Origin of the sequence: Denitrobacterium detoxificans, from assembly GCF_015062615.1 — a bacterium.
Lineage (GTDB): Bacteria > Actinomycetota > Coriobacteriia > Coriobacteriales > Eggerthellaceae > Denitrobacterium > Denitrobacterium detoxificans_A.
In genome coordinates this window covers 403,701-461,371 of sequence record NZ_SUUH01000002.1, presented here as the reverse complement: position 1 = coordinate 461,371, position 57,671 = coordinate 403,701, and the positions used below count along the sequence as shown (strand labels likewise).

At 60.0% G+C, this 57,671-nt stretch carries 44 protein-coding genes and 1 tRNA gene (2 of these 45 cut by a window edge); 6 read left to right on the top strand and 39 right to left on the bottom strand.

The features are described from left to right. The 11 genes from carB to E7002_RS04625 all read right to left on the bottom strand — a co-directional run. A protein-coding gene (carB, locus tag E7002_RS04675; RefSeq protein WP_303727700.1) for a carbamoyl-phosphate synthase large subunit crosses the window boundary here: on the bottom strand, positions 1 to 868 show its beginning. Its footprint begins 2,351 nt before the window's first position; the window shows 868 of its 3,219 coding nt (coding positions 1–868); the start codon lies at positions 866 to 868; its stop codon lies off the left edge, out of view. Further along, positions 861 to 2,213, bottom strand: coding sequence for a glutamine-hydrolyzing carbamoyl-phosphate synthase small subunit (carA, locus tag E7002_RS04670; protein ID WP_303727699.1), 1,353 nt, complete (start codon positions 2,211 to 2,213; stop codon positions 861 to 863). Before carA ends, carB begins: the two co-directional genes overlap by 8 nt. 282 nt (positions 2,214 to 2,495) lie before the next feature. Beyond that, positions 2,496 to 3,788, bottom strand: coding sequence for a dihydroorotase (locus E7002_RS04665; protein ID WP_303727698.1), 1,293 nt, complete (start codon positions 3,786 to 3,788; stop codon positions 2,496 to 2,498). After that, on the bottom strand, positions 3,772 to 4,716 hold the full coding sequence (locus E7002_RS04660; RefSeq protein ID WP_066662681.1) for an aspartate carbamoyltransferase catalytic subunit: 945 nt from the start codon (positions 4,714 to 4,716) through the stop codon (positions 3,772 to 3,774). The genes E7002_RS04665 and E7002_RS04660 overlap by 17 nt, the downstream gene beginning before the upstream one ends. Then, entirely contained in the window at positions 4,716 to 5,306 is a 591-nt protein-coding gene (gene pyrR / locus E7002_RS04655; RefSeq protein ID WP_303727697.1) for a bifunctional pyr operon transcriptional regulator/uracil phosphoribosyltransferase PyrR, read from the bottom strand. Before pyrR ends, E7002_RS04660 begins: the two co-directional genes overlap by 1 nt. A 339-nt stretch (positions 5,307 to 5,645) precedes the next feature. Further along, on the bottom strand, positions 5,646 to 6,089 hold the full coding sequence (locus E7002_RS04650; protein WP_303727696.1) for a GatB/YqeY domain-containing protein: 444 nt from the start codon (positions 6,087 to 6,089) through the stop codon (positions 5,646 to 5,648). Between the two features lie 161 nt (positions 6,090 to 6,250). Beyond that, positions 6,251 to 6,787, bottom strand: a complete 537-nt coding sequence (locus tag E7002_RS04645; RefSeq protein ID WP_066662689.1) for a 2-oxoacid:acceptor oxidoreductase family protein — start codon at positions 6,785 to 6,787, stop codon at positions 6,251 to 6,253. A 3-nt stretch (positions 6,788 to 6,790) separates the two neighbouring features. After that, on the bottom strand, positions 6,791 to 7,615 hold the full coding sequence (locus E7002_RS04640; RefSeq protein WP_303727695.1) for a thiamine pyrophosphate-dependent enzyme: 825 nt from the start codon (positions 7,613 to 7,615) through the stop codon (positions 6,791 to 6,793). A 2-nt stretch (positions 7,616 to 7,617) separates the two neighbouring features. Beyond that, on the bottom strand, positions 7,618 to 8,682 hold the full coding sequence (locus E7002_RS04635) for a 3-methyl-2-oxobutanoate dehydrogenase subunit VorB (RefSeq protein ID WP_303727694.1): 1,065 nt from the start codon (positions 8,680 to 8,682) through the stop codon (positions 7,618 to 7,620). Positions 8,683 to 8,684: 2 nt separating this feature from the next. After that, positions 8,685 to 8,894: a 4Fe-4S binding protein gene (locus E7002_RS04630; RefSeq protein ID WP_066662693.1), complete on the bottom strand. Its 210-nt coding sequence runs from the start codon at positions 8,892 to 8,894 to the stop codon at positions 8,685 to 8,687. 53 nt (positions 8,895 to 8,947) lie between these two features. Then, the gene (locus tag E7002_RS04625; protein ID WP_303727693.1) at positions 8,948 to 9,700 is read right to left on the bottom strand and encodes a ParA family protein; all 753 of its coding nucleotides are present in this window, start codon (positions 9,698 to 9,700) and stop codon (positions 8,948 to 8,950) included. A gap of 165 nt (positions 9,701 to 9,865) precedes the next feature. Here E7002_RS04625 and E7002_RS04620 point away from each other — a divergent pair, with 165 nt between their 5' ends. Together E7002_RS04620 and E7002_RS04615 are read left to right on the top strand one after the other, a co-directional pair. Beyond that, a complete protein-coding gene (locus tag E7002_RS04620; RefSeq protein WP_303727692.1) occupies positions 9,866 to 10,450 on the top strand; it encodes a helix-turn-helix domain-containing protein in 585 nt (194 codons plus the stop codon). Between the two features lie 86 nt (positions 10,451 to 10,536). Beyond that, positions 10,537 to 12,321: an AMP-binding protein gene (locus E7002_RS04615; protein ID WP_303727691.1), complete on the top strand. Its 1,785-nt coding sequence runs from the start codon at positions 10,537 to 10,539 to the stop codon at positions 12,319 to 12,321. 139 nt (positions 12,322 to 12,460) lie between these two features. Here the strand turns inward: E7002_RS04615 and E7002_RS04610 are convergent, their stop codons facing one another. The 17 genes from E7002_RS04610 to E7002_RS04530 form a co-directional block, all read right to left on the bottom strand. Continuing rightward, the gene (locus tag E7002_RS04610; RefSeq protein ID WP_303727690.1) at positions 12,461 to 13,825 is read right to left on the bottom strand and encodes an RsmB/NOP family class I SAM-dependent RNA methyltransferase; all 1,365 of its coding nucleotides are present in this window, start codon (positions 13,823 to 13,825) and stop codon (positions 12,461 to 12,463) included. Next, complete coding sequence (gene fmt, locus E7002_RS04605) at positions 13,818 to 14,774, bottom strand: methionyl-tRNA formyltransferase (RefSeq protein ID WP_303727689.1); 957 nt, start codon at positions 14,772 to 14,774, stop codon at positions 13,818 to 13,820. The genes E7002_RS04610 and fmt overlap by 8 nt, the downstream gene beginning before the upstream one ends. A gap of 9 nt (positions 14,775 to 14,783) precedes the next feature. Continuing rightward, positions 14,784 to 15,311, bottom strand: a complete 528-nt coding sequence (gene def / locus E7002_RS04600; protein WP_303727688.1) for a peptide deformylase — start codon at positions 15,309 to 15,311, stop codon at positions 14,784 to 14,786. 173 nt (positions 15,312 to 15,484) lie between these two features. Next, positions 15,485 to 17,476, bottom strand: a complete 1,992-nt coding sequence (gene dnaG / locus E7002_RS04595) for a DNA primase (protein WP_303727687.1) — start codon at positions 17,474 to 17,476, stop codon at positions 15,485 to 15,487. 16 nt (positions 17,477 to 17,492) lie between these two features. Next, positions 17,493 to 18,425 carry a riboflavin biosynthesis protein RibF gene (gene ribF, locus E7002_RS04590; RefSeq protein ID WP_303727686.1) on the bottom strand — a complete coding sequence of 311 codons (933 nt, stop codon included), beginning with the start codon at positions 18,423 to 18,425 and terminating at the stop codon, positions 17,493 to 17,495. Further along, on the bottom strand, positions 18,409 to 19,422 hold the full coding sequence (gene truB, locus E7002_RS04585) for a tRNA pseudouridine(55) synthase TruB (RefSeq protein WP_303727685.1): 1,014 nt from the start codon (positions 19,420 to 19,422) through the stop codon (positions 18,409 to 18,411). The genes ribF and truB overlap by 17 nt, the downstream gene beginning before the upstream one ends. An 8-nt stretch (positions 19,423 to 19,430) precedes the next feature. Further along, positions 19,431 to 20,405 carry a bifunctional oligoribonuclease/PAP phosphatase NrnA gene (locus E7002_RS04580; protein WP_303727684.1) on the bottom strand — a complete coding sequence of 325 codons (975 nt, stop codon included), beginning with the start codon at positions 20,403 to 20,405 and terminating at the stop codon, positions 19,431 to 19,433. Next, a complete protein-coding gene (gene rbfA / locus E7002_RS04575; RefSeq protein ID WP_303727683.1) occupies positions 20,398 to 20,757 on the bottom strand; it encodes a 30S ribosome-binding factor RbfA in 360 nt (119 codons plus the stop codon). Before rbfA ends, E7002_RS04580 begins: the two co-directional genes overlap by 8 nt. Continuing rightward, positions 20,757 to 23,519, bottom strand: coding sequence for a translation initiation factor IF-2 (infB, locus tag E7002_RS04570; protein ID WP_303727682.1), 2,763 nt, complete (start codon positions 23,517 to 23,519; stop codon positions 20,757 to 20,759). The genes rbfA and infB overlap by 1 nt, the downstream gene beginning before the upstream one ends. A 9-nt stretch (positions 23,520 to 23,528) precedes the next feature. Beyond that, positions 23,529 to 23,834, bottom strand: coding sequence for an RNase P modulator RnpM (rnpM, locus tag E7002_RS04565; RefSeq protein ID WP_240480559.1), 306 nt, complete (start codon positions 23,832 to 23,834; stop codon positions 23,529 to 23,531). 12 nt (positions 23,835 to 23,846) lie between these two features. Further along, a complete protein-coding gene (nusA, locus tag E7002_RS04560; protein ID WP_303727681.1) occupies positions 23,847 to 25,058 on the bottom strand; it encodes a transcription termination factor NusA in 1,212 nt (403 codons plus the stop codon). Between the two features lie 18 nt (positions 25,059 to 25,076). Further along, entirely contained in the window at positions 25,077 to 25,547 is a 471-nt protein-coding gene (gene rimP, locus E7002_RS04555) for a ribosome maturation factor RimP (protein ID WP_066662725.1), read from the bottom strand. Between the two features lie 174 nt (positions 25,548 to 25,721). Then, positions 25,722 to 27,425, bottom strand: a complete 1,704-nt coding sequence (locus tag E7002_RS04550) for a diguanylate cyclase (protein WP_303727680.1) — start codon at positions 27,423 to 27,425, stop codon at positions 25,722 to 25,724. Between the two features lie 94 nt (positions 27,426 to 27,519). Next, positions 27,520 to 36,786: a Spy0128 family protein gene (locus tag E7002_RS04545; RefSeq protein ID WP_303727679.1), complete on the bottom strand. Its 9,267-nt coding sequence runs from the start codon at positions 36,784 to 36,786 to the stop codon at positions 27,520 to 27,522. Between the two features lie 74 nt (positions 36,787 to 36,860). After that, positions 36,861 to 37,577: a class B sortase gene (gene srtB / locus E7002_RS04540; protein WP_303727678.1), complete on the bottom strand. Its 717-nt coding sequence runs from the start codon at positions 37,575 to 37,577 to the stop codon at positions 36,861 to 36,863. Positions 37,578 to 37,608: 31 nt separating this feature from the next. Further along, on the bottom strand, positions 37,609 to 38,265 hold the full coding sequence (locus E7002_RS04535) for a SpaA isopeptide-forming pilin-related protein (RefSeq protein WP_303727677.1): 657 nt from the start codon (positions 38,263 to 38,265) through the stop codon (positions 37,609 to 37,611). Between the two features lie 13 nt (positions 38,266 to 38,278). Next, positions 38,279 to 40,291, bottom strand: coding sequence for a hypothetical protein (locus tag E7002_RS04530; RefSeq protein ID WP_303727676.1), 2,013 nt, complete (start codon positions 40,289 to 40,291; stop codon positions 38,279 to 38,281). 265 nt (positions 40,292 to 40,556) lie between these two features. On the opposite strand from E7002_RS04530, the gene E7002_RS04525 reads away from it, so the two are divergent. Together E7002_RS04525 and E7002_RS04520 are read left to right on the top strand one after the other, a co-directional pair. Continuing rightward, positions 40,557 to 41,282: an acyl-[acyl-carrier-protein] thioesterase gene (locus E7002_RS04525; RefSeq protein WP_303727675.1), complete on the top strand. Its 726-nt coding sequence runs from the start codon at positions 40,557 to 40,559 to the stop codon at positions 41,280 to 41,282. 83 nt (positions 41,283 to 41,365) lie between these two features. After that, positions 41,366 to 42,325, top strand: a complete 960-nt coding sequence (locus tag E7002_RS04520) for a hypothetical protein (RefSeq protein ID WP_303727674.1) — start codon at positions 41,366 to 41,368, stop codon at positions 42,323 to 42,325. Positions 42,326 to 42,400: 75 nt separating this feature from the next. Here the strand turns inward: E7002_RS04520 and E7002_RS04515 are convergent, their stop codons facing one another. Continuing rightward, positions 42,401 to 43,009 carry a 5-formyltetrahydrofolate cyclo-ligase gene (locus E7002_RS04515; RefSeq protein WP_303727673.1) on the bottom strand — a complete coding sequence of 203 codons (609 nt, stop codon included), beginning with the start codon at positions 43,007 to 43,009 and terminating at the stop codon, positions 42,401 to 42,403. A gap of 150 nt (positions 43,010 to 43,159) precedes the next feature. Between E7002_RS04515 and E7002_RS04510 the strand changes: the two genes are divergently transcribed. Further along, positions 43,160 to 44,065 carry a hypothetical protein gene (locus E7002_RS04510; protein ID WP_303727672.1) on the top strand — a complete coding sequence of 302 codons (906 nt, stop codon included), beginning with the start codon at positions 43,160 to 43,162 and terminating at the stop codon, positions 44,063 to 44,065. 6 nt (positions 44,066 to 44,071) lie between these two features. On the opposite strand, the gene E7002_RS04505 is transcribed toward E7002_RS04510, so the two are convergent. Beyond that, entirely contained in the window at positions 44,072 to 45,457 is a 1,386-nt protein-coding gene (locus tag E7002_RS04505; RefSeq protein WP_303727671.1) for a bifunctional diguanylate cyclase/phosphodiesterase, read from the bottom strand. A 99-nt stretch (positions 45,458 to 45,556) separates the two neighbouring features. Next, entirely contained in the window at positions 45,557 to 47,779 is a 2,223-nt protein-coding gene (locus E7002_RS04500; protein ID WP_303727670.1) for a bifunctional diguanylate cyclase/phosphodiesterase, read from the bottom strand. A gap of 325 nt (positions 47,780 to 48,104) precedes the next feature. On the opposite strand from E7002_RS04500, the gene E7002_RS04495 reads away from it, so the two are divergent. Next, positions 48,105 to 48,181 (top strand) — tRNA-Pro (locus E7002_RS04495). A gap of 538 nt (positions 48,182 to 48,719) precedes the next feature. Here the strand turns inward: E7002_RS04495 and E7002_RS04490 are convergent. The 8 genes from E7002_RS04490 to E7002_RS04455 form a co-directional block, all read right to left on the bottom strand. Next, a complete protein-coding gene (locus tag E7002_RS04490; protein ID WP_303727669.1) occupies positions 48,720 to 50,912 on the bottom strand; it encodes an NlpC/P60 family protein in 2,193 nt (730 codons plus the stop codon). A gap of 151 nt (positions 50,913 to 51,063) precedes the next feature. Further along, entirely contained in the window at positions 51,064 to 52,299 is a 1,236-nt protein-coding gene (locus E7002_RS04485; RefSeq protein WP_303727668.1) for a dicarboxylate/amino acid:cation symporter, read from the bottom strand. 148 nt (positions 52,300 to 52,447) lie between these two features. Continuing rightward, complete coding sequence (locus E7002_RS04480; protein WP_303727667.1) at positions 52,448 to 53,413, bottom strand: bile acid:sodium symporter family protein; 966 nt, start codon at positions 53,411 to 53,413, stop codon at positions 52,448 to 52,450. Positions 53,414 to 53,423: 10 nt separating this feature from the next. Further along, positions 53,424 to 54,269: a pantoate--beta-alanine ligase gene (gene panC / locus E7002_RS04475; RefSeq protein WP_303727666.1), complete on the bottom strand. Its 846-nt coding sequence runs from the start codon at positions 54,267 to 54,269 to the stop codon at positions 53,424 to 53,426. Between the two features lie 10 nt (positions 54,270 to 54,279). Beyond that, positions 54,280 to 54,672: an aspartate 1-decarboxylase gene (panD, locus tag E7002_RS04470; RefSeq protein WP_303727665.1), complete on the bottom strand. Its 393-nt coding sequence runs from the start codon at positions 54,670 to 54,672 to the stop codon at positions 54,280 to 54,282. 97 nt (positions 54,673 to 54,769) lie between these two features. Further along, a complete protein-coding gene (gene coaBC / locus E7002_RS04465; RefSeq protein ID WP_303727664.1) occupies positions 54,770 to 55,975 on the bottom strand; it encodes a bifunctional phosphopantothenoylcysteine decarboxylase/phosphopantothenate--cysteine ligase CoaBC in 1,206 nt (401 codons plus the stop codon). A gap of 33 nt (positions 55,976 to 56,008) precedes the next feature. Further along, entirely contained in the window at positions 56,009 to 57,052 is a 1,044-nt protein-coding gene (gene hemH, locus E7002_RS04460; protein ID WP_303727663.1) for a ferrochelatase, read from the bottom strand. A gap of 60 nt (positions 57,053 to 57,112) precedes the next feature. Continuing rightward, on the bottom strand, positions 57,113 to 57,671 hold the 3' portion of the coding sequence (locus tag E7002_RS04455) for an RluA family pseudouridine synthase (protein ID WP_303727662.1). The gene runs 476 nt beyond the window's last position; the window shows 559 of its 1,035 coding nt (coding positions 477–1,035); the start codon falls outside the window, past its right edge; its stop codon occupies positions 57,113 to 57,115.

Genomic DNA, 57,671 nt, shown 5'->3' with positions numbered 1-57,671 from the left:
GGTTCAGCGCGAACTGCACGTTGCTGCCACCCGTTTCCACGCCGATTTCCTCGAGGATGGCCAGGCTGGCCACGCGCATGCGCTGGTATTCGGTGTCGGTAAGCGTCTGAGCGGGGGCAACGGTAATGCTATCGCCCGTATGAACGCCCATGGCGTCGAAGTTCTCGATGGAGCACACGATGATGCCGTTGCCATCGCTATCGCGCATGACCTCCATCTCGAACTCTTTCCAGCCCTCGATGCTCTCCTCCACGAGCACCTCGCCCGCAGGGGAAAGCTCCAAGCCCTGACGCACGATGAGGCGCAGCTCGTCTTCGGTGTGCGCGATGCCGCCACCAGCGCCGCCCAACGTGAACGAGGGGCGCAGTACCAGCGGGTAACCGATTTCCGCTGCAAGGCCCAGGGCGTCTTCCACCGAGTAGGCATAGCCGCTGCGCGCCGTTTCGATGCCCAGCTTCTCCATGCACTCGTTGAACTGCTTGCGGTCTTCGCCACGTTCGATGGCCTGCAGATCGCAGCCAATCATTTCCACGCCATACTGGTCGAGAATGCCGGCCTTTGCCAGGTCGACGGCCGTGTTCAGGCCCGTCTGGCCACCCAGCGTGGGCAGCAGCGCGTCGGGGCGCTCCTTTTCGATGACCTGCGAAATGGCTTCCACCGTGATGGGTTCCACATACGTACGCACGGCAAGCTGCGGGTCGGTCATGATGGTAGCGGGATTGCTGTTGACCAGGATAACCTCGTAGCCATCTTCGGCAAGCACCTTGCACGCCTGCGTGCCCGAGTAGTCGAACTCGCACGCCTGGCCAATGACGATGGGGCCGCTGCCGATAACGAGGATGCGCTTGATGTCGGTGCGCTTAGGCATGCTGGGCCTCCTTCTGCTCCGCGAACGTCCAACCGGCCAGACGATCCTGAGCGATGTCGATATCCAGGTAATCGCTGCGACCGTCCATAAGGCGCACGAACGCGGCGAACAGGTAGTGAGCGTCGGTGGGGCCACACTGGGCTTCGGGATGGTACTGCACCGAGAACGCGGGGATATCCAGGCATGCAATGCCCTCGGGCGTGCCGTCGTTCAAGTTGATATGCGTGAGCTGCACGCGACCCACCTTTTCGTTGCGCACGACGGGAGCAACATGGGCCTCCGCATAAGCGCGCAGGTCTTCGGCGTGCTGCGCAATGCCACCCGACTCTTCGGGGACGAGTTCGCCCAGGCTGCTATACACGATGCCGAAGCCATGGTTCTGCGAGGTGATCTCCACGCGACCCGTGCGCAGGTTCATGACAGGCTGATTGCCGCCGCGATGACCGAACTTCAGCTTTTCGATCGTGCAGCCACAGGCCTTCGAAAGCATCTGGTGACCCAGGCAAATGCCGAACAGCGGTACCTTGCCCAGCAGCTTTTCCACCTGGGAATACGTACCCTCCACGGCGTCGGGGTCGCCCGGGCCATTCGAAAGGAACACGCCGTTGGGATGCATGGCGAGCACCTGCTCGGCAGGCGTATTCCACGGCACCACCGTTACACGGCAGCCCACGCGCACCAGGTTTTCCAGAATGCCATCCTTCATGCCGCAGTCATAGGCGACCACATGGTACTTCGCCTCGGGCGCCTTGCCGTAGGCAAACTGATGGCCAGCGGGGACGTTTTCAGCCGTGTACTCATGCGGTTCGTCGCACGATTCCCGTTCCACGTAGTTGGTGCCCACGAACGCCGGGGCAGCGGCCAGCTTGGCAAGCAGCTGCGCATCGTCGAGGGTTTCCGTGGAAAGGACAGCCATCTGGGCACCCGCATTGCGGATATGGCGCACCAGGGCACGCGTGTCGATGCCCTCGATGCCCACCACGCCATTGCGCGCGAGGAACGCGGGGAAAGATTCAGCGGATCGCCAGTTGCTGGGCGTGTAGCACATGTCGCGCACCACCATGCCGCGCAGGGCCGTATGATCGCGCTGCACGTCGTCGGGGCAAACACCGTAATTGCCAATCTGGGGATACGTCATGGTGACGATCTGGCCGGCATAGCTGGGATCGGTGGCCACTTCCAAGTACCCCGTCATGGAGGTATTGAAGCACACCTCGCCGAACACCTCGCCCGTGGCACCGCAGGAATACCCCGCCCAAATGGTGCCATCGGCAAGAGCCAGCTTCGCGGGCACGCGCGTGGGCTTCGACGTGCCAACCAGGAGCTTGTCTGAAATCTTGCTCATGCTTTTCCTTCCCGGCGCAAAAAATGCGCCCCGTCAACTGACAAGGCGCAGTAAGCCCAAGGGGCCATATGATTCGTTTTGCGCACCTTATCGGTCTCTCTGTACCGCTCTTAAAGGCTTTTTGGAAGTATACGCCTATATGCATAGATGTGCCGAGTTCATGCGTACACGTTCATAGAACGTCTAGATTATGCAGAAAGGCACCGACCGCCCGAGGGCATGCCAGTGCCTTTCCCATGCGTATGCTGAGCGCTCGCACGCGACGAGCAACCTGCGCTTGCGCTATTCCACGATGACGCCGTCGCGCAACGTGGGCACGCCGCCCACGAACACGTCGGTAGCGCGGCCCGTGAGCGTAGCGCCGATGAAGCCGGAGTTCTTCGCCTTACTGCAGAAGTCGTCCACGGAAACCGTCCATTCAACTTCAGGGTCGATGACCGTGAGGTCGGCCACGGAGCCTTCCTGAATGGTAACCGGGTCGACTTGGATGATGCTGCGCGGGTTCACGGCCATGAGCTGCACCATCTGGGCGTAATCCATAACGCCCGTGCGAACCAGCTGCGTGAGCACCAGGCCCAGCGAGGTTTCCAGGCCCGTCATGCCGAAGGCGGCAATGGCGAACTCGCAATCCTTTTCCCAGTCGGTGTGGGGCGCATGATCGGTGACGATGCAGTCGATGGTGCCATCGAGCACGCCGGCGGTTACGGCCAGACGGTCTTCCTCGGTGCGCAGAGGCGGATTCACCTTCAGGTACGTGTTATACGTATCGTCGATGGCGTCTTCGTTCAGGAACAGGTGATGCGGCGTGGCCTCGGCCGTAACGGGCAGGCCCTCGGCCTTCGCCTGGCGCACCAGATCAACACCGCGCGCGGTGGTGATGTGCTGGATGTGCAGCGGCGTGCCGGTAAGGCGACACAGGGCGATATCGCGCGCGATCTGCAGCTCTTCGCCTTCAGCCGGCCAGCCGAGCATGCCCAGGCGCGTGCTGCACACACCCTCGTTCACTACGCCGTCGCCCACCAGGTCTTCGTCCTGGCAGTGGGACATGACAACCTTGCCGAACTGGTTGGCGTAATCCATGACGCGGCGCATCATGCCCGCGCCCTGCACACCATGGCCGTCGTCGGTGAAGGCAACGGCGCCATGACGCACCATATCGCCCATTTCGGAGAGCGTCTCGCCCGCCAGGCCCTGCGTGCAGGAGCCCACCACGTGAACGCGGCACTTCCCCACCTTTTCGGCCATGCGCTGCACGTATTCAACCGTAATGGCATTGTCGATGGTGGGCTTGGTGTTGGGCATGCAAGCCACGGCGGTGAAGCCACCATGCGCAGCGGCGCGGGTGCCGCTGGCGATGTCTTCCTTCTGTTCCTGGCCTGGGTCGCGCAGATGCACGTGGATGTCTACCAGACCGGGCGTGACAACCTTGCCCGTGCAATCGATCTCTTCGGCGTTGGCAGCAGAAAGGCCCTTGCCCACCTGGGCAATCTTGCCGTCCTCAACAAGGATGTCGCAGACTTCGTCGAGTTCGACCTGCGGGTCGACTACGCGTGCGTTCTTAAGCAGAAAGGCCATTATCGCTCCCTCCCAACAGCAGGTACAGCGCAGCCATGCGCGTACAAATACCCGCGTACACCTGATCAAGAATGACCGAACGCTCGGGATGGTCGGCCATGTAGCTATCGAGTTCCACGCCACGATTGATGGGGCCAGGATGGCACACGATGGCGTCGGGCTTCATGAACTTCTCGCGCTCGCGCGTGAGCCCGAACAGCATGTTGTATTCACGCAGGCTGGGATACGGCGCACCCTCCAGACGCTCGCGCTGGATGCGCAGCATGTAGACCACGTCGAGTTCCGGCAGCGCCTCGTTCAGATTGGCCGTTACGTGGTCGGCGCCCAGCACGTCGGGACGCGCAGGAAGCAGCGTATTCGGGGCAATGACGGTGACTTCCGCACCCATGATCTTCAGCGCGGGGATAAGCGAACCGCATACGCGGCTGTGGCCGATGTCGCCCACGATACCCACGTGCAGCTTGTCGAGGCTGCCCTTGGCACGCCAGATGCTGAACAGGTCGAGCAGCGCCTGCGTAGGATGCTGGTGCTTGCCATCGCCGGCGTCGATGACGGCAGCGGGCGTATGCTGGCTGATGAGACGCGGCACGCCAGCGTGGCGGTCGCGTACGATGACCATGTCGATCTTGTAGGAGTCGAGCGTTTCCAACGTGTCGACCAGGCTTTCGCCCTTCACGACGGACGTGCTCTTGCCGCCAAAGTTCAAGACGTCGCACGACAGGCGCTTTTCGGCCAGCTCGAAGCTGGACTTGGTGCGCGTGGAGGGCTCGTTGAACATGTTCACAACGGTGACGCCCTTCAGCAGGGGCACCTTCTTGATCTTACGCTCGTTCACTTCCATGAACGTAACGGCGGTTTCCAGAATCTGCATGATGTCATCGGCGGAGTACTCCGTGATGTCGATGAGATGCTTATGGTTGAAGGCCATTACCTGCCACCTCCCAGCGGGGCGGAACCGGCGCGAGAGCCCGGTTCGATATCCAGAATGTCGACTTCGGATTTTCCGTCTACTTCTTCCAGGAACAGACGAACGTTCTCGTCGGAGGAAGAGGGCACGTTCTTGCCCACGAAGTCGGCGCGAATGGGAAGCTCGCGGTGACCGCGATCGACCAGGACGGCCAGCTGGACCGTCTTGGGACGACCCAGGTCCATGAGGGCGTCAAGCGCCGCGCGAATGGTGCGGCCCGTGTAGAGCACGTCGTCGACGAGGATGATGTCCTTGCCGTCGATGTTGAACGGGATGCGGGTCTCGTGAACCTCGGGAGCCAGATGCGTGAGATAGTCGTCGCGATAGAAACTAATGTCGAGGTGACCGAAGGGAACTTCCACCCCCTCGATTTCCTGAATCTTGCTCACCAGCTTCTTCGCCAGCAGGTCTCCCCTGGTGACGATGCCAACAAGTGCGATGCTCTGCGCGCCATGATTGGCTTCCAGAATCTGGTGGGCGATACGCGTAAGGGATCGCTCGATTTCCGTGCCATCCATGCACACGGATTTCACTTGCGCATTTCCGCTCATACACACTCCTTTCGAAGATGAGTGCGTACAAAGCGACCTGGTGCACCCGCCGCGCAACGCCCTTTCGGGTTTGCGGGCGCATCTTGCCTGCCAGAAGGCATAAAAATAACCTTCGTCGACAGACAAAGGCTTACGATTGCAGTTCTGCTTGTAGTACGTTTGCAGCTTGCAAGCCTTGTCGGTCTCTCTGTACCGCTTTTAAAGGACGAAGTCATTGTACGTGCGGGCGCATCGGCGCGCAACCCCCTTCATAAAATCGGAGAGACGGACGCCGAAGCATCCGTCTCTCCTTTGGCAACACACATGGAATTGCAACTGCTCGACGCTAAGCCGCCCTCGTTAGGAAAGGCGCGCGCCCGCATCCTTGGCGGCCTGGGCCTTGTCGAAGTTGCCGCCCGTTGCGGCATTCAACGCACCCATGACCTTGCCCATGTCGCGCTTCGTTTCGGCGCCCAGCTCGGCAATGGTCTTTTCCACCAGGGCGGTAAGCTCCTCACCAGCAAGCTGTGCGGGAAGCAGATCGTTCAGGATTTCCACCTGACGCTGCAGGTTCTTCGTACGCTCTTCGTCGGTGCCCGCCTTCTGCGAGCCTTCCAGCGTTTCGCTCGTCTGTTTGATGAGACGCTTGACCATGGCGGTTACGTCTTCATCGGTAACGTCGCGGCGCTCGTTCACCTCAATGTCCTTCAGCTCGCCATGAACCTGACGAAGAATGGACAGACGCACCTTGTCGCGGGCGCGCATGGCATCTTTAATCTGGTCTTTCAGCTCATCGTAGGTCATAGGGCAACTCCTTCGAAGTAATGTTCCTTGCCATCAATAGTAGACCCGAACAGCACATGCGAGCCGCATTTTCGCGCGAATCGCATATACGCGCAGACTGCAAACGAAAAGCGGCCCGCCGAAATCGACGGGCCGCAAAGCAAACCGATTGAAGTCGTAGCCTAGAGCGACATGCCCAGGGCAAGCGCCTTCTGGTTCGGGGCGAGCAGCTTCTGCTTACGCGGCGGAATAACCTTGGTAAGCGCTTCCTCGATGCTCTCCTTCTTGCAGAACTGCGTTTCCGCAAACAGCTTGCCCGTGAGAATGACGTTCGAAAGCGTCTTGAAGCCATTCTCTTCCGCCAGCTGGGTGCTGGGGATGGGGAAAATGCGCACATCGTCGCGCTGCGGAATATCGGGCACCAACGTGGTATCCACCAGAACCAAACCGCCGGGGACAACCGCGTCGATGAACTTGTAGACGCTAGGCTGGTTCATGGCAACCAGAACATCGGGCTCGGTTACGAGCGGGCTGCCAATGGGTTCATCGGAAAGGCACACGCTGCAGTTCGCCGTGCCGCCGCGCATTTCGGGGCCGTAGCTTGGCAGCCAGGAAATCTCGCGACCTTCGATAAGGCCCGCCTGCGCAATGATCTTGCCCGCGAAGAGCAGACCCTGTCCACCAAAGCCCGCCAGGATGATATTCAGATCCTTCGCCATGGATTACGCCTCCTTCTGCGCGATGGGGCATTCCGCCGCGCGTGCCGCGGCGGCCTCGCGGATGCTGGGGTAGCCATCGGCGACAACATCCTTGTACACGCCCAACGGATAGTACGGCAGCATGTTCTCGCGCATCCACTCGAAGGACTCCTGAGGCGTAAGACCCCAGTTCGTGGAGCAGGTGCCCACGATTTCGATGAGCGTGTAGCCGCGACCCTCCATCTGATAGGTAAACGCCTTCTCGATGGCCTTCTTGGCCTTGCGCACGTGAGCCGGCGTATCGACCGTAACGCGTTCCAGATACGCAACGCCGTCGAGGTCCTTCAGCAGCTCGCACACGCGAATGGGATAGCCCGCGGTGCTCACGTCGCGACCATAGGGAGACGTCTGCGTAATCTGGTTCGGCAAGCTGGTAGGAGCCATCTGACCACCCGTCATGCCATAGATGGCGTTGTTGTAGAAGATGACCGTGATGTTCTCGCCACGCGTTGCGGCATGCACCGTTTCCGCCATGCCAATGCTGGCCAGATCGCCGTCACCCTGGTAGCTGAATACCAGGTTGCCGGGATGCACGCGCTTCACGGCGGTGGCCACCGCGGGAGCGCGACCATGCGCAGCTTCGATCATGTCGCAGCCGAAGTAGTCGTAGGCCATAACGGAGCAGCCAACGGGCGCCACGCCCACGGCCTTGCCCTCGAGATCCATTTTGTCCATAGCTTCCGCAACCAGGCGATGCACGATGCCATGTGGACAGCCGGGGCAATAGTGGAACGGAACGGGCAGCAGCGACTTCGGTCGCTGGAACATGATTTTCTTTTCTTGCGTCATACCTATTCACCTGCCTGTTCGGCCATCTTGCGGATGGCATCGAGCACTTCCGCGGGGGAAGGAATCATGCCGCCCGTACGACCGAAGAACGAAACGGGACGAGCGTCGTGGATGGCAAGGCGCACGTCATCGACCATCTGGCCCATGGACATTTCCACCGACAGATAGGCCTTGGCCTGGCTAACCGTGGCGGCAAGAGCGTCGTTGGGGAACGGCCAGAGCGTGATGGGGCGAAGCAGACCAACCTTGATGCCTTCCGCGCGCGCCTTGGTAACGGCGGAGCGGGCAATACGAGCGCTGGCACCAAAGGCCACGACCACGTATTCGGCGTCTTCCAGCATGAAGCCCTCGCTGCGCTGCTCGGTCTGCTCGACCTTCTCGTAGCGCTTGTAGCGTTCGATGAGCTTGTCTTCCAGCTGGTCGGGCTGCAGGTACAGCGAATTGGCCACATTGTGGGGGCGCTTGCCGCCGTGACCGCAGGTAGCCCACGGCTTTTCGGGGAGTTCCGTCTTTTCGGGCGGAAGCACTACGGGCTCCATCATCTGGCCCAGCAGGCCGTCGGCCAAAATGACCACGGGCATGAGGTATTCATCGGCCTTGTCGAAGGCAAGGTAAACCAGGTCGGCCATTTCCTGCACGGTGCAGGGAGCGAACACGATATGACGCGAATCGCCATGACCCATGGCGCGCGTGGCCTGCCAATAGTCTTGCTGGGAAGGCTGAATGGAGCCCAGGCCCGGGCCGCCACGCTCGACGTTGATGATGACGCCCGGAAGGTCGGCGCCGGCCATGTAGGAAATACCCTCGGCCTTCAGGGAAACGCCCGGCGAAGAGGACGACGTCATGCAGCGCGCGCCAGCGGCAGAAGCGCCATAGAGCATGTTGATGGCGGCAACTTCGCTTTCGGCCTGCAGGAACGTGCCGCCGATCTTCGGCATCGTCTTGCTCATGTACGCCGCGATTTCCGTCTGGGGCGTGATGGGGTAACCGAAGTAGAAACGGCATCCCGCACGCACGGCGGCTGCGGCAAGGGCCTCGTTGCCCTTCATAAGTACTTTCTCAGCCATACCTAGAACCTCTCGACCGTAATTGCCACATCGGGGCACATCGTGGCACACGAGCAACACGCAGTGCAGCGCTCCTCGTCTACCAAATGCGCGGGATGATAGCCCTTTGCGTTAATGCGCTCGGTATCGAGCTCGACAATGCCCAGAGGGCACGCATCGACGCACAGGCCACACCCCTTGCAATACGTCTCGTCTACGATAATTCGCGACATAAGCTTCTCCTTCTATGTTCAGCCCCGATGCGCAACCCGGGGCACGTAACCAACTATTCGGCGTCCCACGGAGTGCGGACGTACTTGCGCACCACGTAGTCGCCGGGAAGCGGCACCACGCCTTCGGGGCGATACCCCGAGGCAACACAGGCCAGCGGAACCGTATGCACCACCACGGGCAGCCCCACCAGACGGCCAACCTCTTCGGCGAAGACGCGACCGCGTTCGACCACCTGACTCGACGTTTCCGCGGACAGATGCGTGTTGTTCACCACGCCCGTTGCCGCAAGGCGGCAGGCAGCCTGGATTTCGGGCAGGATGGCAGCGGCATCGGCGGGTTCGGGCGTGCCCTCGCGCATGGCGTTCACCACGTACAGGAAGGCATACGAGCCCCGCTTGAGCGCAGCCGAAAAGCGACCGAGCGCCGTGGCGCCTGCGTCGTCGCCACCGACATCCAAGATGAGCAGGCGATTCTCGTCGGCATAGGCGGCTTCGATGGCGGAAGACACGCGCCCCGAAAGAGCTGGCGTGTCGAGGGCCGTGCCCCCAAACGTAGGGGCGATGAGCGAAACCCCGGCGGCTTCGAGCACGTCGGCGTACTCGCACGAGCGGAAATAAGGGTTCACGACGTCCAGATCGGCCACCGTGACTTCCCTGCCAGCCCGCGCCGCATCGACGGCGAAGTTCAGGGCGAAGTTCGTCTTCCCCACCCCGTAATGGCCACACACCACCACGACTTGCCCCAGCTCGAGCAGGGATTGCGGCAAGGGCGAAGAGGGTTGGTATGTTGCTTCGGGTTCATCCATGCATCCCATTCAAGCATGAAAGATGCAGATTGCAAGGAGGTGACGGCCGATTTCCTCATAATCACTATCGCGCACTAAAGTAAGTGAGTATAGTACCATGCAGTGATTGGCCCAAAGGGGTATAGTCTGCATAAACGATTGCGATGAAAAGGAGGAAAGCTAATCATGGACGTCAGCACGCAAGAGGTTGCGAACCGAATTAAGGCCCTGCGCGAAGACATGGGTTTCTCCATGCAGGAAATGGCCGAAAGCACCGGCCGCACGCTTTCCGAATACACCGCACAGGAATCGGGCGAGGAAGACCTTTCGTTCACGTTCCTGTCGAAGTGCGCCGCGAAGCTCGGCGTCGACGTAATCGAGCTGCTTACGGGCGAAAACCCGCACCTTTCCGGCTACTCTCTGGTACGAGCGGGCGACGGGCTTCCCATCAACCGCCGTGCGGGATTCCAGTATCTGCACAAGGCGCCGTTTTTGCGCGACAAGCTATGCGAGCCCTTCCTGGTAACCATCCCCTACCTGGAAGAACAGCAGGATCAGCCCATTCACCTGTCCTACCACAAGGGGCAGGAGCTCGATTTCATCATCAGCGGCTCCATGAAGTTCCGCTACGAAGACCACATCGAGGAAGTGTCGGTGGGCGACACGCTCCTCTACGATTCGGGCCGCGGGCACGGCATGATCGCCACGGGAGGCGAGGATTGCGTGTTCATGGCCATCGTGATGAAGCCCGCGGGTTCGAGCATTAGCTAGGCGTTACTCCCCTGCGAGTAGCGCCGTAACGCCATTCATCTGCTCGAACAATCACGCGGGAAACCGCATCACACAAGGAAGAAGACATGCGAAACATACATCAGCGATACGTTGAGGAATCTTACGACGAAGCGGGCGTGCTCACGCGCTTCCGCGCCAACTACCCCGATAGCTTCAACTTCGGATACGACGTCGTAGACGATATCGCGCAAGCCGAACCCGAGCGCCCCGCCATGATCTGGGCGAATCCCGAAGGCGAAGAACACCGCTTCACGTTCGGCGACATGAAAACCTGGAGCGACAAGACGGCCAACGCGCTGGCCGCTGCGGGAATCGGCCGCGGTGACATGGTAATGGTCATCGTGCGTCGCCACTATCAGTTCTGGTTCATCGCCACGGCCCTACACAAGCTGGGCGCCGTTATGGTTCCCGCTACGTTCATGCTGAAGGAGCACGACCTCACGTACCGCATTCAGAGCGCCGACGTGAAGGCCATCATCTGCTCCAACTGCGGCGATATCGCCCAGATCGTAGACAACGTACACGCCGAATGCCCCACTCTGCAGGCCAAGTTCCTGGTGAACGCCGCAGGTGGCGGGCTCATGGCACCCGAAGACGTACAGGCGGCGGGCTACGGCGCCGCGCTCTCTGGCCCCGCGGGCATCTGCGCTACGAGCGTGCAGCGCGAAGGCTGGATCGACTTCAACACCGTCGTACGCGAGGCAAGCGATCAATTCGAGCGCCGCGAAACCAGCGCCGCCGACCCCATGCTCATGTACTTTTCCAGCGGCACCTCGGGCAACCCGAAGATGGTGCTGCACAACAGCGGCTATGCTGTGGCGCATACCGTTACCGCCAAGCATTGGCACAACGTGGTAAGCGACGGCGGCCTGCACTTCACCATCGCCGACACCGGCTGGGGCAAGGCCGTTTGGGGCAAGTACTATGGCCAGTGGCTCATGGAAGCCTGCGTGCTCACCTACGACTTCGACCGCTTCCACGCCAGCGAGATCCTGGATCTCATCGCGAAGTACCAGGTAACCACGCTCTGCTGCCCGCCCACCATGTACCGCATGTTCATGGAAGCAGGCATCGACGACCACGACCTCTCCAGCCTCACGTACTGCACCACCGCCGGCGAAGCCCTGAACCCCGACCTGTTCGAGTTCTGGAAGAAGCACACGGGACTTACGATTTACGAGGGCTTCGGCCAAACGGAAACGCCGCTTACCGTGGCCAACCTGCGTGGCATGACGCCGCGCCCCGGTTCCATGGGCCGCCCCGTTCCGCAGTACGTCATGGAGGTGCACAACCCCGACGACACGAAGTGCGCCCCCGGTCAGACGGGCGAGATCTGCATCAAGGCCGACGAGAACACCCACGGCATCCTGATGGAGTACTATCGCAACCCCGAAAAGACGGCCGAGGCCATCCACGACGGCTGGTACCACACGGGCGACACGGCCTGGGAAGACGAGGACGGCTACCTGTGGTACGTCGGCCGCAACGACGACGTCATCAAGAGTAGCGGCTACCGCATCGGGCCCTTCGAAATCGAGAGCGTCATGCTGGAACACGAAGCGGTGCGCGAAGTTGCCGTTACGGGCGTACCCGACCCGCTGCGCGGCTTCGCCGTGAAGGCCACGGTAGTGCTGGCGCCTGGGTTCAAGGGCACCGACCAGCTTACGAAGGACCTGCAGACGTGGGTAAAGCGCAAGACGGCGCCCTACAAGTACCCCCGCATCATCGACTACGTGGAAGAATTGCCGAAGACGGTCAACGGCAAGATTCGCCGCGTTGCCATCCGCAAGGAAGACGAGGCCAAGGCTCACCTGCCCCAGGAACACGACAAGAAAGACGGCCTGGTATAACGCCTCGCTACAGAGCACATGCAGCCGCCCGCGATCGATTCGCGGGCGGTTTTTTATTGGCCGAAGCCGGGGAAGCGCAAACGAAAACGAGCCCGCAGCAGGCGCTACGGGCTCGTTGAAGGCATGCGTTATGCGTGAGCTACTGCACGCGCATGAACAACGCCGCAAAGTGGGCGTCGGTGCCCGCTGCGGTAAGCGGGCTCTTGAAGAACAGGCCACGGGCCTTGTTGGCGTCTTCGGGATCCCAGGGAACCAAGCGGAATCCCTTGCCCTGATCGGATTCCAGGAACGCCTTCACGACCTGCTCGTTTTCCTGCGCGAGCACCGTGCAGGTGGCGTAGGCAAGGCGACCTCCCACCTTCACGCGGGTGGACGCCTCGGAAAGCATCTGAAGCTGCAGTTCGGAAAGGGCGCGCACATCGGCGGGACGCAGGCGCCAGCGTATTTCGGGATGACGACGCAGCGTACCCACGCCCGAGCAGGGAGCGTCGAGGAAGACGCCATCGTAGAGCATCTTGCCCAGGGCGGAAAGATCGCGCGCATCGAGCGTGCGGACTCCTTCCAGCTCGACCCCGAACTGCTGGGCGCGCTTACGCAGCAAATCGGCCTTGAAGCCGTGATTGTCGATGGCAGTGAGCTGCATCTGCTTGCCCCACATGCGATGAGCATGCGCCTGGATGAGGATGGTCTTCGTGCCGCGGCCCGAACCGATTTCCAGGAACGTGCCAGGCTGCTCCGGCAGCACGCGCGACGCGATGACCTGGGCAGCAGCGTCGCTTACCAGCAAGCCGCCTTCCCTGAACAGGTACTGCGCGGCGTGTGCGGCGACGGCCGTGCTGGGCGCGTGGTAGCACCCGGGAACGGCATGCGAGGCAACGGTGACGCTCTCGAGCGTAACGCCCTCGCGCGCAAACGTGCGCTTCACGCGGTCTTCGTCGACCTTCAGGCCCGGCACGGCGAAGAACACGGGGGCAGGATGATTCGAAGCCTTCATGAACACGTCGGCGCCATGGCGACCCAGCTGGGCGATGAGCTGCTCAGCAAGCCACGCGGGAAAGCCATGCTTGCGCCCCAGCGCAGCGTCGTCGGTATGCGGATTCGCGAACGGGAAATCGAGCTTGGCACGCACGATCTTGCGCAACACGGCGTTTGCCAAGCGCGCAGCCTTGGGCTGCACATGGCGAACGAGCTCTACGCCCTGGTCGACCACGGCGTGAGCGTCTTTGCCCAGGAAGATGACCTCGTACGTGCTGATGCGCAGCGCATCACGCACGTCGTCCTGCACGTCGCGAGGCGTGTTCAGGCAGCGATTGATGACCTCGTCGAGCGTGCCCCACGTGGCCACAACGCCCAGCACGAGCACGCGCGCAAAGCCCGCGTCGGACGCAGAAAGCTTGGCGTCGCGCAGATACGCCGTAAGCACATCGGACGCAAACGCCTGGCGCTGGCGCACCGTAGCGCACACCTCTACCGCCGCACGACGGGCGGGGGAAAGTTTAGCCATCGATAGCCTCCCAGGTGATAAGGCCGCTCTTGACGTTCTGGATGCCCATGGCGAAATCGCGGCCCGACATGGAGTGCTTGCCCGCGGGGCGCACTTCGATGACCTTCAGCGGGCGATCGGCGCAGCCAATGTAGAGCTCTTTCTGGAACAGCATGACGCGGCCCTTCGCGAGCTTCATCTTGTCGCAGTTCAGGCGGCTGGCTTCGCGCTCGGCCGCGATGATGGTGACCTGGCGCGAGGCGATGACACAGCGAGCGGGATGCGGCGCAGAGGAAGCCTGCACCTTCTTGGCGGCGTCGGCCGCCTTGTCGGTGGGTGCCAGGTAGAACTCGTGCTTTTCCACCTTCGGAGCGTACGTGGCGAAGAAATCGTCCTGCTTCTTCCACTCGATATGGCCGCCATCCTCGAGAACGGCAAGCGTGGTAAGCAGCGCCTGGGAACCCAGGTCGGAAAGCTCGCGCGTGAGCTCGGTGGCGTTCTTGGAGCCGATGTCGGTGGTGCGCACGACGCCGTAATCGCCCGTGTCGAGGCCTTCCTCCATGCGCATGATGCACACGCCAGCCTGCTCGTCGCCCGCCAGGATGGCGCGCTCGATGGGAGCAGCGCCTCGCCAGTGCGGCAGCAGGGAGGCATGCACGTTCAGGCAGCCATGAGGCGGCGTGTCGAGCACGCGCTTGGGCAGGATGGCACCATACGCCGCAACGCAGATGACATCGGGGGCAAGCGCGGCAATTTCGCGTTGGGTGGCGGCATCGCGCAGGTTACGCGGCGTGAACACCGGAATGTTGTGCTGCACCGCAACCTGCTTCACCGGGCTGAAGACGAGCTTCTTGCCACGACCGCGCACGGCGTCGGGACGGGTGTACACGCCCACGACTTCGTGCTGCTGAATAAGGTTTTCCAGAATGGTGGCCGCATACGCGGGCGTGCCCATGAATAAAATTCTCATGCGCGCTTCCTAGTTGATAGCAGTCTGACCGGGCCTGGCACCAGCGGCGATGGCGGCATCGTAGTCACGCAGCGCCTTGATGCGAGCAATGGGATCGCAGCTTTCGAACAGCGTCTTGCCATCGAGGTGGTCGATCTCGTGCTGCAGGCAACGACCAAGCAGGCCATCGCCGGCGATTTCGCACTCGTTGCCGTCGACGTCGTAGTAGCGCACGCGGGCATACGGCGGACGCTTGACCGGCACGGAGATGCCCGGCAGGGAAAGGCAGCCCTCTTCCGCTACTTCGGGCTCGCCCGCGGTTTCCACGATAACGGGATTCACGAGCGTGATGGGATTCTGCGTTTCGCTTTCAGTGTCGCAATCGATGACGATGATGCGCTTGAGCACGCCCACCTGCGGGGCGGCCAGGCCGCAGCCATCATTGTTGTACATGGTGCGCGCCATGCGCTTGGAAAGGCGCTTCAGGCTGGGATCGCCCGGTTCGCACTCTTCCGCACGCTGACGAAGCATGGGGTCGGGCGACAATACGATTTTCATGGTTACTCCTCTATGCAAAGCACGCGCGCAATGGCATGCGCGCAGATATATTCGGTTATCCATTCTAGCGAGCGCGCGTACACACGGGGGAAACACGTGCGTAACGGCGCGAAAACACCATGCGAATAGGCGCAATGAGGCGCACGCATGCAAAGCGCTGGAAAGGCGATGCCCTACTGACCGGTGCGACGGCGAGAACGGCGCTCGGCAAGCTCGTGCTGAAGAGCGGAAACCGTTTCGAAAAGCAGCTCGGATTCCTCCTCGGAAAGCGCTTCGGGATGCGAGAGCTGCGCGCGGTACGTTTCGATCTGGCTGGCCAAGTCGCCCGTGGCCAGGATCTCGGAAAGGAAGCTGGCGTAGGCGTTGAAATCGTCACCTGCGGACGCATCGCTTTCGCGCTCCACGAGCAAACGCGACGCCTCGGGATACTGCGAGGTAATGCGCGCAGCAAGTTCGGCGGGCGTAAGCTGCGGGTTTTCGGCAATGGCGGCAAGCAGCTCGTCGGCAGCCTGCGCATGCAGAGGCACGTGCCACGCTACCTGGGCCAGCGACGCCGCATAGGGCATCACGAGCTCGGGATGATGCGCGCATACGCCAATGAACTCTGCCTCGTAGCGACGGCGGTTGCGCTCGTACACGGAAAGCTCCACGGGGGCCGGCATGGGCTCGGAGGCAGACGCAGGGCCCGACTCGTACGCCTCGAAGGGAACGTACTCGTCATAGGGCACGTATTCGGGGTCTTCGGGCGCAGAGGGCACGGGTGCCCCAGAACGCGAAGCAGCCTGAGGCTTGCCCTTGCCCTTCGCCGCCGCGTAGTTGCCATTGCGGGAATAATCGCGCCTGGTAGGCGGCGTAAGGCGCTTCAGACGCTCGATGGCGTCGCTTTCGCGCACGTGCAGGCGCCCGGCAATATCGACCGCGTATTCCGTAGCCAGAAGCGAATCCTTGATGGGAGCCAGCAGCGCGATGGCGTCGGCAAAAGCAGCCGTGCGACCTTCCGCCGTACTCGTATCGAAGCGCGCGATGTGGCGGTCGATGCCGAAGGCGATGAGCGGCTTGGCGGCATCGAGTTCGGCCTGCAGGGCCTCCACGCCGCGCTGATTTACGAAATCGGCCGGATCCAGATTATCGGGAAGCGTACATGCCAGAAGCTCCACCTGGTGCTTTCCCGCTTCGGGAGTCATGGACTCGTCGATGAAGCCCAACGCGCGGTCGGTGGCGCGCTGGCCCGCCTCGTCGCCATCGAACAGGTAGATGACGCGCTTGCCCGCATGGCGTGAGAGCACGCGAATATGCTGCGTGGTAAGCGCCGTGCCCAGGGTGGCCACGGCATTGGTAACGCCCGATTCGTGCAGGGCGATGACATCGGTATAGCCTTCAACCACGATGGCCGTACCAGTAGAGGTCATGCGCGACTTCGCCTTGTCCAGGCCAAAGAGCACGTTCGACTTGTGGAACAGCGGCGTGTCGTTCGTGTTCAGGTACTTCGGCTCGCCCTTCCCCACCACGCGACCGCCAAAGGCAATGCACTGGCCCGATTCGTCGTGAATGGGAAACATGATGCGGTTGAAGAAGCGGTCGCGCGGGCGCGAGCCGTCGTACTGCACGACCACGTTCGCGTCGATCATTTCCTTGATGGAATACCCGCGGGAACGCAGATGAGCGATGAGCGCACCACGGCCCGGAGCGAAACCAAGGTTCCAATCCTTCGGCACGGAACCGCCCAGGTTGCGCCCGCCCAGATAGGCGCGCGCGGCGTCAGCCTCGGGGCTCTTCAGGCGCATGAGCTGGGAATGATAGAAATCGCGCGTGTCGTTGCATACGCCACGCAAACGCTCCTTGTAGCTACGCGGAATGCTGGGGCCGCCCGATTCCTTGATTTCGATGCCTGCCCGTTCCGCCAAGCGGCGCACGGCGTCGGGGAATTCGATGCCCTCGGTCTTCATGACGTACGTGAACACGTCGCCATGTTCGTGGCAACCAAAGCAGTAGTATTGCTGGGTATTGGGGTCGACCTTGCAAGAAGGCGATTTCTCTTCGTGGAAGGGACAGCAACACCAAAAATCGCGCCCCTTCTGCCGCATGACCGAGCGTTCCGAGAATAAGGCTACGATATCGGTAGCGGCACGAACCCGTTCCTTATCCTCGTCGCTGATGCCAGCCAATGCGATCCTTCCCCTTCTAATGCAGAATCATGTTATCGCGAACCCATTGAATATTGCCCATAACCGTTGAGATGAGCTCTTCGGTGGAAGAGAACTTCATCATGGGCCGTAGCCAATGATGATACTCCACCCAAATGCGTTGGCCATATAAATCGCCGTCGAAATCGAGCAAATGTACCTCGCAGTTGGCGGTGGACTCGTCTTTGAATACGGGGCTCACGCCCGACGAGATAGCCGCCTTGTACGGCACGCCGTCGACGCGCGCGATACCCGCGTACACGCCATCGGCGATGACCTTCTGCTGCGGCGGCACAAGCAGATTCGCCGTGCGAAAGCCGAAGTCACGGCCATCCTGGCGACCCGCAAACACCTTCTCGTGAATAGCGTACGGACGCCCGAGCAGGCGATTCGCCATGTTGATTTCGCCATTGGCAAGCAAGCCGCGAATGCGCGTGGCCGAAATGGGGCGCCCATCGGAAGACACCAGATGATGCGCATGGATGGTGGTTCCCGAGTGCTCGGCCCATTCCTGCAGGTCGGACACATGACCTGCGGCCTTCGCGCCAAAGGCGAAATCGGAACCCACATGCAAAAACGCGGGAACGTGGCCGCCAAACGTAGACTGCAGGAACTGAAGCGGCTCGTTCGCAGCGAACTCGCGCGTAAACGGCAGCGCGCACACTGCGTCGACGCCGGAATCGGCCAAGGCGTCCAGGCGATCCTCGTTGGACAGGAGTTTCTTCAGGCCCGCGGGATCGAAGATCTCGTCGGGGTCGATGTCAAACGTGAGGGCAATGGAACGTCCGCCGCTCTGGGCAGCCGATTCGATAGCCGCATCAAGTAGATAGCGATGCCCCGTATGCACGCCATCGAACACGCCAAACGCACACGAAGCGCCATCGAAGAGCGAATAATCGAACGAATCGTCGACCCTATATATCGGAGCCACGTTTCACCCCCACCGCAAAGCCGCAACACGATTTCAGGGAATCGCTTGCAGCGTCGTACGAATACATGGCCTTGAGCGTATCGCCGACGACGATGCATACTTCCTCACCGTCGAACAGCGGCCCATCGGCCGGATGCACACCGCTCGTGCACCCGCAAAGCGCCATCTGCTGACGCACCTTGGTATCGTAGGCAAAGAGCGGCAGGTCCGCAACAGGAAGAGGACGCCCGCATTCGACATCGCGCTGCAGAGAGCCGCGCGCGAACACGAACCGACGCTCCATGAGCTTCACCGGATCGAGCAGGCTTCCAAACGGGTCGCGCTCGAGCGCCTCGAGCGAAACGCACGATTCCACGTCGAGCAAACCCGTGCACGTTCGACGCAGGTAGCCAACATGGGCGCACGTACCCATGGAGGACCCCAGGTCGCGGGCTATGGAGCGAATGTACGTACCCGCGGAAACGCTGGCACGTACCTGCCACACGGGGACGTCCCCGCATAGCTCGAAACCAATGAGCTGGGCCTCGTAGATTTCAATATCACGCGGCTGCAATTCGATGATGTTGCCGCGACGCGCTTCCTCGTAGGCCTTCTTGCCATTCACCTTGATGGCGGAATACACGGGCGGAAGCTGCTTGTGCTTGCCCACCAGGCCCGCTACGACTTCGCGCGCATGCAGCTCGTCGTACGCCTGGCTAGGAACAGAAAGCGTCTTCGTGACCTGGCCTTCCGCGTCGTCGGTATCGGTTGCCGTACCAAAGACGACCGAGAACTCGTACGTCTTGTCGTGCGCGGTAAGGAATCGATCCAAGCGCGTGGCAGGGCCCACGCAGATGATGAGCGCACCAGTAGCCGCAGGGTCGAGCGTGCCCGTATGGCCAATGCGTCGCTCGCCGTAGATGCGGCGGCAACGATTTACGACATCGTGGGACGACATGCCCGCGGGCTTGTCGATGCCCACGACAAAGGAATACCCCGTAGAACTACGCTTAGCCATGGCGGGACCTACAGGGCGGCAAGCTCGGCGGCAACCGCTTCGCGCGCCTGCGCAAGCGTGCCATGGAACGTGAAGCCAGCAGCCGCACGATGGCCACCGCCACCAAGACGATTCGCAATGCTAGCAACGTCGGTATCGTCCTTCGCGCGCAGACTGCCGCGCACGCAATCTTCCTGCTCGCGCAGGATGCATGCCACGCGAATGCCACGCACGGAACGAAGAACGTTAATAAGGGGCTCGGCATCGGCCTTCACGGCGCCAAGCTCTTGGAAGTCGGAAAGGGTAAGGTAGCTGATTGCCGAAACGCCGTCTTCCGAAAGGGACATACGGCTGAGCATGACCTTCTGCAGCTCGAGCGAGGCAAGGCTGCGATTCTGGAAGACTTCGCGCGCGACCAAATCGGGACGCGCACCCGCTTCCACCATGCCAGCCGCCAGGCGAAGTGCCTGCGCGTTGGTATTCTGGAAGCTGAAGCCACCCGTATCGGTAACCAAGCCCGTGTAGCAGCACAGGGCCACTTCGGGCGTGAGCGGAGCACCCAGCAGCTCGACGAGCTGCCAGATGATCATGGAGCAGGATGGAGCCTGCGAATCGACGTAATACGCCTGGGAAAGCGGCGTCTTGAAGAGATGATGGTCGACTGTGACGGTATGGGAGGCACCGGCATGTAGAGCGGCGGCGTCTTCGCCCAACCGGGCGGCGGCGGGCACGTCGACCGTGACGAACGTGTCGAAGCTGCCCTGAAACTGGGATGCGGGAACCAATTCGGAAGCGCCCGGAAGGAAGCGCAGGCCGTAGTCAATGGGCTCGTCGTGAGCCAGCAGGCACGTAACCTGCTTGCCAAGGGAACGCAGCGCATGCGCCAGGCCCAGCTGCGAGCCAATGCAATCGCCATCGGGGCTAATATGGCCGCAGATGACGAGGCTCTGCGCTTCGAGCAGCGCAGACGCCACGCCTTCCAGGCTACCGAACTCGCTAGTCAACGCTTCCACCGCTCCTCTTGGCCTCGCGAAGCAGGGCGCTTTCGATGCGCTCGGCCTCGTCGACGCTAGCATCGAGGATGAAGCGCAGCTCGGGCGCAACGCGCCAGGACAGACGCTTCGCCATAAGCGAGCGAATGCGGCCCTTGGCGCCCTCGAACGCGGCGGCAACGCTTTCGTATTCCGAAGAGCTTGCCGTGTAGTACACGTTGCACACGCTGCGGTCGAAGCTGACTTCGCAGCCCGTAATGGTGACCAGCGACAGACGCGGGTCGGAGATGTCGAAGAGCAGCGCGCTGGCGATGACCTCGCGCGCTTGCTCGTTTACCTTGCGAGAAGAACTACCCTGCTTCATTACTCGGTACGCTCCACTTCCACCGTCTTGTAGCCTTCGATGGTGTCGCCCACCTTGATGTCCTGGTAGCCGTCGATGCCAATGCCGCATTCGTAGCCCGAACGCACGCTCTTGACGTCGTCCTTGAAGCGACGCAAGCTGGCGATGGTGCCTTCGTAGACAACCGTACCGTCACGCACGATGCGCACGCGGTCGTCGCGGCTGATCTCGCCTTCCATAACGTAGGCGCCGGCGATGGTGCCCACCTTGGGAACCTTAAACGTCTCGCGAACTTCCACGATGCCCGTGTCCTTTTCCACGATATCGGGCGAAAGCAGACCAACGCGAGCGGCGTTGATGTCTTCGATAGCCTGGTAGATAACGCGATACAGGCGAATGTCGACCTTTTCCTTTTCCGCCATCTGCTTGCTCTTGCCCATGGGGCGCACGTTGAAGCCGATGATGATGGCGTCGGAGGCGGCAGCCAGCGTGACGTCGGTCTCGGTGATGCCACCAACGGCAGCATGGATGATGTTGATCTTTACTTCCGACTGGTCCATCTTGTCGAAGGCGCCACGCAGGGCCTCGATGGAGCCGTCGACGTCGGCCTTCACAACCAGGTTCAGGTCGGTCGTCTTGCCTTCCTCGATACGGTTGAACAGGTCGTCCAGCGACATGTGGGAAGCTTCCTGCTGCTTCAGGCGCTTGCGCAGAGCGCGTTCCTCGGCCAGCTTGCGGGCGTCACGCTCGTCTTCGAACACGCGGAACTCGTCACCGGCAGTGGCAACGCTGTTCAGGCCCAGGATCTCGACCGGGTCGGCGGGATGCGCCTCGTCGCGATGCTCGCCACGCGGGTCGATGAGGGCGCGCACGCGGCCATAGCTGGTGCCGGCAACCACGGTGTCGCCGGGATGCAGCGTACCACGGGCAACAAGCACGGTGGCCACGGGACCACGGCCCTTGTCGAGCTTCGACTCGATGACGTAGCCACTGGCGTCGGCATTCGGGTTGGCCTTCAATTCCAGAACGTCGGCCTGGAGCAGAATGGTTTCCAGCAGGTCGTCGATATGCAGGCGCTTCTTGGCCGACACGTCGACGAACATGTTCTTGCCGCCCCATTCCTCGGGGATGATGCCATATTCGGTGAGCTCCTGACGCACGCGGTCGGGCGTGGCACCGGGCTTGTCGATCTTGTTCACGGCAACCACGATGGGCACGTCGGCGGCCTTGGCGTGGTTGATTGCCTCGACCGTCTGCGGCATGACGCCGTCGTCGGCGGCAACAACCAGAACGACAACGTCGGTGATGCTGGCGCCGCGGGCACGCATAGCGGTAAACGCCTCGTGACCAGGGGTGTCGATGAAGGTAACCTGACGGCCGTTGAGGTCGACCACCGAAGCGCCGATGGCCTGCGTGATGCCGCCAGCCTCGCGCTCGGCAACGCCCGTCTCGCGGATGGCATCGAGCAGGCTCGTCTTGCCGTGGTCGACGTGACCCATGACGGTAACTACCGGCGGACGCGGCTTCAGGTCTTCCTCGCTGTCGTTGTACACGACGGCGTATTCTTCCTCGGGGTTCACAACGCGCACCTTGCGGCCCATGTCATCGGAAATGAGCTCGATAAGATCGTCGGACATGCTCTGTGTGAGCGTGAGCACCTGGCCCAGCATGAACAGACGCTTGATGACGTCGTTGGGGGCAACGCCCAGCAGCTCGGCAAACTTCTGCACCGTAGCGCCCTGGGGAATCTCGATGACGGAATCGTCGAGCACCAGGCTGGGATCGAGGCCCTTCTGAATGGCTTCCATCTCGGCGCGCTCGCGGGCTTCCGCCTGACGCTTTTCCTTGCGCTTGCGGCGACGGCCCTCGCCCTCGTGGCTAGCAGCGGCAACGGCAGCACGTGCTTCGGAAAGCACCTTGTCACGCTGCAGCTTTTCGGCCTTTACCGCCATCTGAGCGTAGCGATCTTCACCGGATTCAACCTGCTGACCAGCCAATTCGGGTACATCGGGCTCGAAGGTGTGGCCGCTGTGGCGGCCCTTCTTGCCACGCGCGGGAGCATTGCCGCGAGCAGCCTTGGCACGGGCGGCAGCTTCCTGCTTGCTCTGCTGGAGACGCTGCTTTTCGCTTTCGATCTGAGAAAGCAGCGAATCGAAGCGGCTGGAGGTGGTGGGAACGGTACGAGCCGGAGCCTTGGGGGCAGCAGCCTGTTCCGCGGACTTGTGGGAAGACTTGCTGCGAGAGGCATGCAGACGCTGTTCCACGGCCTGCTTCTTCGCAACGTCGCGCTTAACGGCGGCCATGCGGGCACGGGCCTTGGCTTCGGCGGCCTCGCGCGCAACGCGCTCCTTCTCGGCGGCAATCTGCTCCGCCAGGTTCGCATAGGGCGAAGGCGGACGCTTCACTGCCGGAGCCTGGTCGGCTTGGGCCTCTTCGGCATCTTCTTCGGATTCTGCCGCCTGCTGCTTACGCTTGGCGCGCTCGGCTTCGCGCTGTGCGCGTTCCGCTTCCACAGCAGCACGACGCTCGGCCTCTTCCTCGGCCTTCTTGGCTTCGGCTTCGGCCTTTTCCTCGGCAAGCTTGCGAGCTTCCTCGTCGTCGATGATGCCCGCGCGCTCCTTCAGTTCGGGCGCAAGGTTCTTGCGAATCTTGTCGACGTAGGCATCGTTGAGAACGCTCGCGTGGCTCTTGGCCGGAATTTTCATTTCGGCGAGGCGATCGAGCAGTTCCTTACTGGTCATGTTCAGCTCTTTCGCCAGCTCATGTACGCGCATAATTGCCATTCGTTCTCCTTACATTACTTCAGACCGCGAAATCGCGTCGCGCATATCGGCGACAACGCGCGCGAGATCTTGATCGGACACTTTCATCTTCAACGCACGATCTAACCGCTTGGTCTTGCATGCCCGATCAAGACATGCGGCAGAACAGACATAGGCACCGCGGCCGGAAGCACGCCCCGTTGCGTCGAACGAGACGGCCCCCTCCGGAGAACGCACAACGCGATAGAGGGAATTCTTTCCCTGCTGCGCACCGCAGGCAATGCAGGTGCGCACGCGCTTTGCGCCGGCCGTTTGCATGTTGCCGTTCTGCCCCATAGGTGCTTCCGCCTACTCTTCCGACTGCGAAGCGTGGATGCCGCAGAAGTGGCTGCCCGGACGGGCATGGTTGCGGCAGCGAACGCCATCGGGGCTTACATATTCGCACAGGCCATCTTCGTCTTCAGCGACGTCTTCGTCGATGAGCACGTTGTCGACCGGCGCAGGCGAACCTGCAAAGGAAGCGGACTTGATATCGATGTGCCAACCCGTGAGGCGCGCAGCCAGACGGGCGTTCTGGCCTTCCTTGCCAATGGCCAGGGAAAGCTGGTCGTCGGGAACGACCACGGTGGCGTACTGGGTTTCCTCGTCGATTTCCACGTGGGAAACGCGCGCCGGGGAAAGGGCGTTACGCACGTACACGGCCGGGTCTTCGCTCCACTGGATGACGTCGACGCGCTCGTTGCGCAGCTCTTCGACCACCATGCGCACGCGGCTGCCACGGGGGCCAACGCAAGCGCCTACCGGGTCGAGGTTAGCCTCGCGGCTGTACACGGCCACCTTGGAACGAGCACCAGGCTCGCGGGCGATGGACTTGATTTCCACCACGCCGTCGTAGATTTCGGGAACTTCGATCTCGAACAGGCGACGAATGAGGTCGGGATGGGTACGGGACACCACGATGGACGGACGAGCCTGCTCGCCACGGGCCTTCACGTCTTCGGAGTTCGGGTTGCGCACTTCGATGATGAGCGTCTTCAGGCGCTGGTTGTGACGATAGCGCTCGTTCTTCGGGCGCTCGTTGCGCTCGTTGGGATAACGCGTCTTGTCGTAATGCGGCAGTTCCGCTTCCACGCCATCGCGAATCTTGATGATCGTGAAATCGGGCGTGCCCTGCAGTACGGTACCGGTGACCAGGTCGCCCACGCGCTTGCTGAACTCTTCGTAGATGGTCTGACGGCCAGCCTCGCGCACGAGCGTGGAGATGACGCTCTTGGCGTTCTGGGCGGCAATGCGGCTCACGTCGTGAGGCGTGACGTCGCGCTCTTCGAACTCGGTGTATTCGCCGGTTTCCTCATCGGGCTCGCCTACGGGCACGAGCTCGTACACGTAGATCTTGCCGGAGTTGCGGTCGATGGTGACGCGAGCGTCCCATTCCAGGTCGAGGATATGCTGATAGCTTTTCGCGAGCGAAGCTTCCAGACGCTCGATAAGATAGAACTCATCGATCTTTCGCTCGTGAGCGAGCATCTGCAACGCTTCAATCAGCTCTGAACTTGCCATAGCCGTTCGTCCTTTCCTCTATGCGTTGAAATCGATTTTGCCCTTTACGCGGGCACGTTTGATGTCTTCCAGCGGAATGGAGACGGACTCGCCTTCCGCTTCTACGATAACCGAGCCATCCTGGAAGCCGCGGAGCACGCCCGTCCACTTGGAGCGGCCGGAAACGGGGCCGCGGCAGGTGATGAGGACGTCTTCGCCCGCGAACTTGGTGAAATGCTCGGGCGTGCGCAACGGGCGGTCGATGCCCGGGGAGCTTACTTCGAGGGTGTAGGCACCGGGGAACGGATCGATGTCGTCCATGATGGCGCCAATCCACTTCTGGGCAGCCGCCAGCTGGTCGAAACCGACACCGGAAGGCGTATCGATGTACACCTTGATGGTGGGAGCCTTCTTGGCGCCCGCCACTTCCACGGTAACGATCTCGATGCCCGCCTGGGTAGCAGCAGGCTCGAGCGCCTCGAGCAGCGTTTCTTCCTTTCGCGTGAGCACGTTCGCACCTCCTGATCGTTTATCGCCCTAGAAAAGAAGAAAGCGGGACGAATCCCACTTTCCAACATTCCGAAAGTATTCCGTATGCGACTTATCGCAAACTCGAATATTTATACCACATTGGAATCAATTTGCCAATGCCATGGAGGTTTCACCACAAATTGCCCCAGCGGGCTAAGCAGGCCGCGCATCCTTCATAGACGACTTGTGGGCGTACATGCTCTCGTCGGCGACGATTTCGGCAGCCTCGAACGAACCATGCTCCTTCACGCTTGCCGACCCAACGGCAATGCGCATGGGAAGGGGTGCTCCCTCCCCCGCATTGAACTCGTCGAGCAGCTCGTTTAGGCCCACCAGGCACTCGCGGAAATCGGCAGCGGGATCGGACGTGCAGATGACGGCCGTGAATTCGTCGCCACCCTTGCGATAGCACCCGCCGAACTTGCCAAACGTACGGTTGATACAATCGACGGCAACGCATATGTAGCGATCGCCCGCCTCGTGGCCCAGCGTATCGTTGACGTTCTTCAGGTTGTTCACGTCAAGCATGCAGACCGCAGCGTCTTCCAGCTGCCCCGATTCGAACATGCTCTGCAGCTCTTCCTTGGCGTCGTTCCACGCACGCACGTTGCCAATGCCCGTAAGCGCATCGGTAACGGCGAGGTTGCGAATCTCGTCGATCTGGCTGGCGCTTACGGCATCGCTCTTCACGATCTTGCCGATGTGCATGTACACGATGAGAAGAGCCACGAGCAAGCCGAGGGATGCGAACATGCCCGGAGTGTAGAACGAAAAGCGAACGTACATGTACGCCACGAGGTCGACGACCGAAGCGGCGATGAACACCACGAGTGCATTAATGACGGAACCATGGCGCACGTAGTGACCCGCGCTCCGCTGCAGGCGAACGGTAGAGGCGATCATGTAGATGGCCAGGGCAGCCTGCAGGAGCATGGCCACACGCACGGCATGCATGGTGTAGTGGATGTCGAGTATGTCCGCCAGGTTCAAAACGAACGCTGCGATAGTCAATGCCATGGCAACGGAAAACGACGCCCAGACGTAGCGCTTGCGACGCTTCACCATAAGGGAATCGGCGAAAGCCACGAGCAGGTACGGCGCGAAGATCAGGCTGTAGCAATCGATGACGCGCCACAGCTGAATGCCGCCCGCAAGCAGGTACGGGATGAGCGTATGCATGGCAGCCCACACGCCCATAATAACGCTGAACAGGCCAAGGGATGCCAGGTTGAAGGCAATGTGACCGATATTTCGCAGGTAGAAGTGCATGCCAATGAGAACCGACCCAAGAAAGACCACGGCAAGGCACACGACACCCAGGGGTACGCCACGCAGGAAATGACGATGCACGTAATCATTCGCCGAGGATATTTCCATGGCCTTGAACTCCGACGAATTGTCGGCATACATGCCATTCACGTAGATGACGACTTCCGTACCCGCAACGGACTGGGGCAGGTCGATGAAGTGAAACGCGTACCCGTAGTTATGGCCCACCAACGGAGAACGTTCCGGCTGGAAGCTATAAACCTCTTCCCCGTTCACGTACACGATGAAATTCGTATTGCAGCTACAGAAGATAAGCTCGGAGCCTGGATTCAGCTCGTACGGAAGCCTGTTGTGAAGTATAACGTTATCGCCGTCGGATAGATTTGCGGCGCCAAGCATGGAAAGGTCAACGAGATTCCCGCCTTCGTCGGTCCAGCCCCTAGCAAAGGACGTCTGCACCGATTCGACATCGGCATCATAGATGTATTCGCTGGACGCAATCAACGACAGAATAGTAAGCACGCAAGCAACCAGGACCACCACGATGGCCTGGGCTCTAATGCGATATGAACGCATACTCGCAGACACAGGAACCTTTCCCCAAACAGCCCCACTTACATATCGTATTGTACCAAGCAACCCTGCTAGGAACGGGAGAGATGGCAATTACCGCCAAACGGAACTATACGCCCGCGTGGAGCCCGTCGGTGGTGCCCTCGCAAAGCACGACGCCATCCCCCGCCTCGTTCAGGCAGAAGCAAGCCGTGCGACGCGGATCCACCTTATGACCCGCAGGAGCCTCGACTTCCTTCAGGTAATACTTGGCGCCCTGCAGCAAGCGCACGTCGTCGAAGGTGATGTAGCCGCTCGCGTCACTGGTGGCCTCTGCGATAAGAGCATCGGCCGAACCATCGGAAGAAGCCATCCATAGGGCGTAGGTGGAGCCTTCCAGGCCCTCACCGCCTTCGCGCGAGACCTTCTGCACGCGCAGGCTCATGCCCTCGGTGGTATTGCGGAACACGGGAATGCTCACCACGCGGCCGTCGACCGTATACGTTTCCTCGGTCTGAAGCGAATCGTTCGCACCGTCGCCGTCTGAGTCGACCGCGGAAACCACCACGGTGTAGACGATCGTAGTGCCATCGTAGGTTACGCCCGAATCGGAACCGGCTAGCTCCACGATGCTATACGTATGAACGCCCACGTCATCGAGGGTATACTCAATGCCCAGAGAACCCTCCTCGAAGAAGGAAACCAGACCGTCGGCGTCGTTGGTGGCATCGGCCACCACGTTGCCGCCTTCATCAAGCAGCTGGAAGTGGAACGCACCCGCCTGCAGCGCAAACGAGCCATCGAGCGTCTTGTGCACCTGCGGATACACCTGCGTGGAAGCGGAGCCCTCGGTGTAGCCCATGAGCGAAAGCGACTGGTAGCCCAGGCGCTCAGCGTCGTTGTTGTAGAAGGCAACCGAATCCTCGCTCACCTGGGTGCGCTCGTCGGTACCGTCCTGCACGCTCCACGAGGCGGTCACGTTCATGGACTCGCTCACCGTAACGTCCACATAGTAGACGGCGGTGTCGCACGCGATGCTGCTTGAGCCCTGTACTTCCTCGATCCTGTAGTGATACGCGCCCGGCTGCTGATAGGCGATCTGAGGGAACGCGACCGTGGCTTCGCCCTGCTCGTCGAACGAGGCATTCGAGACGGTAACCGTAAACGCCTGACCAGCATCGATTACCTCACTCGAAGCGCCATACGAGGCGCTCTCGCCCGCGCGCTCGGAATAATCATCGTCCAGCGCGGTAAGGGTGAATTCGAACGTGGGGTTCACAGCGTCGCCGTAGTAGAACTTGGCCACCGAAAGCGCGTGCTGCGCCTGGAAATACGAATTCTCGAAGACGGGAGCATCGCTGGAGTCATCATCGTAGGAAACGGACGCCTGCAGATGCCCCACCCCATCATCGGCAACCGTCACGGTAGCGACATGGGTTTCGGAGGTGTACGTGTAAGCGCCCAGCGTATAGGTGCCATCGCCGTTATCGGTTGCGCCCTCGGGAATGACCTCGGCAATGCTATAGGTATACGTACCCGCCGCGCTGTACGAAAGCACGGGGAACGCAACGCTACCGTCGGCGGCATTCGAAACGGTTGCCGTGGTGCCAGCTGCATTATCCGAGGTGCCCTGCAGCGTGAACTGGAACTGGCCCGCCTGCAGCGCCGCGCCCGTGAGCTGCTTTTCGGCCGAGACCTGAGCATAGGCATCGCTTGCGCCATACGCGTTCGTGAACGTGGCTGCATCGGAAGACTCGTCATCGTATGAAACGGTAGCGCTCAAGTGGCCCGCGCCGTCATCGACGAGCGTAACGGTGGCGGAATGAACGGATGCGTCATAGGCAACGCCATCGAGCACGTATACGCCAGCCTCCTGCGTGGCGCCTTCGGGAATGACCTCGGAAAGAGCATACGTGAAGGTAGCAGTACGCGTGCCATCTGCGGCAACGGGAACATCAGCCACATCGTCCATGGTGAACGCGAGCGCATCGAAGGAAGCAATGCCACCCGTGGCGGCGGTGGCAGTTGCCACCTGCTCCTGCCCAGGCGCCGAACCCTGAGGCGAAAGCGTGAAGGCAAAGGCGTCCGATTCCGTCCAAGCACGGCCACTCAGCGTCTTTTCGACCTGAATGGTGGCCTGGGCATCACTGGTGGCGTAGCTATTCTGGAAGAGCGCGCTCGAGCCGCTGCCATAGGCGGCACTCACGGCAAGTGTACCGTCGCCATTGTCGAGCACGGTCACGACCACCTGCTCGACATGCGCATCGTACGTATAGCCATTCAGCACGTACGTGCCATCTTCCTGCAGCGTGGCGCCCTCGGGGACGTTCTCCACGATGGTATAGACATGCTCACCAACGTCAGAAAGCGTATAGGCAAGATCGGCGAAGGCGAAATCGCCGTTCGCGTCGTTGGAGACCGTCTGGCTGTCGATGCCCTCACCCGAAAGCGTGAACTGGAACTGCCCCGCCTGGATTGCACGGCCGGAAAGGTCCTTATGGCCCGTAAGCTGGATAGATCCGCTCGCGTCGTACGAGTTTGCGAACGCAGCGCCCGCAAAGACGTCTTGCCCGTCATACGTAACGCTCAACGTACCGTCGCCATTGTCTTCCACCTGGACCGTCACCGTTTCCACATGGGTATCGTACGTAACGCCCGCAACCGTTCCAGGAAGCTCGCAAATCTGATACTCGTGCGTACCCACGTCGGCAAGCGTATACGTGATGGGCGCAAACGACGCCAGGCCGCTCTCATCGTTGCGAGCCGTTTCCATAACGCCATCGCCCGAGAGCTGGAATGCGAACTCGCCCTGCTGGAGCGTACGACCCAGCAGCGACTTCGTAGCAAACAGGTTCGCGGAACCCGAAGCGTCGTAGCTGTTCACGAACACACAGCCGCTTTCGCCGTCGGAATACGCGGCGTCGACGCTAAGCTTGCCGAATCCGTTATCGGACACGGTTACGGTAACCGTATGCACCTGAGCATCGTAGGTAATGCCATTTTGCGTATACGTGCCATCGGCATTGAGCGTAGCGCCCTCGGGGACCACTTCGCTGATCGTGTACGTGTACTGCTTGCCAACATCGGCAAGACCGTACGAGATAGAGCCAAAGTCAATAGCAGCCGAAGAGCCGGAATCGGGCGTGATGGTCACGCTCGTCTGGCTGGGCATGGGCGTGCCTTCTGCAGCGCTCACCTGGAACGTGAAGCTATCGCCCTGCTGGAAGCTGCGTCCCGTAATCTGCTTTTCCGCAGACAGCTCAAGCGAACCCGTGGCGTTATACACATTGGTAAACGTCACGCCATCGGCGTCGGTGAGCACCTGCGTGGCAAGCGTGCCGGTGCCCGTATCGGTCACGCGCACGGTCACGTCTTCCACATGCGTGTCGTACGCAATGCCATTCACGTCGGCACCCAGCTCGGAAACGTGGTAGGTGAAGTCGCGCGACGTTGCGCCCTGCAGATCGGCCAGGTCATAGGAAATGGCATCGAACGCAAACGCACCGTACTCGTCATTCGAGACCGCCTGAATGACGTTTCCGTCGCTATCGGTAAGCTGGAACTGGAACTGCCCCTGGGCAAGGCGCGCATTCTGCAGCACCTTGGTACCCGCAATCGCAGCCTGACCCGAAGCATCGTAGGTATTGGTGAACACCAATCGCTCGCCATCGCTGTATTCCGCCTGCACAGAAAGCGTGCCGTCGCCATTGTCGCTTACCTGCACGGTCACCGTATGCACGTCGGCATCGTTGGTGACGCCATCCATGGTCGCCTGCTCAACGACGGTATACACATACGTATTGCCCGCATCGGCCAACGTGAACGGAATGGCATCGAACGAGCAGCGCACGAAGCCCGCGCCTGGTTCGGGTGTAACGTTCACGGACGTTTGCGCAGGCAGCGGAGCCTGAACCGAGGCGTCGTTGGCGCATTCGCCCGACACCACGAAGCGGAACGAATCGCTTGCGCTAAACGTACGGCCCTCGATGTATTTCTCGCACTCGAGTACGAAAGAACCCGATGCGTTGTACGCGTTCGCAAAGGTGGCAGCGGAAGCGCTGGCATCGCCATCGTAGACGGCGCTCGTGGAGAGCGCGCCCGTGCCATCATCGGTAACGGTAACGGAAAGGCGATGCGTGGACGTGTCGTACGTAATGCCATCGAGCGTGGGGGCTTGCGCGCTCACGCCTGCGGGCAGATCTTCGGAAAGAGTGTATTCGAATGTCTTGGTACGCGTACCATCTACGGAAACCGTCGCATCGGCCATATCGTCGAGCGTGTAGGAAATGCTGCTGAACGCAACGGAGCCAGAAGCGTCGTTCGTGCCGGAAGACACCACGTTGCCCTGGCTATCGCGCACGGTGAAGCTGAAGGCGCCTCCCTGTAGCGTCATGCCATCAAGCGTCTTGATTGCCTGCGGGGTATACGAACCCGTGGCAGCATACGCATTCGAGAACAGGGCGGAACCATGCTCGTACGTGGGCATGGCAACAAGGTGACCTTCCCCATCGTCAACTACTTCCACGGTTACCTGTTCCGAATGGCCGTCGTAGGTATAGCGGTCATATGTGTACGTGCCGTCGCCATTGCTCGTCGCCCCTTCGGGAATGACCTCGCGAATGACGTAGGAATACGTTCCTGCCTGCGTGTACGTAATATCCGAGAAGTTCACCGTGCCATTCGCCGCATTCGACACCGTTTCGATCACGCCAGATGCATCGGAAAGCTCGAATTGGAACGCGCCTTCGCTCGGCGCAACGCCATTGAGCGTCTTCATAGCCGAAAGGGCAACCGAGCCCGTGGCCTCGTAGGCATTCTGGAACGTCGTGCCGCCGCTATACGAAACGTCGGACACCAGATGGCCCGCACCGTCATCGGTAACGACCACGGTTACGTCTACGCTATGGCCATCGTAGACGTAGGCGCCCTTCTTCCACAGGTTCTGGCCTTCCACCTGCGTGGAACCTTCGGGGATGACCTCGGTGATGGTGTAGGCGTACGTGCCCGCTTGCGTATAGGAAACGGCATCGAAGCTCACCGTGCCATCGGCGGCGTTCTGCACCGTCTGCAGCGTGTTGCCCGAGGCGTCCTTCAACACGAAGCTGAACTGGCCTTCCTGCAGATCGCGGCCGGACAACTGCTTGAGCGCCTGGAACGTGGCGCTACCCGACGCACTGTAGGCATTCTGGAATGCAGCCGAACCATCGTCGTAGGTAACTTGCGTAGAAAGCGTGCCGTCGCCATTGTCGGAAACGGATACCTCCACGCGCTTCGACGACGTGTCGTACGTATAGCCAGCCTGCCCGTCGTTCACCTCGGACACGTAGTACACGAACGTCTTGCCCGCGTCGTCTTGCGTGTAGGCAATGCTATCGAAGGCAACGTTACCCTGGGCGTCGTTGGCCTTGGTCTGCAGCACAGCGCCCGATTCGTCGGTAAGCACGAAGCTAAACTGACCTTCGGCAAGGGAATGGCCGCTTACCGTCTTGGAGGCCACGATGGAGGCGCTGCCGCTGGCCACGTACGTGTTGGTGAAGTCGAGCGACTGCGCATTGTCGGAAGTGGTTACGGAAAGCGTACCATCCCCGTTGTCGGCCACGTTCACCACCACGGTATAGGCCTGATCGCTGCTCGTAACGCCCGCAGCGTTCACGGAGCGCTCAGTTACGGTATAGACATGCTCGCCCACGTCGGCAAGGCCGTAGGTTATGGCAGGATAGGAAATCTTGCCCGTCGCATCGTTGTACGCCGTAGCGATGACCTGGCCATTCTCGGAAATATCGAAGGCAAAGGAATCGCCGTCGGCAAGCGCGCGACCCTGCATGGTCTTCGCGCCCGCGAACTGCACCGAGCCGGAAGCGCTGTACGTGTTCACGAATTCGACCTGGGAAACCTCCTGGTCGTCGACGTAATACGTGGGCGTCACGGAAAGCGTGCCGTCTCCGTTGTCGGCGATGGAAAGCGAAACGGTATGCGTGCGCGCGTCATTCGAAACGCCACTCATGGAAGCCGACTCGGTAACGACGTAGGTATAGGTATGGCCCACGTCATCCAGGTCGAATTCGATGGCGCCAAACGAGAAGGCGGCGCTCGACCCCTCCTGGGGTGTAATGGTAACTGTGTTCGTTTCGGGCATGGGCGCGCTCGAAGCATCGGCGCCCGTGGCCTGCAGGGTGAACGTGAGAGCATCGGCCCCGGTAAAGGACGCATTCTGAAGCGTCTTCACGCCATCGAGCGTAAACGACGCCGAGGCGTTGTACGCATTGCGGAACACCCAGCCATAGATGTCGCACAGATCCTCGTTCGTAACAATGCTCTGGGAAGCGGAATCGTACGACACCTGCACGTACGCCCATTCGGAATGGGCATCGTAGGTCACACCGTTCAGCACGTAATGCTCGCTATCCACCTGCACGGCCCCATCGGGAATGACCTCGAACAGCTGGTAGATATAGCTCTTGCCAACGTCTTCGAACGTATAGGAATCGATATTGCTGAAGGAGACGACGCCCGAATCGTCGCAGGTTGCCGTACCAAGCGTTTCAATGTAATTCCAATTCTCGTCGTACTTCACCACGACGAACTGGAACTCGCCGGGCACGAGCGTACGGCCCGAGAGCACCTTGGTAGCGCTCAGCGAAAGCGATGCGCTGCCCGTGTAGGCATTCGAGAAGGCATACGTGGCTTCCCCACCGCTCGTTGCATACGTAGGCGTGGCGACAAGCTGGCCGCTTCCGTCATCGGCAACGGTAACGGTGACCGATTCCTCGTGTGGATCGTAGGACACGTTGGCATACGAATACGAGCCATCGGCGTTCTGCGTGGCACCCGCGGGAATGACCTCGCGAATGACGTAGTCATACGCGCCTTCGGAGTCATACGTGATGGCATCGAAGGAAACGTTGCCATCAGCGTCGTTGGATGCAGTTTGCAGCACGTTGCCGTTGGCATCGACAAGCTGGAACTGGAACTGACCTTCCTGCAACGTCATGCCGTCAAGTGTCTTCGAAGCGCCCAAAGAAAGCGACGTGCTCGTCAAACCGGTGGTGGAATTGCTGAAGACAACCGAGGAGGCAGAGCCATCGTCGTAGGTAACCGAAGCAGCCAGCTCCTGGGAATAGTTCTGCACCGCGGCATAGACGTTCACGGTCATGGTATGTACGGTTCCGTCGTAGACCACGCCGCCATACGAATACGTGCCATCGCCATTATCGGTGGCCCCGCTGGGAATGACCTCGCGTATGTAATAGGTGTAGGTTCCCTGCGTGCGATAGCTAATGTCCTCGAATGAAATGGAGCCGTCGGCATCGTTCGATACCGTCTGCAGCACGTTGCCATACGCGTCGAGCAGCTGGAACTGGAACTGCCCCTCCTGCAGTGTCGCGCCGCTCAGCGACTTGCTTACGTGAGCCTGCGTGGAGACCTTCTGGTAGTGTTGATCGACGGACTGCCAGACGTCATGCCATTCGCCCGAGCTGCTCACGACTTCCTTGGCCACGACCCAGCCCGCCGAGGTGGACATCACGTTCACCGTGCCGTTCGGCGCCAGCAGCATGCCCGCAACGGAGCCGATTAAGTTTACGGTGGTGGCATTCGGGAGATTCCACACCAGGTGCTGGGCAATGGGCTCGTCGGCGGCATTCGTATTGTCGCTCCAATACGTCACGCCATCGATGGTCATGCTGAACTTCTGCAGGTTGACGTCGCCCGACCTCGTGAGGTTGATAACCACCGTCTGGTCGGAATTGCATTTGATGTTCAGCGAGCCGCTCTGATTGGCCAGGTAATCGTAGTAGACACTATCGAGGTTCAAATAGTAGGTGCCCGACCCATACGAGGTAACGTCGATGACGTAATTCGTCGTCATGTGGTCGGGATCGCTGCCATCAGTGCAGGGAGTAGGCAAGGCGCCCACGATGGAATTCTTGCTGGCGAACTCGGCCGACTTCGTCGCCGCATCCGAAAGCATCGAGTTCACGTACTCGTTCACGTCGGCCAAGGACGTATCGTGGAACGTAACGTTACCGTTCGAAAGAATGTACGGGTCGTTTTCGGCGGGCGTGTACACGTCGGCGTCGCGGCCCTTGATCATGAACGTCTTCACGATGGTGCCGTATTCGGCCGTGGGCCACCAACTGGTCTGGCCATAGTACGAGTTGGCAAGCGTGCCAATGAACCAAGGCTGGCGGTCGTCGCCAGCCGTAAGGTCATTGCCCGACTGCTGGTCCTGATACAGCACGTTCACGGCAGCGTTCGTTTCGGATTCGACCATTTGCCACGTATCAGCCACGATGCCGAAGTAGCGAGCATTGCCCAGCACGTCCACGTAGGTAAGCTGCTCGCCCACCGCGTTGTACTTCGTAGCCGTGCCACCCGAGGTGATGGAAATGATGGAATTGCTCGTCGTGCTGAAGGACAGGCTTTCCTCGCCTTCCACGCGCGCCGAATCGGCGGAAACGCCTTCGACGGAAATGTCGGAAGCGGTAATGCTGGTAGCCTCCTGCGTGCTCGCGGCATCGGCCATTGCTGCTTCCGAAAGCACGAGGTGGTTGATTTCGATGCTGCTCGCCGATTCGGACGTGACGCCCAGATCGTCGGAAAGCTGCGCATCCTTGAAGGCGACGCTATAGGAAACGGACCCCGAAGCGGGTTCCACTTCCACGTAGGCATCTTCGGTGGCATTCCCGGACTCATCGGTTTGGGGAACCATGAAGGCAACGTCGAACAGAAGCGTGTTTTCGCTCGTGTACGCATCTTCGTCACCAGAGGAAGATACCGTGTCGTTGAGCGCTTCCATATACGCGCCATAGTTGTAGCCCTGGGTCTCGCTTGTTACGGGCGTAACCACAAGCTGAGCGTTGTCGGGAATGGCCGTTACGTCCTCGAGCGTGGCGGTAACGGTGTACTCATCGCTCGTATACGTGTATACCGACTTCGTAAAGGATTCGGGAGAAGCGGCGTCGGCAACGCTGGAAGACGCGGCGGCATCACTGGAATCCTGCGCCACGGAAACGGCTGCCGAAGAGGCAAGCTGTTCCGATTCCACCTTGCTCGTTTCCACGGAAATGGAAAGGCCGCTTACCACGTTCTTCGCAGCAACGGTATACACGCCATCGGAATCGGCCTGCAGTTCCTGCGTGGCGCCGTTCAGGCTCATGCTCACGCTTTCAACTTGGTAGCCGCCATCCGCCTGCACGGTGAACTCCAGGTCCTTCTTCGCGGGAGCATCAAGCTTCGTACTCGGCGAAGAAACGGTCTGACCAAGGCATTCGATGTACGCATCATTCAAATCGAGGCCCACGCTTACGGTCGAGGAAAGCTCAAGCGCGGGAGAATCGCCATCACCATCGGCAAAGCTCACGGGTATCTGCAGCAAAATGAGCGCAAGGGCGAGCATAGCCGCGGCTACGCGACTTGAAAAAGACCCCCGTTTGAACAACGTCTGTATCATCTCCACCTTTCGAAGAACACCTACCCTGCAACGCGCTTGGCACTTACGATGAGCCTATTCGAGCTCGAGCAGGTGCTAAGAGTGACAATCTGATCGTTTCCAGTAACCGTGACGCCAGTGTCGTACACCGAGGAAGCGGCAAGCTGCTGGACGTAGGCGTCGAACACGTCCTTGTCGGTGAAGCCCACCATGTAGGCATCATCGGAAGGGTCGACAACCTGCACGGCAAACACCTGGTAGCGGAAGGTGCCTTCCGCGGTATACACGGTGAACATGCCGCCAGAGGACTGGTAGAAATCCTGGTCAAGAAAGCTCGAAAGGGTTCCGAACATACTGTCGTCGGCCATATTATGTGCATAGACAATAGCATGCAGATCATTGGTAATGGATTCGTTGCGATAGTCCAGGAAGACGGCGCCATCCACGGAAGATGCGCCCGTTGCATCGAACGACAGGTAGTAATCGTTGTCAGATGCCTGCATGACGGGGTAGTTAATGGCGTCGAGCCCGTCGACGGTAATCCATGCCACGGCACCGGGGTAATCGGCGGAAAGCGTAGCGAAGTCGATGGAATCAACCTCGGCCGCATACGATTCGCGCAATTGCTCGTACACGCCGTTCGCCTGGGTATAGCCCATCCACTTCCATGCAAGCCAGGCGCAAGCGGCAAGCACGCACGCGGCTAACACGATCTGGGCGATCGTGATTCCCCGTCGTATGGATTGCTTTGCCGTCATGCGAATGAGCTTCCTTCCCGTAACCTTCGACCTAGCGCAACTTCGTCTTCTTGACCAAGCCGAGCACAATGATGAGCGCCACACCCACCGCGGCGAGCGCCGCGACGAGGCTCAGGGGCGTCTCGTCGCCCGTCTTGGGGGCCACGACCAACGACTGCGACGAGGGGCTACTGCTGCCATCCGCGTCGCTGGAGACGGTGACCACCTGCTCGGTGTAACCCGACTTGTCATACACGTTCACCTGGTACGACTGCACCAGTTCGGAGTTGCCATCGCTGGTGCCCGAAACGATTTCGATGCCCTCTTCCTCGGAGGGCTTCACGTAGAAGACCACGTCATCGGCCTTGGAATACCCCTCGGGGGCAGAGACCTCGCGCAGGATGTAATGTACGTTCACGTCGAGCTTCTTGCTTACGTGATAGACGGATTCAGCCGTCGTCCAATCGGCCACGACCTCGCCCGTCTCGGCATTGATGATGGCCATCTGCGCGCCCACGACCCAGTCGTGCGTGTCAACATCGAGCTTGGCCACCGAAAGATGCGTAGCATCGTCGGAAACGACCACGGGAGCGTCCACGGTTTCGGCATGCGCCAAAGCTGGAAGCGAAACGATGCACAAGGCGCAAGCCACGGCCGCGGCGAAAGCACCAAGCGCGCGACGAACGAGCGCAATCGCATGAACCTTCATCTGCTGCTCCATCCTATGCCACCTGCCCAGAAGAGGCGAGCGCCGGAGACCCGCCGCTGGGGCCGTCGTCATCATCGTCGTCGCCCTTCCTGCGCGCCCTGGCGAGCAGCAGCAGAAACGCGACGATGATCGCAAGACCAATGGCTATGCCTGCGCCAAAGGGCGCGTATTCGGTAATCGTGGTGAAGACGTCCGCCTGGGCGCCAGAGGCGAGCGGCGAGGCGTCCTCTTCAATGCGCTCGGACTCGCTATCATTCCCCTCTTCGTTAGTAATGAGCGAACCAGATGCGCCCGAAATAACGTTGTAGTTGTTTGCGCTGGAAAGCTGGCCACTCTCATCGGCCGAGCCGATAGAAGAGGTAACCGAGGAAGCCGACGCAGATCCACCGGAGCCAGAGCCCGCGTCGTACTGCACGCGCAGACGATTCACGACAGTGCCCGCAGACAGCGCGTCGTTAGCGTTGCGATAGTAGACCGTATACGTCGTCTGCATCGAGAAGAAGTTGTGGCTGATGGGATCTTCCTGCCCGTCGAGACGAATCCATTCCGAGCCGTCCTGCGTAAAGGACGCCTCGGTCGTGATTTCCAAGTTTTCCTCATCGCCGAGACTCGACGTGTATTCCTTGCTGCAAATGACGGAGCCATCGATGACGTTGACGTAGTTCACCGTAACCTGGTACTCGCTTGGTGTCACGTAGCCATCGGGCAGATAGTAGACGTCAACAACGGGGTTCTCGCCCGAATCGTAGGTGTAGGCATACAGGGAAACGCTTCCCGCAAGCGCATACGTCGTGCCGTCGCTGGCGGTATAGCTCGACGGGGGCTCGACCGCTTCCCCGCCCTTGTAGGCAATAGCGGTTTGCTGGCCCAGCACGCGAGAATCATCGCTCGTGCGCTTCGAGGAGTCTATGAGGTTGAAGGTAACCTGCACCGACCCGGCATCGGATTCCTGCTGCTGGTAGTAGAGAGTGTACGTGGCCGAACCCGTGGTAACCCCATCCAGCTGTGCATCAAGCATGAGCACGTTGTCGGTGAGCTTCGCCGACGTTGCAGCATCGCCGCCGGCAAACGCATACGAAACCGAGGCATCCTGCGATTGCAGATACATAACCTGAGGCGCGGTATAGGCGTACGAGCCCGTGACGGTCACGTAGTCGGACGCCAATACGGCCTTCGTGCCCGCATCGACCAGATTGATGGTGGCAACGTAGTAGCCGCCCAGAAACTCGCCTGCCTCGGCAATCTTGCGGCACGAAACCACGAAGTCGCGCTGACCGGGATTGGAAGCGGAAACCGCGCTGCCAAAGAAGATGACGCGATAGACCGAACCATCGTCACCCACAATGGCCGAGGGAACGGAAACGGTACGCGTCTCGCCCGACTGAATGCCCACGATGCCCTGCGTGGCAACCGTCTCGCCCGTCTCGGCATCCACATAGCTAATGGAGCCATCTACGGAACCCTGCACGGAATACGACTCGTAGGCGTATTCCAGAGCACCACTCGCCGTGTTCACCTTCACCTGGCCAGAAGCGGTACGCGCAAGGCGATACGAAACGCCATCGACGTACATACTCTCCTGGGGCGTAAACACGCGCGCTTCGGAATCGGAAAGGGTGCGCAGCGCAATAAGCTGCGGCTCGCCACCATCGAACGTGGCGTATACGGGATATGTGGTTCCCTCGTACAGCAGCTGCGTCTGTTCGCGATCGGCATAAGCGCGAACCGTATACGAAGACTCGTACGATTCGATATCAAGATCCACGATTCCCGCTTCTTCGCTGGAAACGAGCGTCTGCTTCAGGTGGCTCACGACGGTCTTGCCATCGCAAACGGCTTCGACATATAAGACATCGCCCGCAGTACCGGAAACGGAAAGAACGGGCACGGAGCCCTGCGTGACATAGGAATCGGCACCACTCACCGAAAGGCCATCCTGGGCATACGCCTGCCCAGTTGCGAAAACGGAAGCAGCGAACAAAGCCGCGAATGCAACCGTTGCTAAGAGCCTTCTAACCAGAGTCATTCAGTGCCTTTCACATTGCGCGAACGCCGCGCCACCAGTCGTAATTACGTGAGCTCTCACTTTACAACAGCATGCGAAAGGCATGGGTAGAAATTCCTCGTTTGAGCAGATAATGACCCTTTTCAGACCACATAAGTATCACACTATGCACAAAAATCGTAAAACTTGTTCAGTTCTAGAAAAGTGGCTAAAATATATTTCACAGCTCACACAGCCATTTGGCATTTGTCCAAATCGGCAAGCGGAAAGAAGGAGAACGCTCTACATGCCTATTGGAATGACCCTGAATTATCGCCTGCGACTCACCGATTTCGACCGCTTCGGCCATCTGCATCCAGCCGCCGTGCTCGACATCCTGCAGGACCTTGCCACCGTGCAGGCGGAAGACATGGGCATTGGATATAACGCCATGCATGACAAGGGCGTATTCTGGGCAATCGTGCGCATGAAGTACGTGGTGCACCAAGAGCCCAAGCGCCATTCCGTGGTCTCGGTGCGCACGTGGCCGCACTCCCCCTCGCGCTTCTCGTTTCACCGCGATTGGACCATACATGACCAAGATGGCAACCTGCTGCTCTCCGCAGCTTCGGAATGGGTCGTCATGGACGCGAAAGAGCGTTCGTTCGTTTCGGTAGCCGATATCTACGAAGGATCGAACGACTTCAGCGAAGACCGGGCCATCGAGGGGCGCATCCGGAAGCTAAAGCCTCTTCCCGCTCAAGCGTTATGCGCGCGCACCATCACGCCAGGACGCACCGACGTAGACGTGAACGCTCACGTAAACAACGCGCGCTACGCCACATACGCCATCGACGCGCTCGACGATACGATGGGGCGCCCCATCGTTGCGTTCCAGGCCGACTTCCGACACGAGGTTCGCAAGGACGAAACGCTGCGCGTATTCACGCACCAAGACGAAGCGGGCGCCTGCATTGAAGTGCGTAAGGATACCGACGATATCGCCTGCAGCATCAAGGTAGATTATGCATAGATTACGTTTATACCCTAGTCGTTTTGTTAGTCTTGGTGTAGTTCTAGTTTCCTAGTCATAATTAAAGAGTTGAGGAGAATGCAATGGACAGCGTAACGCAACAACCCGAAGGTATCGCCTTCTCTCCCGCCATCCTGCTCAAGCTCTGCACCATCCACGAGCACCGCGGCGCCGAGGAGCTCGCATGCGCGCGTAACCCCGAAGCACTCGACGACTACCGCGAGGCAACCATGTTCCAGAGCGCCCTTGCCGCCACGCGCATGGAGGGCATGACCATCGGCGACACGCGCCTGCGCTGCCTGGCGCGCGAAGAAGCCGAACCGCAATCCCCCGCCGAGAGATTCGCCATGGGCTATCTCTACGTCTGGGGCCTCATCGAACAACGCTACGCCTCCATCCGCCTTTCCCCGGGCACCATCCAGCAGCTCCATCGCGACATGCTCTGGTACGAGAAGGCGGAAGACACCGGCGAATGGAAGGACGAAACAGAAACTCCCGCGGCAATCCGCGACCTCTGCCGCGAATACCAGGCTGCGAAGCGCTCGAAGGACGGCATCCCCATGCAGAGCATCTTCGTGTTCTATCGTGCCTTCACCAGCATTGCCCCCTTCGACCGCTACAACACGTCGTGCGCCAACCTGCTGCTCCTGCTGCTGCTGTGCCAGGAAGGCTACACGGTTGGCCTGCATGTCTCGCTCGACGTCGCGCTAGAAAGCAACAAGCGCAAGCTCGGCAATGCCGCGAAGAAGAGCAAGGAGCATGCGGGCGACGAAACGTACGCCATTCGCATGCTGGAAACGCTGCTGGCGTGCTACGAAACGCAGACCGAATACCTGCAGCGCATGGGCAAGCGCGTAAGCAACGAAGCGCGCATCCGCGCCTACTTCGACCAGATCGAAGAACCCGTTACCAAGCGCGCCATCATGGACGCGAACCCGTCCATGAGCCAGAAGACCGTCGAACGCATCCTGCAGAAGATGCAGGACGAAGGGGCCATCCGCAAGATAGGCGCAGCCCGCGCCACGCGCTACAAGCGCAGGTAAACCATTCCCCATCACGCAGAAGGGCGACTGCGTTTGCAGTCGCCCTTTTCATTGCATGGTATTCGTGCTTCGATGCTACCAGCTTGCGCGGATCATGCGCGCTTCGGTGAGCACCGCCGACACGGGGCGATCGAAGCTCTCGCGGGCGATGCTTTCGGATGCCATATGGCTTTCGCGACACAGACCCAGGGCAAAGCCGGGGAACGTGGACAGGAAGATGTCGTAATAGCCACCGCCATAACCCAGGCGATAGCCTCGTGTGTCGAACGCAAGGCCCGGCACGATGCAAAGAGAATCGACGCAAGAAGCGGGATCGACCAGACGCCCCACAACGGGAGCGGGCTCGGGAATGCCATACGAAGAGGGAACAAGGCCTTCGAGCGAATCGATGGCGTACCACTCCATGGTGCGCGAACCGGGAACGCAACGCGGAAGGGCGACCATCTTCCCCAGAGAAAGCGCACGCTCGATGATGACGTGTGTGTCGACTTCGCTGCCCACGGAATAGAAGGAGAAGACCGTGCGAGCGATCATGAATTCGGGCTGCTGGAAAAGCCGTTGCGCAATTTCCGCATCGATGGCAGCTCGGCTGACGGGATCGAGCGCATCACGGCGATCGATGAGCGCCTGACGTTGCGTGCGCTTTTCGCTCGCAACCGTTTCGTAGCTTACTTCGGCAATCATGGAAACCAGCTCTCGTCGGGTATACCTTCCACGGCAACTCTACCTAATGGAAAACCGCTCGCGGATATCGGAAAACCATTGTTACCAAAGCGTAGCTGCCTAATGATAAAATGCCGTTGACCTTACAAAACAAGCACGTAAGAGCAGGCATTGGCAAAGCACGCTAAACAACCAATCAAGCCGGAAAAGCACACTGGAAAGCGCATTGGCAAGGGCATCGCAATCGCCCTCGCACTGCTCGTCGCCCTGGCTGCGGCAGGAAGCGCCATCTACTTCTGGGCCCTGCCCAACGTCGCGCGCATCCAAGCGGCGCAGCAGAAATCCAGCAGCACGCAGGCAACCGAAACCAGCAACAGTACCACGGCCACCTCGAACGCGAACGCCTCGGGCGGCAGCACCGAAAGCCAGGCCGAGGCCACCACGCCCGCTACCTATCAAGTGGCGGCATACGACGACATTCCCATCTACTGCCCCATCCGCACGGCCGACCTTACCGCCGTCATATTCCACCAGGCCTCGTACGCATACGCGCTGCAAATGTACACCGAGCTTCCGAAGGCCGACGGCGAAACCGCCTACAACGAGCACTACCTACGCGTGAACCATGCGCAGAATAGCGGTACCTGGGTCGACGCCGACACCGTGCACGCGTGGCGCACAACCGCATCCACCAACATCGACACGTCCATCGACTCGGGCGCCGTGGCGGGAACGCCCGTCTACGCCCCCGTTACGGGAACCGTCGTGCTCGTCACGGAATACCAGCTCTTCGAGCAGCTCACCGACATCGAGATTCACATCCAGCCCGAAGGGCACCCCGAGCTCGACGTGGTGGTCATCCACACCACCGACCCCCTAGTGAAGGCGGGCGACAAGGTAGTAGCGGGAACCACGCAGATTTCCTACGTGCGCGACATCAGCAGCATCAGCGGAGTCCAGCTCAGCGAATACACGAGCGAGGACGATCCGGGGAATCACGCGCACGTGCAGATTAACGACACGAATTACGAAGGCTATCGCGAAACGAAGCTACAGGGCGCCATCACCGTGGAATAACGGCAACTACGCAAGCCCGCACAAAATCTCGAAGTTGGACACGGGCATGGGCTTTGCGAAGTAGAAACCCTGGAACATCTTGCATCCCATCTGCTTGAGCATCTCGAACTGCTCGAGCGTTTCCACGCCTTCCGTGATGGCGCTGATGTGCAGCTTGCGCGAAAGGTCGATGACCGACTGCAGAATGATGCGAGCGCGTTCGTGCTCGGTGGCCTCGCGCAGGAACAGCATGTCGATCTTCAGCACGTCCACGGGAATCTCGCGCAGCATGTTGAGCGACGAATACGCGCTGCCGAAATCATCCATTTCCACCACGAAGCCCTCAGCCTGCAGCCCCTTGATATCGAGCAGGCGGCTGTCGATGTCGGTCATCATAGCCGTTTCCGTGATCTCCAAGCGCAGGCGCGACGGGTCGACGCCATAGCGATTCACCAAGCTCACCAAGCGCTTGCGCACGTCAGTGAACAGGAAGTCCTTCGCCGAGATATTCACCGAAAGCGTTAGGTCGTTCCTTCCCTGCATCTGCCATACGCCCAGCATACGGCAGGCCTGTTCCCACATGAGGTCGTCTACCTTCGTAATGAGGCCACTGTATTCCAGAACGGGAACGAATTCGGAAGGCGGAAGGAAGCCACGATCGCGATGATTCCAACGGACGAGCAATTCGGCGCCAAGGATAGTGCCTGCTTCGTCTACCTGGGGCTGAAGGTACGGCATGATATCGCCGCCATGAAGCGCGTCCTCGAGCGAGCCGATAATGGAATGCGTCCACACGCGCTTCTCGCGCACGCTGTTGTCGAAGATGCGCACGCGCCGATTGGCATTCGAGCCGCAGCCATCGATGGCCATATGCGCGCGATCGATCATGGTTTCAACCGGCAGCGACTTATCCTCAACGACATATACGCCAATGTGAACCAAGATGGGATAGTACGTGTTCCTATCGAGCCTGATAATGTGATTCGTGGAGGCCTCGAGCATATCTCGGTCGAAATCGTCTTCACGAATAAGGGCGCAAAACTTGTCGGCGCCCACACGGCCATAGACCATGCCGTCGGTCTTGTAGAAACGCAAGGCCGTGGCTATGCGCATAAGGAGTTTATCTCCCCCGTTTCGCCCATACACGTCGTTGACCATTTTGAAGTCGTGCACGTTCGACACGAGCAGGCAATAGTGCTCGTCTGGATTGGCATCGAGCAATTCGCGCGCTTTCGCGCAGAACATTCGCCTGTTATACAAGCCCGTAAGCTCGTCGTGCGTGGAACCATAGAGTGTGTCGGCATCCAAACGCTCGAGAAGATGCTTCTTGACCTTTACGCGCGTAGAGGTGACGGAATGAGACACAGAACGGCGAATGCCTGCCGACAAGGAGACACTGCTCAATTTGCTCATGAATCAACTCCGACCAATGGCGTAGGGGGCATTTAGGGCGCATTCGATGCTGACCATTTGGTGAAAATGAATTTTACTACATATCGGAAATGAAATAGCTTAATCGAGGTATTTCTTCTCGAAATCGGGGAACGGCATGGGCCGAGCGAAATAGTATCCCTGGAAAAGCCCGCATCCCATGCTGCGAAGCACATCATATTGCTCGGACGTTTCCACGCCCTCGACGATGCAGGGCATGCCCAGGCTCTCGGAAAGTGCAATGACGCTTTCCAGGATCTTGCGCGCTCGTTCGGGGTCCTTCGCGCGAGAGAGAAACGCCATGTCAATCTTCAGCACGTCGACGGGCATGTCCTTCAGCATGCCCAGCGAAGAGTAGCCGCTGCCAAAGTCGTCCATCTCTACCACGAATCCCGCCTTGCGCAGGCGATCCAAGGCAGACATGGTGGCAACGCCCTTTTCCATCACAACGGCCTCGGTAATTTCCAAATGCAGTGCATGCGGCTTCACGCCATACGCCTCCACGAGGTCGATGAATGTCTGGGCCACGTCGATGAAGAAGAAGTCGCGCGGCGAGATGTTCACGGCCACGTACTTGTTGATGCCGCGGTTCGACCAATCGCGCAGGATGCGGCACGCCTCTTCCCAAATGTGCTTGTCGAGCTGCACGATCATGCCATTGCGCTCGAAGATGGGGATGAACTTGTCGGGACGCAGCTCGCCCCACTCCGGGTGAATCCACCGCGCAAGCGCCTCGCCTCCCCTCACGACGCCGTCGGCATCCACCTGGGGCTGCACGTACGGTCGGATCTGGTGCTCGCTCATGGCGCGGTCGAACGCGCCGATGACCTTCTTCGACCACAGCAATTCGTCGCGCATGGCGTCGTCGTAGATGGCCAGACGCCGCTCGTGCGCGTATTCCGAGCCAATGGACTTGGCAGCGCGCATGGCGCGGTCGATCATGATGGGCACGGAAAGCGAACGGTCGGCCACCTCGTACAGGCCCACATGCACGACCACGGGGAACAGGCGGTCGGCGTTGACGTATGCAACCTGGTCGGGCAAGTCGATAAACATCCGATAGGAAACGCGGTCGCGATCGAAGCACACTGCGAAATGGTCGGAGGCAAGTCGCGCGTACAGCGTTCCCGGGTTGGCTTTCTCGCGCAAGGCGGTGGCAATGCGCACGAGCAGATCGTCGCCCTCCCGCGAGCCGTAGATATCGTTGATGAGGCTGAAGTCCTTGACGTTCGAAACGGCGATGGCGTAATTCACGTTGGGATTTTCCTTAAGTAGCCGCTCGACCTCCTCGCAGAACTTGTGCTTGCGATACAAGCCCGTCAGGCTATCGTGGTCGGCGCGGAACTGGGCTTCCTCGGTAGCCTTGCGCTCCTCTATCAGACTCTCCTCGTATTCCGTCTGGTCATACACGATAAGATACCCACCCACGACCCGCTGCTTCTTGTCGGCGATGACGCGATAGCTCACGCGGAAATACCGTTGAACGCCATTCAGGCTATCGTAGGCATCGCGCTCGTGCTCGACCACATACGAACTACCCTCACCTAGGAAACGCGCAAAGAGGGCGTTGCCGGAATGCAGGTCATTCTGATCCAAGCCGAACTGCTCGTGTGCCGCATCGTTCACAAACAAGCAATTCGCATCGCCGTCAAACACGGCGATGACCTCACCGAATTCCGAGACCACACGCGAAAGCAAGCGGTCGATCACGAAAAAGGGCTTATAGACGATGGCGAAGAAGAATCCCAGCAACGCGCAGATGGTGTAGGCAACGAACGAAAAACCAAGCGGCGTATCGGTGGAAAGGTAATAGATGTCAGTGCCAACCGACGCTAACACGGCTATGAGCATGACCACATAGCGCTCGGAGTAGACCGCAGGAACCGAGATGGCCTTGCCAAGCAGCAAAATCACGGCCGCCAAGAACATGAGCAGCGTGATGCATTGATGCACGAGAAGCCACGGCTGGGGAATAAGAATGAATGAGCCCATCCACGGTATGAACGCGGTAGGCTCGAATCTGAACACGATACCCGTGAAAATGTTGGAAAGAATGGCCACCGTGTCCACCGTGGCCATTGCTGCAAACAGAAATGCCCAGATGGTGCCGCGAAACTGGCTGGAGCAATACACGGCAATGAAGTTAACCAGCTCCAGGAGCATCCAGTCAGTGCCCGCGAAGAACAGCAGGGCACCAAACATCGCCAAAGGCTCGCTGGGCGCCATGACCATGATGACATCGCCCAGAACGGGCAACAGCACATACCCAAGCAGACGCTCCATGTCGTAGGAAATAGGGCGCACGGAACGATGGGCTATACGCGCGCACGCGAGAATAGCCGCAATCATTGCGAATGAAATAACCAAAAACGCTATCATGCCCCAAACCAAACGGACGCTTCCGCCCCCAAGCGAACTAGAATTGTAACACCCACGGTATCATTATAGTTTGAAGAGAACGGGATACACACGATTCGTTCGAAATGTGTTTACCAAGATGCAGCAAAAGCCGCATTACACGTGACACGCATGCAAGAATGTGCAGATTGTGACCACAGAATAATTCGGGGTTGATTTGGCGCGCGGTTACGGCTAATATACTTTTCGCTGCTTGAGCAGCAAACACTTTCGGGTTGTGGCGCAGTTTGGTAGCGCACTTGACTGGGGGTCAAGGGGTCGCAGGTTCAAATCCTGTCAACCCGACCAGCTAAACAAGCGGGTCAGAAGGTTTCTTCTGACCCGCTTTTTGCGTCCCTAGCTCACTCTCACGCGCGCAGCAAACACGGCGCTAACGCCCAAAACCCGCCTACGCAGAAAAATGAGCAAATCAGGCCGTCATAATGTAAGAAATGTAACTGTTTACACGCCCGCGAGACCACAAGCGCTCGAATTGAAAATCACGACCTGGGATTACGCCGTCCCAGAAGTATGAGATGAACCCGTTTGCCCCACCGAAAAGGCGAAATCACAGGAATCTACGTGTAAACGGTTACATTTTTGCTAAATAGACCTGCGATTTTGCTCATTTCTCATAGGAGTGCCCATTCGAGCACGCCAAAAAATCCAGGGCCGCAACAACACTACAGTTACAACCCTGACGCGGGGACGTACCTTCTGTCACCTCTCCGGTGTTCGAGGGTGACAGAAGGTACGTCCCCTTGTCACCTAGGCAGCCGACCTGCTGTACGGCATGATGCCGGAAACCCTCAGCTGCTATTGGGTTTCCAAAGAGAGCTAGCGACCCCTAGTCCTTGCGCTGTTTGCGCATGCGCACGAAGGCCACGACGCCAATCGCAGCGGCGCAGATGATCACCATGGCCAGCGGCAGAAAGCCGATGAAGGGATCGCTCGTCTTCGGCATGCTCGACGCATACGTCTTCGATGCAGGATGGTACGTGCTCGTCGTCATGCTCGAGGAGCTTGCAGCCGCCTCCTCCACGGTAAATGAAGCCGAAGAGGTGCCATCGTCGAACGTTACGGCTAGCGCATGCTCACCCGTATCGAGCGTTTCGAGCAAGTCCGCGGGCAGAGTAAGCACCACGCTGCCGCTTTCGGCGGTATAGCGAGACGAATCAACCTCTACCCCGTCAATGGAAATGCCCGTGAAATGCGAAAACGTGGCTGCGGTATCGCCCGAGCGCTCCACCTTGAACACGAGCGCCTCGTCACTCCCCTTTTGCCAGGTAGCGCCATCGCCGGAGACCATATCGTACGTAGGCGCCACGTCAGGTGCGGTAATCTCGAACGTACGCTTTACCGTGCCTGTATAGGAGCCCATACCCGTAATGGTAACCGTGGCAATTCCCGGCTCGACGTTATCCGCGTACGTCACTTCGTAATCGGTGCCCGCATCAAGGCCGGGGATTTCCACAAGCGGCGTTATGGGCGAACCGCTATACGGATAGGACGCATCGAGCGCCGTAACCGCCGAGTCGTAGAACGCAACGTCATACAAGCTCAATGCGGGCTCTGAAGAGGACACGTAAGGCATGTTCGCCATGGCAAGGTTGCTAAGCCAGGTGGTCCGATTGCCTCGGATGATGTCGAGGGAATTAACCAACACACCCTTCACCTGCGTAGTTCCCGAATCGCCAAACAGGTTGCCGATAGAGCCGGCGGAGCTGATGACATACTCATGGCCGTCGGCATCGCCCAGGTACATCATCTCGTGACCGGGCATGAACAGCACGGTCCCCAAGGGCATCTGACGAAGGGCCGCCGCCTTGTGCGCATCGTCCAAACCGGAAAGATCGTACGAACGCACCGGCATATTACGCTGCCACGTAGTATTGCGCGCCAGCTCGAGCCCAAAGCACTTGTACACGTCGCGCACGTAGCCCGAGCAGTCGTTCGCCTCAAGCATGCCTCCCCAGCCATACATCTCACCCAGCGAATTGAAGGCAACGTTGGCGATGTTCTCGCGCGTAAGGGGCAGGTAGCCCTCGCTTACCGGCTCGGATTCGGCAATGAGGCACGCTTCCTTCGAGTACGTGCCGTCAGCGTTGCGTACGGGCAGGTAGCAGACGTGGTTGTTGTACGCCGAGCGCGTGCCCACGAGCACGCTCGCATCTTCCCAGTCGATGCGCTCAAGCACGGTACCCATGTACAGCAGCCTATTGGCGGTATTCGACGTAACGTTCGACTGCTCGGTGCGCACCTTGTAACCGGTGACTACCAGCTCCTGGCCCTCCGGGATGTCCCACGCGCCCAGCCACTCGGTCTTGCTGGCGCAGATGGCAACGTCGGACGCGGGAACCCAGCCGCCATCCATGCACGATGCAGTGCAGAAGTAGAAAAGGCCATCGGTGGAGACGGCGCGCACCACCACGGGCTCGTTCACGCGCAGCGCGCTCAGGTACAGGTTGTCATCGTCGGCGTCGCCATACGTCATCATGAGCGGGCGATTGGTGGGATACCCACGCAACGTGGTGTGGGTGGTTACAACGCCATACGGGCTGGCAATGGCAGGAGCCGCGCCATCGGTGGGATACACGGCCATAATGTCTTCCACGTCAGCCTGAGTGAAGGTCGACCAATCCTCGTTGTAGGCCTTGCCGACGAAGTCGTTTTCCAGCTCGCTACGCGCAGCCGCCGCAAGGGCCTGCTGACGCTCGGCGGTAAGATAGGACGCATCCATGGTCTTCAAGGGCTGCAGGTGCGTATTGCTAGCCTCTACCGCCGCTGTATTCAGCGCATCGATGGTAGCGCGATCGGCCAGGACATCGGTGGCATCCGTCTGCTTCGCCACCCAATACGCGGCCGTAGACTTTTTCTGCGTCACATCGGGCAGGTAGATCACCGAAGTAGACTGCGCCTCGAGCGCGTCGCCATCGGCATGCGCGTGAATGGCGAAACCACCCACAGCCAGCAGCGCAGCCAGGCAAAGCGCAGCGGCAACACGCGCGGACATGAAAGACCCGAAAAGCCTCTTTCCCATCGGAACCTCCAAACGGGAAGCACGCTCCGCACACGCACCATCTGCGGCTCGGCCACCCCTAGACCCTTTGACCTACAGAAATAGTACCAGATGAATAACAAAAACGGGAAGGGCGAACCCTTCCCGTTGACCATACGATATGTGGCAGAGGCTAGGCGTTCTGCAGAGGCACGCGCTCGTCTTCCACATTGAAAAGCTCGCGCGTTTCGGGCGCTTCCTCGGCCTGGATGCCGTGTCGCTCCACGTACCCCGTCATGATGAGCGACAGCGCACCGTCGCCCGTGACATTGCAGGCGGTGCCGAAGCTATCCTGCAGCGCGAAGATGGTGAGCACCAGCGCGGTACCCGTGGCGTCGAAGCCAATGACGCCCGTGATCAGGCCCAAGGAAGCCATAACGGTACCACCCGGCACGCCCGGAGCGCCAATGGCGAAGATGCCGAGCAGCAGGCAGAACAGAATCATGGTGGTCACGCTGGGCATGGCGCCGTAGAGCATCTTCGAAATGGTCATGACGAAGAACACCTCGGTGAGCACCGAACCGCACAGATGGATGTTCGCGAACAGCGGAATGCCGAAGCTGACCATATCCTTGCGCAGCGGCTTGGCCTTGCCCGCGCACTGCAGCGCTACGGCCAGCGTGGCAGCGGAGCTCATGGTGCCAATGGCGGTAAGGTATGCAGGGCCGTAATGGCGAATGACCTGCAGCGGATTCTTGCCGGAATACGCACCGGCGATGCCGTAGAGCACGGCCAGCCAGATGTAATGGCCCAGGATGACGATGAGCACGACCACGATGAATACGGGCAGCTGCTGGGTGATGGCGCCTTCGTACGCCAGACCGCAAAAGGTACAGGCGATGAACACGGGCAGCACGGGAATGATGACCTTCGTTACCACGGCCAGCACGATGCGCTGGAACTCATCGAGAATCTGCGGGATGGCCTTCGCCTTCGTCCACACCGAGGCAAGGCCGATGATGATGGAGAACACCAGCGCGCTCATGACGCTCATGATCTGCGGAATGTCCAACTGGAAGGGCACGTCGGGCAGGTCGCGCAGACCCGCGGGATCGGTGACGATGGACAGCTGCGGAATGATGGCATAGCCGGAAGCCGTGCTGAAGAACGCAGCGCCAATGGAGCTCACGTACGAAATGAGGATGGCGAACCCGAGCACGCGTGACACGTTGCTGCCCAGCTTCGTGATGGACGGCGCGATGAAGCCGATGATGATCAGCGGCACGCAGAACATGATGAGCTGGTTGAGGATGTACTTCACCGTAACGATGACGAGCATCACCTGCTCGGTTGCAACCAGGCCCACCAGAATGCCCACGACCACGGCCACGAGCAAAATGAAGGGCAAGCTGGTAACTACTCTCTTCATTGGTATCCTTTCCTGAACGCGCGAAACCCTTCTCGCGCATTTCCCTAACAGCGCCCTACTATACCGTTTTTTGCACTGTTCAGAGCAGAAAAATGCCGCTGGGGTGCCAGCGGCATCAAAAAAGTTAGGCCTACCTACCAGCTAGGCGCTACGCACGTGCGGAAGATGCGGCAGTAGCCACCTGCTTGCCCTCGCGGCAACGCACGCTCGCGAAGACGCTGCCCGCGATGTTGTGCCACACGCTAAAGATCGCGCCCGGCAGCGTGGCCAGCGGATTCGCCGCGAAATTGGCGGCGGCCAGGCTTACGGAAAGACCGCTGTTCTGCATACCTACCTCGATGGCGAGCGCGGTGGTCTTCGCGTAGTCCATCTTGAAGAGGCGCGCGATAGCGTAGCCCACGCCCATGCCAATGGCGTTATGCAGAACAACCACGGCCAGAACGAGAGCGCCGCTCTCCAGGATCTTGGTTGTGTTGGCGGCCGTGATGCCGGCAACGATGAAGGCGATGGCGAACACCGAGATGACGGGCAGAATGGGCTGAACCGTCTGCACGGCGCGATGCGCGAAGGCGCTTACCACCAGGCCGGCGATCACGGGTAGCAGAACGACCTGCACCACGGAAACGAACATCGCCACGATGGAGACCTCGACCCAGGCGCCGGCCAGCGCATACACGAGCACGGGCGTTACGAGCGGAGCCAGGAGCGTGGAGACGATGGTCATACCCACCGACAGGGGCACGTCGCCCTTGGCGATGTAGGTAATCACGTTGCTAGCCGTGCCACCAGGGCAGCAACCCAGCAGAATGACGCCAATGGCGATGTCCGAAGGCAGCTGCAGCACCGTAGCCAGCGCCCAGGCAGCCAGCGGCATGATGGTGTACTGTGCCACCGCGCCAATGAGCACTTCCTTCGGATGCGTGAACACGACCTTGAAGTCGGAAGGCTTGATGGTCAGGCCCATGCCGAACATGATGATACCCAGGAAGATGGTGGTGTAGCCCGTGGCCCACACGAACGCCTGGGGCACCACGAACGCAAGCGCGGAAAGCGCGATGATAATAAGCGCCACGTAGCGCGTAAGAACACTGCCAATGGTTGAAAGAGCTCGCATGATATCCCCTTTACTTTGCGGGCTGGTACACGAAATTGTCGATAAGGCGCGTAGAGCCAATGCGCACGGCCATGGAGACCAACGCCTCAGTGTCGAGCGCGTCGAGCGGCTGCATGTCGATGGCGTCGTTCACGCAGACGTATTCCACGTTAGCACGCGGCTCCTCGGCTAGCACATGCAGCATCTCGCCCACGAGCTCGCTTGCGGGCATTCCGTCGTGCGCAATCTCCTGGCCGCGGAACACCGAACGGCTGAGCACCGTGGCCGCCTTGCGCTCCTCGTCGGAAAGGTACGTGTTGCGCGACGACTTCGCCAGGCCATCGCTCTCGCGCACGATGGGACACCCCACGACCTGCACGTCGAAGTTCAGGTCGTCGACCATCTTGCGGATGATGGCAAGCTGCTGGGCGTCCTTCTGGCCGAAGTAGGCGCGGTCGGGCTGCACAATGTTGAACAGCTTGGACACCACGGTACACACGCCACGGAAGTGAATGGGTCGCGCGGCACCTTCCAGCGTAGAGGACAGGTAGTCGATGTTCACGAACGCATGCGCATCGTGGTACATCTCGCTGGGCTCGGGATGGAATACGTACGCAGCACCCAGGCGCTCGCACAGGGCGCAATCGGCTTCGAAGTCGCGCGGATAGGCGTCCAGGTCCTCGCCCTCGGCGAACTGCGTGGGGTTCAAAAACACGCTCACGACGGCAACGTCGTTCTGAGCAACGGCACGTTCGATGAGACTTGCATGCCCCTCGTGCAGGTAGCCCATGGTGGGCACGAGGCCAATGGTCTTTCCCTCGCGTTTCAGAGCGCGCAGCACGCGCTTCGCTTCGGAAATGGTAGTAATAACTTGCATGGCTCCCCCTCTATGCCAAGTCTTCCAAACGGCCATGCGCTTCGTATCGGGTGATACGGGACGCATGATTGAACCCATCCACGAACACGACATGCGGCTTCGCGGAGGCGGCCTCTTCTTCGTCCATCTGGGCATAGGCCATGATGATCACGTGATTGCCCACGTTGGCACAGTGGGCGGCTGCGCCGTTCACGCAAATGACGCCGCTCCCCCGTTCGCCGGCAATGGTATAGGTGGCGAAGCGGTCGCCACGTTCCACGTTCGCGATTTCCACGCGCTCGTATTCGCGAATGCCCGCAGCGTCGAGCAAATCGGCATCGATAGTGATGCTGCCGATGTAATCCAGCTCGGCCTGCGTCACGCGGGCGCGGTGAATTTTCCCATGTAGCATGGTGGTTAGCAAAACAAATCCTCCTGATCCCTCTGACGTGCTAAAGGATGCTATCAGGAGGAACCAGGAGGAACAAATAGATTTAATTTATGCGGGGTATTGCGGGGAACTACTCCCGCCCATGCATAAGCGACAGAGTCTTATCGAGCACGATGTCGGCCAATTCGGCCTTGAGCATATACGGAACGTGCTCGTCACCGTCTTCGGTAACCATCCAGATCTCGTTGCCCTCGGTACCGAACGCCAAGCCATTGCCCACCTGATTGGCAATGATCATGTCGGCGTTCTTCGCCAGCAGCTTCTTGCGCGCGTTGGGCACCACGTCGTGCGTTTCCGCAGCGAAGCCCACGACCACCTGGTCGCCCTTCGCATGGCCCATCTCGGAAAGGATGTCGGGGTTTTCCGCCAGGCGGATGGTGGAAAGCGCCGCGTCGTCGAGGCCCTTCTTCAGCTTGTGGTCAGCTTCGTTTTCCGGGCGCAAATCGGCCACAGCCGCAGCGAAAATGGCCAGGTCGCACGTAGGGAACACCTCGGCCACGGCGTCGCGCATCTCGCGCGCGGTACGCACGGGCACCACGGTGACGCCCTCAGGCGCATCGACGGCAACGGGGCCGGAAACGATCGTGACGTTGGCACCACGCTTGGCAGCGGCCGTAGCAAGCGAATAACCCGTCTTGCCGCTGCTGAAGTTGGTGATGTAGCGCACCGGATCGATGGGCTCGATGGTGGGGCCCGCGGTGATCATGAGGTTCATGCCCTTCATGTCGCCAGAAATGCCCAGCGTCGTAAGAGTGCGCGCCACGATATCGTCGACGGGAGCCAACTTGCCGCGACCCACGTAACCGCAGGCCAGATAGCCCTCCTGCGCCTCGATGATCTGGTAGCCACGCATTTCCAGAATGGCCATGTTGTTCAAGTTTGCCGGGCTGGTGTACATGTTCACGTTCGCCGAAGGGGCGACAATGATGGGGCACGAGCATGCGATAGCCGTGGACGTGAGCAGGTCGTCGGCAATGCCGTTGGCCAGCTTGGCAACCACGTTCACCGTGCACGGCGCAATGAGGAAGAGGTCGGCTTCCTCGGCAAGGCTGATGTGAGGAATGGGGTCACCACCCTCGGTAAACATCTCGACGCCCACTTCTTCGTGCGTAAGTGCGCGGAAGGTAAGCGGGGTCACGAACCTGGTTGCGTGCTCGGTCATGACGACCCTCACGCGCACGCCAGCGTTCTGCAGACCTCGAACGATCTCACAGGCCTTATACGCTGCAATGCCGCCCGTAACGCCAACCAGGACGGTCTTCTGCTCTGAACCCATCTGAATGCTTTCTACTCGTTCGCGCGAGCGTACCTAATCGCCAAACGCGCTTTTCCCTATATTACGGCGAAGCACATCGGCAATAATGCGAACGTGCTCCTGGCTATCGTTGAGACACGGAACCCACACAAAGCGGCCGTTCGTGTTCAGGGCATTCGAAATGGAGCCATCGATGGCAGATTTCGCCGGCTTCGCCCCCGCCCCCTCGAGCGCGGGAACCATTTCCTGCGGGATATCGTACATGGTCTCCAGACAGTCAATGGCAAACCCCGGGCATGCGAAGAACACGCGGAAGTCCTGGCTGCGCCAGCTTTCCAACACGTCAAGCGACAGCGGAGACGCCCAGGCCTTGGGGTTGTGGCCGAAGACGCTCTGGTACGACACGGTAACACTCGCGGGGTCGATGCCCAAACGTTCGGCCACCAGGCGCGCCGTTTCGCGCGTCTGCGTACGGTACGTGTCACCCGCGCGTTCGTCCTTCAGCGGAATGGCGTGGAACGACAGCATCAGGCGATCGCCCGAAGCGGCGTCGAAGCCCAGATCGCGAATGCGGCGGGCGATTTCGTCGATGTAGAGGGCGTTATCGTGGTAGTTGTCGATGATGCAGCACGGCGGACGCCAGCCGACTTCCTTGCGGGCGCGGTTGAACGCGTCGATCACGGCAAGCGTGGGCGAATAGGCGCTCTGCGGGTACAGCGGCAGCAGTACCAAGCGCTCCACGTCAGCGTCGCGCATCTCGCGCAGCACGCTGGCAATGCCGGGCTGGCCATACGACATGGCACTACGCACCATAACGTCATCGCCGCCGGCGGCCAGCTCCTCCCCTACGGCCTTGGCCAGGCGTTCCTGCAGGTAGATGAGAGGCGAGCCATTCTCGTTCCAAATGAAGCGATAGCGTTCAGCCGATGTGAACTTGCGCTTGGGCAAAATATGGCGGAAGACGAGCCACTTCCAAAGCGGGCGCGGCATCTGGCAGATGCGATCGTCCATAAGGAACTCGCGCAAATACGATTCGATGGCATCTGGTTCGGGAGAGGCGGGCGATCCCGTGTTGGCAATAATGATTCCTGTTTTCATTCCAGTCCAATCTGCGCCAAGCGCGTAAGAGTTAGGCTTGCCTGTCCCTGGTGAAGTTGATTATAACTGCAGGTCGGGGGTTTGCGCCTGAGCTTCGGCCATCGCCTGCAAAATGCCCTCACCCGCAGCTGTACGACCCATGCTACGCGGCGCCAGAGTATCGAGCACCTCGCGCAAGTCGGGCGGGAACCCGTCGATCAGGTGGATATGGTCGCCCGTAAGCGGATGGTCCACGTCGAGCGAATAGGAATGCAGGAATTGGCGCTGCAGGCCCAACTGCTGCTGTTCGTTGCCCCAGCGATACAGCGGGTCACCCACGCAGCAGTGGCCGATGTGCTCCATGTGCACGCGAATCTGGTGCGTACGGCCCGTATAGAGCTTGCATTCCAGAAGCGTGAAGCCCTGGTCCTTCGTGCCCTGCTCGAAGCGCTCGAGCACCGTGAACGTGGTAAGCGCATTGCGCGCCGTGGGCTTATACGAAATGGCCATACGCAAGCGGTCGAAATCGGCACGCGCGATGGGCGCATCGATCATGCCCGTATCGTAGGCGATGTTGCCATGCACGAGCGTGATGTACTTGCGGTCCACCTCGTGCACGCGGATGAGTTCCTGCAGCGCC

Coding starts and splice junctions, on each gene's coding strand:
- carA (WP_303727699.1), bottom strand. CDS start 2,213: ATGAGCAAGATTTCAGACAAGCTCCTGGTTGGCACGTCGAAGCCCACG.
- E7002_RS04665 (WP_303727698.1), bottom strand. CDS start 3,788: ATGGCCTTTCTGCTTAAGAACGCACGCGTAGTCGACCCGCAGGTCGAA.
- E7002_RS04660 (WP_066662681.1), bottom strand. CDS start 4,716: ATGGCCTTCAACCATAAGCATCTCATCGACATCACGGAGTACTCCGCC.
- pyrR (WP_303727697.1), bottom strand. CDS start 5,306: ATGAGCGGAAATGCGCAAGTGAAATCCGTGTGCATGGATGGCACGGAA.
- E7002_RS04650 (WP_303727696.1), bottom strand. CDS start 6,089: ATGACCTACGATGAGCTGAAAGACCAGATTAAAGATGCCATGCGCGCC.
- E7002_RS04645 (WP_066662689.1), bottom strand. CDS start 6,787: ATGGCGAAGGATCTGAATATCATCCTGGCGGGCTTTGGTGGACAGGGT.
- E7002_RS04640 (WP_303727695.1), bottom strand. CDS start 7,615: ATGACGCAAGAAAAGAAAATCATGTTCCAGCGACCGAAGTCGCTGCTG.
- E7002_RS04635 (WP_303727694.1), bottom strand. CDS start 8,682: ATGGCTGAGAAAGTACTTATGAAGGGCAACGAGGCCCTTGCCGCAGCC.
- E7002_RS04630 (WP_066662693.1), bottom strand. CDS start 8,894: ATGTCGCGAATTATCGTAGACGAGACGTATTGCAAGGGGTGTGGCCTG.
- E7002_RS04625 (WP_303727693.1), bottom strand. CDS start 9,700: ATGGATGAACCCGAAGCAACATACCAACCCTCTTCGCCCTTGCCGCAA.
- E7002_RS04620 (WP_303727692.1), top strand. CDS start 9,866: ATGGACGTCAGCACGCAAGAGGTTGCGAACCGAATTAAGGCCCTGCGC.
- E7002_RS04615 (WP_303727691.1), top strand. CDS start 10,537: ATGCGAAACATACATCAGCGATACGTTGAGGAATCTTACGACGAAGCG.
- E7002_RS04610 (WP_303727690.1), bottom strand. CDS start 13,825: ATGGCTAAACTTTCCCCCGCCCGTCGTGCGGCGGTAGAGGTGTGCGCT.
- fmt (WP_303727689.1), bottom strand. CDS start 14,774: ATGAGAATTTTATTCATGGGCACGCCCGCGTATGCGGCCACCATTCTG.
- def (WP_303727688.1), bottom strand. CDS start 15,311: ATGAAAATCGTATTGTCGCCCGACCCCATGCTTCGTCAGCGTGCGGAA.
- truB (WP_303727685.1), bottom strand. CDS start 19,422: ATGGCTAAGCGTAGTTCTACGGGGTATTCCTTTGTCGTGGGCATCGAC.
- rbfA (WP_303727683.1), bottom strand. CDS start 20,757: ATGAAGCAGGGTAGTTCTTCTCGCAAGGTAAACGAGCAAGCGCGCGAG.
- infB (WP_303727682.1), bottom strand. CDS start 23,519: ATGGCAATTATGCGCGTACATGAGCTGGCGAAAGAGCTGAACATGACC.
- rnpM (WP_240480559.1), bottom strand. CDS start 23,834: ATGGGGCAGAACGGCAACATGCAAACGGCCGGCGCAAAGCGCGTGCGC.
- nusA (WP_303727681.1), bottom strand. CDS start 25,058: ATGGCAAGTTCAGAGCTGATTGAAGCGTTGCAGATGCTCGCTCACGAG.
- E7002_RS04545 (WP_303727679.1), bottom strand. CDS start 36,786: ATGCTCGCCCTTGCGCTCATTTTGCTGCAGATACCCGTGAGCTTTGCC.
- srtB (WP_303727678.1), bottom strand. CDS start 37,577: ATGACGGCAAAGCAATCCATACGACGGGGAATCACGATCGCCCAGATC.
- E7002_RS04535 (WP_303727677.1), bottom strand. CDS start 38,265: ATGAAGGTTCATGCGATTGCGCTCGTTCGTCGCGCGCTTGGTGCTTTC.
- E7002_RS04530 (WP_303727676.1), bottom strand. CDS start 40,291: ATGACTCTGGTTAGAAGGCTCTTAGCAACGGTTGCATTCGCGGCTTTG.
- E7002_RS04525 (WP_303727675.1), top strand. CDS start 40,557: ATGCCTATTGGAATGACCCTGAATTATCGCCTGCGACTCACCGATTTC.
- E7002_RS04520 (WP_303727674.1), top strand. CDS start 41,366: ATGGACAGCGTAACGCAACAACCCGAAGGTATCGCCTTCTCTCCCGCC.
- E7002_RS04515 (WP_303727673.1), bottom strand. CDS start 43,009: ATGATTGCCGAAGTAAGCTACGAAACGGTTGCGAGCGAAAAGCGCACG.
- E7002_RS04505 (WP_303727671.1), bottom strand. CDS start 45,457: ATGAGCAAATTGAGCAGTGTCTCCTTGTCGGCAGGCATTCGCCGTTCT.
- E7002_RS04490 (WP_303727669.1), bottom strand. CDS start 50,912: ATGGGAAAGAGGCTTTTCGGGTCTTTCATGTCCGCGCGTGTTGCCGCT.
- E7002_RS04485 (WP_303727668.1), bottom strand. CDS start 52,299: ATGAAGAGAGTAGTTACCAGCTTGCCCTTCATTTTGCTCGTGGCCGTG.
- E7002_RS04480 (WP_303727667.1), bottom strand. CDS start 53,413: ATGCGAGCTCTTTCAACCATTGGCAGTGTTCTTACGCGCTACGTGGCG.
- panC (WP_303727666.1), bottom strand. CDS start 54,269: ATGCAAGTTATTACTACCATTTCCGAAGCGAAGCGCGTGCTGCGCGCT.
- coaBC (WP_303727664.1), bottom strand. CDS start 55,975: ATGGGTTCAGAGCAGAAGACCGTCCTGGTTGGCGTTACGGGCGGCATT.
- hemH (WP_303727663.1), bottom strand. CDS start 57,052: ATGAAAACAGGAATCATTATTGCCAACACGGGATCGCCCGCCTCTCCC.